Raw genomic sequence first — 57,671 nt, 5'->3', positions numbered from 1 at the left:
TCAATGGAATAGCAAATCAAATGACGGACGATATTGCGCACAAACTTCTCCGGGCAATGGTTGGGAGCGGGGGAGTGGTCCTTACAAAGATGCTCATTGTGAGATTCCTGTGGTCGTCATAAAAAAAGTTTTTATTCCCAAGCCAAATAGTAAGTCACATCTTGCGCAATGACGGTTTGCAACTGTAAAATTTCTTCAGTACAAAATAATTTTTTTTCATAAATTAACGCTACGTCAAGCCTTCTATCATCACCTCCGCGCAAACATTTGTGTGGGGATATACAAGAGCAGATTCGAAATCATTGGCACGTTCACTGAACATTACAACCAAGCTGGAATGCGTCTGCATTTTCATCTTTCGCACTCGGATGGTCTCAAAACACCCGGCAAAATTAAGGGCGCCTCTAAAATTTCAATTTTTTGAGCAGCCGCTTCGCAGCTTGCCAGCTTACCCCGTTGCCAGGCAAGACAAGTTGCGAGCAAAAAATTGAATACAACATATGTTTGATATGCAAGTGATAATTTTTTTCGAGTCACGCGATATTGTGACGAAGATTAAATTTTTAGAGGTGCCCGTAAGAGTATGGTCAAGGTGAACATACTGCGACAACCTCGCTTCATATTGCCTGTAACAAGCCTAGTTGCTTTATGATGCGCGCACAATCGACAATGAACTAAGGGTATGAACATGGAAATTACCACTATGCAAGCTATTGGGGCAGGACTTTTTGCCTTGGCGTTGCTGCATACATTTGCTGCAAAATCATTTGAACGTCTCGCTCACCGTTACCCTAAACATGGAGGCATGTTCCATCTATTGGGTGAAGTTGAGGTGGTTTTCGGATTTTGGGCTTTCGTTCTGATTGTCGTGATGGCGCTGGTGTCAGGTGGGTCGGAAGCAATTGCTTACGCTGAATCACGCCATTATACCGAGCCTTTGTTCGTATTTGTCGTAATGGTGATAGCCGCTTCACGTCCAGTATTGGAGGTCGCCAGATTCTTATTGATGCAAGTGGCACGCCTGACGCCGGTGCGTACCAGCCTTGCGTTAGCTTGGCTAGGTTTGGCTGCTGTGCCGTTGATGGGTTCACTTATTACTGAACCCGCTGCCATGACACTTGCCGCATTGATGCTGGCACCACAGATTTTCCGGCAAGGAATTCCAGAATGGCTTAAATATGGCGCACTGGGCGTACTTTTTGTTAATGTTTCAATTGGAGGCACACTCACGTCTTACGCTGCACCACCGGTGCTCATGGTTGCTTCGGCATGGAATTGGGATACTGCGTTTATGGTATCAACCTTTGGCTGGAAGGCATGCATTTCTGTGTTGATCAATGCGACGGGAATCACATTTTTGTTGCGCTCGCATATTCACGAAAAGCGCCCATCCGTAATTGATACTTCCGAGCCCCAGGTTCCATTGCTGGTCAGCGTAATCCACTTGACGTTTTTGGCCGCTGTAGTCACCTTGGCTCATCATCCTGTGCTTTTTTTGGGGATATTCCTGTTATTTCTTGGTTATACGCAAGCATATAAGGATTTTCAAAGCCCGTTGATTCTCAAGGAGGGGTTGCTGGTCGGTTTTTTTCTGGCTGGATTAGTCGTATTGGGCGGTATGCAGCAATGGTGGCTGCAACCCATCGTTTCTAATCTCGGCCCGACGGCCTTATTCTTTGGCGCCCTCGGACTGACCGCTATTACAGACAATGCAGCACTCACTTATCTGGGTTCGTTGATAGTAGGCATGTCAGATGAGGAAAAATATATGCTGGTTGCAGGTGCTGTGGCTGGGGGTGGCTTGACCGTGATTGCTAATGCGCCGAATCCGGCTGGTGTGGCACTACTCAGGCGTGGTTTTAACGATGAAGCAATAGGTGCTGTCGGTTTGTTGCTGGGCGCGTTGCCGCCGACTGCTGTTGCAGCGTTATTTTTTCTGATATAAAAATTTATTTTGCTTGAAAACGCTGGCGCAAGCTTTGCCAGAATCCAAGCTGACGATATATCTGGAAAAAGGATGTTCCCCTTTATTTGCAAGCGTTGCTGTTATGTGCAGCAACGCTTAGTCAGTAATCATTCTCGAAGGCGTTCCATCCCCCAATTGGAAGCTCGAACCCGATAAATCCAGAACACCTATAAAATCCAAGTTTGCGAGCAGTCGCTTCGCAGCTTGCCTGCTTTCCCCTTTGCGTCACTATACTGCATTGCTCGAAAAATTTTTCGCTTACATATAAACCATATGCCGCGCTTTAGTTTGGTACTTTCGCTTGGAAAGAGTGCAGCTCAAGTTCAATAATTTATCGCAGTATCAATCGTTAATTTCTTTTTTATCCGCTTCACCAGAATACTTGAAAGCCCAAACTACAATCAGTGGACCTATGGTTTCAAGTATGGCAACGGCCCCAAATACTAATGCCGATACTGTAGCTATCTCTTGTGGGAATAGTTGATTTGTAGTTTGAACCAAGCCGATTGCGAGACCAGCCATTGGCATCAACAACAGCCCTGTTGAAACTGCTGATCGAGTCGGCATCTTGTATGATTTAGCGGCAACAAATACGCCTAACCATTTGGATATCCCTCTGGCAAAAATCAATGCGATCGCAATGGGAGCATATTTAACGAGTTCATCGATATGCAAATTTGCGCCAGCAAAAACAAAAAGGACAATGAAAAAAAGCTCGAAAGATTCACCAAACTCAATTTTGGAAATAACATTTTCATGCTCAATGTTGCGAACAATAATACCCAGTGCGAGTGGCGCAAACAAAATGGATAGCACTAGTGCATTTGCCAAACCCAAGGCAAGCATGGTGGCACCTACGACTAATGCAAGACGATATTGCTTTGCTTGTTTTGTGACGAGGATTAAATAGTGCAGCCCATAGGCAATAATGACTGCCAGCAGTAAAGAGCCAAGAAGTCGATATAGAGGCTCGAACACAATCACCAGCCATGAAGCATCTGCTTCCATATGTGCAACAGGTAATAAGGCTGAAAACACTAGAAAAGACATGACATTATTCAAGGCCACCAATGAACTGGCGGAATCTGTCACAGGCCCCTTGGCGCCAAGCTCATGTCCTACGTGAATCAGTACTGCTGGAGATGACGAAGTACAGATGGCAGCAACAATGGCAGCAGTTAAAGCTGAAACATCGAAATATCGTAAAACAAAATAAACAGCCAGTAACGTTGCAATCGTCTCCAAAATCGTGGCCAGGAGTAGATAATGGTTTTTAAAGACTGCTTTGATATCGAGTGACAATCCTAATCTATAGAGAATCAGGCCAAGTGCAATATCAATAATAACGCGAGCCGAAGATAATGCATCTGCATTTAATAAGTCCATCCCACTTGGCCCTGCGATGTAACCTAAAAGCATGAAGCCAGTAATGCTGGGTAGCCAACGTATCGTATGGGCCAGATATCCTCCCATAGCGCCAGCGACCAGCAAAATGCTGAAAGAGGTCATCGAATTAAATTCAATAGGCCATGTTGGTAAGAAATCCATTTAAATCCTATCTGACATTAGGGCGCCTCTACAAATTAAAATATCTAAGCAAGACAAGGCATGAGTAAAAAAACTTGAGCTCGACATATTGTTTATATGTAAGCGACGATTTTTTTGAGTAACGCAGTATCGTGACGAAATGAGGTTAGCAGATAAGCCGCATAGCGGCTGCTCGCAAAATTGAATTATTGGTGGTGTCCTTTATTTAATATTTAGAAGCTTGCAAAGTTTAAGCATTAAGCCACAGTAGCGGATGTCAGGCCTTACATTTAACATCCGTTGAGTAGTGTGTAAGGCCTTATGGCTTCTGTCACAACCAATAGTTATTGATGTACTTCTCGCCCTTGTCGCAGAAAAATGTGACGATATGTTCGATTTTGTGCCGATCGCGTAATTTTCGAGCAGCGATCAGGTGCGCGCCAGATGATGGCCCGACGAATATTCCATGCTCACGCGCCAGTCGGCGCATCTCCTGCACAGCTTCTGCTGATTCGACCGAGACGACTTCGTCGAGCAAGTCACGGTGGCGTTCAATAATACCGGGCACAAACCCGTCGGCAATTCCTTCGATCAGGTGCTTACCGATCTCGCCACAGAGTATCGTGCATGACTCACCAGGTTCTAGCGCGACAACTTTGCATGCCTTATTAACAGCCTTGAATGCCTGGCCTACACCGATAATGGTGCCACCGGTACCAACGCCACCGACAACTGCATCAGGGATTACGCCATCAGGGAGTTGTTCCAGAATTTCTTGCGCTAACCACTCGCGGTTCTCATCTACGTTCCATTCGTTATCGAATTGTTGTGGGGCAAAATAACCGGGTAGATTCCCCATTTTTTTAACTTCGGCCAGCGCATTGGTGACATGAAAATCCCCGATCATGTGAACCTCGGCACCATAAGCACGGGAGATCGCGGTGCGTTCACGACTCAATCCATTGGGCATTAACACCAGCATCTTGTAGCCTTTGACAGCGGCCACCATGCTCATTGCGTTACCGGTATTGCCGCTGCTCGCTTCCACGATAGTGTCGCCTGGTTTCAGCAAACCTTCGCTTTCAGCGCGCTCTATCATGTATTTTGCAATACGTGCCTTGATGGAGCCGGATGGGTTAAGAAATTCCAGCTTGACCCAGATTCCGTCAATCTGAATTAGTGGTGTCGAACCGATAGCATCTAGAATAGTTTGCATGATGGAGTTAGCTCAAAAAAGTTGGGAAAAAAATGAAAGCTCTTCATTCTCGCGCAGGCGGGAATTCAGCTAATAAACAAGTTTTGTTAACGCAGAAATAATGGGACAAGTTACTTACTTAATAATAAATTTACAGGCGTATTCTACTTCATATCGTTAATTCGATATCCTTACTTAATGGCTGATTTATCAAACAGGTGACATGCCAAATTGAGCCTTAAGATTAAAGTCTAAAGTAGTCAGCAATCGCATTTAATTGGTGACCACCCAGATGTTGACATCAAGTGCTTTTTAAACATTCAAGTTTTAAAGCGAAGCCAGGAAAGCGTAAAAAATAGATTGCGGTATATGGTTGATATGCATGATCTAATTGTTTAATGAGACGCCATGAAGTGACGAATATTGAAGTTTTAGAGGCGCCCTAAAGTCACTTGATAGCATCAGAATAACCCCTGCAAATTTGCTAAAACATGTTAGCCCAGACCCGAACGCCTTGCATGATCATATCTACGGCCACCGTTCCCACATATAGTGCCATAATGCGCCCAGCAACCCCTATATACGTTGTGATCAGAGGTTCGTTGCGCGGACGAACGTAATCATGCAATGCCTTGAGCAGAAGCATGATCAATACTGAAGTAAATACTGCGATCAGTATGATGGCGCTGGCATATATTGCCTCATGTCTTTTGCCAATAATTACACTGGCGCCAATGGTTCCAGGCCCGATCAAAACGGGCATTGCAATTGCACCTGCAAGGCCTTTTGAGCCGCCTCTTAATATTTCAATCGCTGTCGGACCCCGAAATACGAACTGCAGTCCTATCAACAGGAAAACCACCCCTCCAAATATTTGAAAGGATGCAAATTCTGCTTGTACAATACCTGAAAAAATGAAGTCACCCACAATAGCAAAGCAGCAAAATACTGCACTCGCTATCATGGCACCTTGAATCAGCGTTTTTGCGAACTGCTTCTTCTCTAATGTTTCGAGCATATCAACTAGATATACAATGACTAAAAATGGGTTGAGTAATACAAACATTAGAACTGCTGATTTGAATAAATCCATTGCATTGATTCCACACTGAAAATTATTTACGCTGCCTTAGAAGGCAGGACTCTTAAAATACTAAAAAGATAATAATGGGTCAAATGACTTTATTAAGTATAAAATTATTGACATATTCTACTTCATTCTTCCATTAGATATCCTGGCTTGATTGCTTTCTTGCTTAACAGGTGCATGGCTAACTGAGCCTGAATGCTCAGGCCTAAAACAGTTAGCAATTGCATTGAATCGAAGATCACCCAGGTGATGACATCAGGGAAATTTTAAAACATCAACGTTTGTAAGTAAGGCAGGCATGAATAAAAAATTTTGGCGCGGCATTTGGTTGAGATGTAAGTGATAATTTTTTAAAGTGATGCAGTATTGTGACGAAGAGGAGTAAGCAGGCAAGCCGCGAAGCGGCTGCTCACAAAATTGAATTTTTAGAGGTGCCCTATAAATAAGATCAGCGCAAGCTGATCAATACGGCCACACCCAGTCACGTTCTTCTGGTTTGTCGATGCCATGTTCATGTGCATAACGGCGACAATCAATCTGCATATCGCGCAGACTTTCTTTGACGTGAGCACCTGCTACTTGTAAGTGCGGCACCCGGTTGATAACATCAATAGCAAGGCTAAACCGATCGATCTCATTTTCGATCGCAAGATCCAGCGGTGTATTGATATTGCCGCGCTCTTTGTAACCACGTACATGCAGGTTGTTATGATTGGTGCGACGATATGTCATGCGATGGATCAACCATGGGTAACCGTGGAAGTTAAAAATGATGGGTTTGTTGATGGTGAACAGGCTGTCAAAATCGCGGTCGGACAGGCCATGCGGATGTTCACTTTCCGAGGTCATGCGAAACAGATCCACTACGTTAATAAAACGAACCTTGAGATCAGGAAAATGCTGTCGCAGCAAAGCCGTGGCAGCTAGCGCTTCTTTTGTCGGGATGTCACCGCAGCCGACCATCACCGCGTCCGGCTCGAAACCCTCATCATTGCTTGCCCACTTCCATATCCCCAGCCCTTTAGTGCAGTGTTTAATAGCTGCATTTTTATCCAGGTACTGGATATGCATCTGTTTGTCGCAGACGATGACGTTAATGTCATTGTGACTGCGCAGGCAATGGTCGGCCGTGGCCAGCAGACAGTTGACATCCGGCGGCAGGTAAATGCGTGTAACCTTCGGGCTCTTGTTAATCACGACATCCAGAAAACCTGGGTCCTGATGGGTAAATCCGTTGTGATCCTGACGCCAGACGGTGGAAGTAATGAGTAGATTAATCGAGGCGATGGGTGCACGCCAAGGCAACTCCTCGCAGATGGCCAGCCATTTGGCATGTTGGTTGTACATCGAATCGATAACATGCACGAAGGCCTCATAAGTGGCGAAGAAACCATGACGACCGGTAAGCACATAACCTTCGTACCAGCCTTCCAAGGTATGTTCTGAGAGCATCTCTAGTACACGACCATTGGGGCTGAGTTCGCCACCATCGTCGTCTTCGGGAAGATAGTCTGCCAACCATAATTTCTTGCTCACTTCGTAAACTGCGTCCAGTTTGTTGGAGGTGTTTTCATCAGGACCGAAAACCCGAAAATTTTCCATGTTCTGGAGCATAACATCTCGCAGCATGGCCCCCAGTGGTTTGGTGTTCATGGCGCTGCTCTTACCAGGTTTGGCGACATCAATTGTATATTCGCGAAAATCCGGCATGCGTAAATCACGCCGCAACAAACCGCCGTTGGCATGCGGGTTGGCGCCCATGCGGCGCACTCCTTTGGGCGCTAGCGCTTTCAATTCGGGTATCAGACGGCCCTGCGCATCAAACAGCTCTTCTGGCCGGTAACTGCGTAACCAGCTTTCAAGTTGCTGCATATGTTCAGGGTTGCCGTGCAGGCCGGACAATGGTACCTGGTGCGCGCGCCAGTAACCTTCGACCTTGTGGCCATCCACTTCCTTCGGCCCGGTCCAGCCTTTGGGCGTGCGTAAAACAATCATCGGCCAATGTGCGCGAGTAACTGCACCGCCATTGCGCGCCTGTGCCTGAATCTCGCGAATCTGTTGTATACAGCGCTCCATTGTGGCGGCCATCTTCTGATGCATGATGTTCGGGTCGTCGCCTTCGACGAAGTAAGGTGTCCAGCCATAACCCCGAAACAGGCTCTCCAACTCGTCATGTGGGACTCGCGCCAGAATACTCGGATTATTAATTTTGTAGCCGTTCAGATGAAGAATCGGCAGCACCGCACCGTCACGCACCGGATGCAAAAACTTGCTGGAATGCCAGGATGTGGCCAACGGACCGGTCTCAGCCTCGCCATCTCCAACAGCCACGGTAACAATAAGATCTGGATTGTCAAATGCTGCTCCGAAGGCGTGCGATACACTGTAACCTAGCTCGCCACCTTCATGGATTGAGCCAGGCATTTCCGGCGTACAATGACTGCCGATGCCACCGGGAAAGGAAAACTGCTTGAAGAACCGTCGCATGCCCTCCTCATCCTCGCTCATGTCCGGATAGACCTCAGAATAAGCGCCTTCCAGATACACCGGCGCCAGCACTCCGGGCGCACCATGACCAGGGCCAGCAAGGAAAATAGCATTCAGATCATATTTGTTGATCAGCCGGTTCATGTGTACATACATAAACGACAGTCCGGGGCTTGCACCCCAGTGGCCGAGCAGGCGATTTTTGATGTGCTCAAATTCTAGCGGCTTGCGCAGTAATGGGTTCGCCTGCAGATAAATCATGCAAGCGGCAAGATAGTTACAGGCGCGCCAGTAGGCATCGGTATTCTGTAACTCATCGGCACTCAGGGGCGCATCATTGACTGTAATTTTGTCTGCTCTCTTTGTCATTTTTTGTTCCTCGCATTTCGAATGCAGTGTTAACGTCATTTGCGCCGGGTTATCGACTGCGCCATAGCATAGGCATGCTTTGCGATAACAAGTTCCTCATCGGCAGGAATGACCCTGACGGATACGAGGCTATCCTGTCGGCTTATCTGTGATTTGCCAGCAGCGTTTGCAGACGAATCAATCTGCACTCCAAGCCAGCTTAGTGGCTGACAGATCTGCTCGCGAATAATGTTCGAATGTTCACCGATGCCACCGGTAAACACAAGCATATCCAGCCCGCCTGCAGCAGCAGCCAGTGAACCAATTTCGCGCACCACACGATAGACAAACAGATCAACAGCTTCCGCTGAATGCGGATCGTTACTGGCTAAAAGTTCACGCATATCGCCACTAACACCTGACATGCCGAGCAATCCAGATTTGTTATGCAATAGATCGGAGACAATGTCTGGCGTCCAACCCTTTTCATTCATGAGATAAAGCAACACGCCTGGATCAATGCTACCGCATCGTGTTGACATGGGTAATCCATCCAGTGGCGTGAATGTCATAGTGGTCGCCACACTCCTGCGACCGATCATGGCACACAGGCTTGCCCCGTGACCAAGATGAGCAACAATCACACGATCTTCGGTACCTGACTTCTGATCGTTCGGCAGAACACTGGCTATATGTTCATACGAAAGTCCATGAAAACCATAAGGGCGCACACCCTCTGCTGTCAGTGTGCGTGGGAGTGCGAAGCTCTGTGCCACGGCTGGCATGCTGCGATGAAAAGCCGTGTCGAAGCAAGCGACCTGCAGCACTTCGGCATCGATTCGACTGAATGCTTTGATGGCGGCTATGTTATGCGGCTGATGCAGCGGCGCCAGCGGCACCAGTGCCTCCAGCATTTCTAATACCTTGGCATCGATGCTGACAGGTGTGGAAAAAATTGTCCCGCCGTGGACCACTCGATGGCCAACCGCAATAAAATTCAGGTGAGTTGCGTGTTCTTGAAACCATGCCAGCAATGCTTGCAATGCAGCTTCGTGATCAGCCACCAAAAGTTCTGTATCCACCAGCTTTTCGTCAGTATCGTGGTGGATACGAGTTACCTCAAAGTGTGCATGGCGTCCGATGTTAGCGATCTGGCCGCGATAGCCAGGCGTCAACGTATCGTCTCCCACACCAGTAGCAAAAATACCAAACTTTATACTGGAGGAGCCGGCGTTAAGTACAAGGATCACGTTATTCATTTGACTCTTTAAGTTTCGCCATACAGCTTGCTGGTGGCATTTTCTGAGGCTTTGGTATAGGACCAGTATCTGGTCATCACTTGCATCTGTTAGTTGTTTAGTGTCGCGTGCATTATGAGTAGTTACAGCCGTCTGGCAGTTATATCTCTGCGCTTGCACCTGCCTGAAGCCAAGAGATTATAGTCCTCTAGTGCTTAAAAAGTGGCCCAATCCAGCACAATTCGACTGCTGGCATAGCAACCCATAATCCTTCTCGAAATTCTAATCCTCAGCAGTTGGTTTACCCACCAGATATAGCCAGATAAAACCGGCAATTCCTGCCAGCAGAGAAGCGGCCAGAATGCCCGTTTTTGCCATCAATAATAAATCTTCATGGTCTTTAAAACCGAGCTGGGCAACAAAAATAGACATGGTGAAACCGATTCCAGCCAGCAGCGAGACACCTGCAATCTGGGTAAACCGTGTGTCTTTCGGCAATGCCGCAATATTTAACTTCAGCATTAACCAGCACACGCCAGTGATACCAATAAATTTGCCCAGTACCAGCCCTAAGGTAACGCCTAACAGAACAGGGTGACTAAATGTTTCACTTAGTGATCCAAACTTCATCGGAATACCTGCATTCACCAGCGCAAAAATCGGGATTACCAGATATGCCACCGGCATGTGCCAGACATGCTCCAGCCGTTGTAGCGGCGCTTCTACGCGACGCAAATCATGTCCCAGGGTTTGTACTACCGATCGCAGCTTGTCATTGTTCATAATGCTTTTACCCGGCTCGTGGTTAGCATCGAAACGTTGCAAAAGATCTCTCGCATGATTGCTAAATAATTCAGGCTTGTACTTGGGTATGGCAGGCACCGATAGTGCTCCCAGAATACCTGCCAACGTAGCATGTACACCAGATTGCATCAGTGCATACCAGAGGAACACTGCAACGATGAGATATGGCAAAGTTTTGCGAATACCCCCCATGTTAAACGCCAGTAATAAAGCAAATAGACCGCCAGCAATCAACAACCATACTATTGAAATAGTCTCGGTGTAGAAAACGGCAATCACCATCACTGCACCCAGGTCATCGACAATTGCCAACGCTACCAGAAAAGTTATCAACGCATTCGGTACTCGACCTGCCAGTAATGCCAACGCACCTATGGCAAATGCAATATCTGTAGCCATTGGTATGCCCCAGCCACGCGCAGCGTCACCGTCGGGATTAATCGCGAAATAGATTAAAGCCGGCACGACCATGCCGCCAATGGCAGCACCGATTGGCAATATTGCATTGCGAATTTTTGCCAGCTCACCGACCAGTATCTCACGCTTTAGCTCCAAACCAACGACGAAGAAAAACAGCGCCATCAGGCCATCATTAATCCAGTGATGCAGACTCATTTCCAGTTTCCAGTCGCCGGCTTTGAAACTGACATAGGTATGAATCAGATGCTCATATGCAACGGCTAGTGGTCCGTTAGCCAGTAACAAAGCGATTACCGCCATCCCCATAAGTAACATGCCGCTGGTGGTCTGACGATGAATGAACTCTTCAAAAGGCGTGAGAATTTTATTGAAGGATTTTTCCCATGGCGCGTTAAAAACTCCTTCTCTATGAATATTTTCTGATGTATTTTCTTGTTTGCTCATAGATGTAACCTTACTATATTTAAGATGATGGTTGCGTTTACGAAACAGCCATTCTCGCCTTGTTTTCGTGATGGTGACCGCAGCCGGATGAGAAATTTTTTGTTTTATGGTAATAGCATAGAATTGTTCGTGCATTTCTTCGGTCTGACCAAAAACAATCACGCCTTATTATTTTTCAATTTCTCTAGCTGTTGACGTTTATGTAATTAAACATCTGTTCCTGTCTGACCAAATGTTTTCATTAGCAGACTGTCATCAAACTCATTAACTATACGCGGGTGCACATGTGATTTGTCAAACATTTATTGAGCTGGCTATGCACCGCTGTGACCTCATCTGGCATTAGCATTAAGGCCGCGTTAAGGAGTTACGGAAAGTTTCCAATTAACTTTTCAGCGCTGTAGACGTAGCCCATAACTCACACCGAATTCACTTGGTTGATGGTTGTCGCCATTGATATTCATATCCGATAGTACAAAGCTATTGGCAATGACTAAATCTATTTGTGCAAGGCTAACTCAGAGGCTAGGAAACAATCAAAATTTCTTAGGCAACATCTTGTTCAGCGTATTTTTAAATAGAACTACTGTCAGCAAAGTTAGCATCAGATTCAGGTTGCAATACTTCGTTAAATAAATGGATTTATAGCGCTAGCTCAAGTTGATTGTCCTCATGTTGATTCCTTGATTCTCACTTTTCAGGCATTGCGGACGCACCTGTGTCTATATTCTATATATTGAGGTAACAGTTTTACCATGCGTAAAAAGCTGTGTGCCAGCGCGAGGCACTTGACCTCTGCTCTGTCCCGCACCAGCAAAAACTCCGAAATGCGATTAAGTGCTTTCGCGGCACGTTTTAGTTTGATGTCACCTACTCATCTATGCAGTCACGTTGTCTGAGAGTAGCACTTCAAGTTCTTCAGTGTGAGAAAAACAGAAGTCAGACAGCGTGAGGTAGTTTATTTGCACTTTGCCCCATATCCTGCAATATTTGGTAGTCCTGTGCTGTAATTGAGTTAACGCGGGTAATCCTGGGAACAGCCTCTGGAAACGCCGGTTTGGTATCGGTAGATATTGGTTGAGTTAATGCCTCACTACAATGCGTGAGAAGGGTGTTGAAATGACAGGGGTGAGATGCTGCTTGATTTTTCACAGGCTATCAGAAGATCCGGGGTGGAGCACTGTTTTTCCAGCATTGTCTCAATCTGATCCGACGATACTGGTGGACTGATTAAATAGCCTTGCACCTGATCGCATTGGAGCGATTTCAGAAATTGCGCCTGCTCTTCTGTTTCAATCCCTTCTGCAACTACCTTCAGATTTAACGAATGAGCTAGCAATATTATGGCTGAGACTATGGCTCTGTTTTCCAAGCTGTTCTCAATGCCGACGATAAAGGCGCGGTCAATTTTCAGTATGTCAACCGGCAGCTTCGCGACGTAGGCGAGTGACGAGTATCCAGTTCCGAAATCGTCAATTGAAATGACTATGTTCATACGCCTCAATGCTGCAAGTTTCATGATATTCCGGTCAATATCCTCCATAATCAGGCTTTCGGTGATTTCCAGGTCGAGTCCATGCGCATTCATGTGATCTGCACCAATGGCCTGCTGTACAACGGTAACAAAGTCTTTGTGCCTGAGCTGAAGGGGAGAAACATTGACGGCAATGTGCGGGGGCTGCAGTCCTGCAGTTTGCCATCGACGGTAGTCCTCCAGACTTTTTCTAATGACCCATTCCCCGACGTCGAGTATTAACCCAGTTTCCTCCAGCAGTGGGATGAATTCTGACGGTGGCACCATGCCTTTTTCAGGATCGTTCCATCGAATCAATCCTTCCAGCCCGCATATACGGCCGGTCATGAGATCAACCTTCGGCTGGTAATAGAGTTCAAACTGCTTTTCTTCCAGAGCCTTGCCAAGTTTGTTTTCAAGGAACAGTTTTCCGGCAACTCGGTCGTTCATCTGGGGCGTATAGAATAAATACCGTTCTCCTGACGCCGTCGCTTTCTTGAGTGCCGCTTCCGCATTGATTAACAGAGTATCTGCATCGCCTCCATCGTTCGGAAAAAGCGCAATGCCTGACCGGATGGATATGCGCAGATCGGTTCCATCCACTGTGAAAGGCTGGTGGAAAAGCGGGATAATTGTTCGTTCAAGAAGATGTAAGGATTCCGACTCATTTTTCGTGTCTACGAGCAAAATAGTAAAGCTGTCAGGACCAGTACGTGCCAGCAGATGGGGCTCCACAACTGCGGATTTCAGACGCTCCGCAGCCAACTTAAGCAGGCAGTCACCAGCCTGGCGCCCTAGCGTATCATTTACATTACGGAAGCGCTCCAACTCAATGTATATGACCACCAGGATTTCGCGATCTTTTTTAGCGCTGCTCACATGCTGATTCGCGCGGTCGAAAAAAAGCGTGCGGTTGGGAAGTTCTGTCAATGCATCGTAATAGGCCAGATAGTCAAGTTTCTCTTCCTTGGCGAAGTAGTTAAGCGCAAAGGAAACATCCCCGGCCAGCTCGTTCAGGAGTCGCATCTCCTCGTCCGTAAAGTAGTCAGGGACTGCCGAGTAAAACGCGATTAATCCCGCCGACTGATTTGCTACCTGCAACGGCAATAACACCATAGAACCGTAACCACGCGACAGGGCTTCCTTCTTGTACTTAACTCTAGGATCCGACTTAATATCGTTGACAATGACTGGCTTTCCGCTGAGCAATGCCAGTTTGCCGACACCATCACCATCAGGCAAGTGGTGTGCGTCACGTTCCACCGCTTCCAGATATCCGTCGTTATGACCCATCCAGTACTCAGCACTGGTGCAGAATGTGTCCGGTTGAACGAGACCAATCCAAACCATCATGAATTGGCCATGGTCCACGGCGATATGGCAGACCTCTTTGAATAATTGCGGACAGTCGTGGATGCGCATAAGCGCGGAATTTATACCACTCAATACTTTCTGAATGCGCGAAAGCCTGGCGAGCTGCTCAAACGAGCGGCTCGCGCGCAGCATGTATCGTACGCGATGGCCCAAGATTGGCCAGTTGATTGGTTTCTGGATGAAATCCGTGGCACCGGATTGATAGGCGTGATCGATGGACTCCACATCGTTGAGTCCTGTCATCATAAGTATCGGGACATGCAATCCCGCCGGCATAGCGCGCAATTCACTGCACACGGCGAATCCGTCCTTGCCCGGCATCTGGACATCGAGCAGAACAATGTCGGGCGTGTCGTCACTGAATGCTGTCAACCCGGACTCCCCGCACGCGGCCTCAATGACCCGCAAACCATTCTGCTCGAGAACCGCACACGCCAACAGACGCATGGACTCGTCGTCGTCAATTACCAGCGCCAGGGGTGCACGCACGGAAAGGCTCTTCTTCTTCATGTCGGGTTGGATTGCATTGGAAGCACAAGTGCCAACTTGGTGTATTCGTCTTGGATTAACACAAATTTCGCCCTCGCCTCTTCGTAATTACCGTCGCGTGAGTATTGTTCTATCTCTTCGCACAAACTGGTCATCCTGAACGCGCCCAGATTGGCACTGTTCGACTTGCAAGTGTGCGCTGCTCGGCGCATCGCGGCACAATCACATCGCGCTACTGCGTCCCGCATGGCATCTAGGAGTTTGGGTGTATTTTCCAGGTACAGCGTGATTACTTTGTTCAAAATATTAGGAGCCCCTGACCGCTGCAGGGCACGTATCCTGTCCAATGCTTTGAAATCAAGCAGCCTACGGTCAGTGCTCGGAGTGTCGGGTAAAGATGACAGAGCTGTCGTCCGAGTGGGTGATGGCTGATCTTTACTCACGATCAGCCAGCGCTGTAATACCGCGTTCAGTTGCTCCTGAGTGAATGGCTTGGCTAGGTAATCATCCATCCCCGCGGCCAGACATCGTTCGCGGTTGCCAATCACGGCATCGGCTGTGAGGGCGATAATAGGAACGCGGCGCGCACTTGAGGTCGCAGCGGTGGAAGACATGGCAGTCAATGCTTCTTGTCGGCGAATCTCTATAGTAGCAGCAAAACCGTCCATTTCTGGCATCTGGCAGTCCATGAAGATCAAGTCGAAGGCATCATTTGAAATATGGCTGGAAAATGCCGCCACAGCTTTCCGCCCATCGTCTGCGACTTCTACCTGACTGCATAAATCATGCAGCATGGCTATCGCGACTTCTTGATTAATCGAACTGTCCTCAACCAGAAGGACTTTCGCATTCAAGCGAGAGTAGCTACGTTTTGCAAGATTGAAAGCGGCGATTTCTTCGGTATTTTTGGGCCTGCTCGTCAATTTGGTGATGTAATCGAAAAGCTGTGTTTGAGACACCGGCTTGTTCAATACGTCAGCGAGGTTTAGCTCGCTCGCGATTGCATCAGAGACTTCGTGTTTCATGGAGATCAATAGCACGAGCTTTAACGAAGCATTTTTTGGTGAATTGCGAATGCGCTTGGCAAGTTCTAGGCCGGACAAGCCTGGCATGTTTGAATCCAGAATCGCGAATTCGTATGGTTCGCTTGCGTCTAGCATTGTCAGTACTTCGATGCCGTTGGCCGCGATATCGATGTTTATTCCTCGTGCGCCGAGCTGCCGACAGAGGGTTTCGCAATTCTTTGCATTGTCGTTTATGATCAAACCACGCGCGCCATCCAGGATAGACGGAACCCTTATTGAATGGGATGTTGCTTCCGATGATGGTGAGCATTTTTCAAGACATGCAGTAAACCAGAAGGTCGAGCCCTTGCCCACTTCACTTTCGAGTCCGATCTCGCCACCTAACATCTCCGTAAGCTGCTTGGAAATGGTGAGCCCCAATCCTGTGCCGCCATACTTACGAGTGGTGCTGATATCCGCTTGGGAAAAAACTTCGAAGATTCGAGCTTGCGCATTCATTGCGATACCAACCCCAGAATCGCTGACCTCAAAACGCAATAAGGCTGAGTCGGCCTGGTTTTCAATGATTTGGACCCGAATCACAATTTCGCCGGTCTCAGTAAACTTGATGGCGTTGCCGATCAGATTGGTGAGTATCTGCCGAAGTCGCAAGGGATCGCCGATGAATGTCTTGGGCACACCGAGTGCAAACTGATAGTGAATCTCAAGTTTCTTGGCTTGGGCTGGTTCGGCAAACAGTCGCATCATTTCGTCGACTAAGTCGCATAGGTTGAACTCGACGTGTTCAAGTTCCAGTTTGCCAGACTCGATCTTGGAAAAATCAAGAATGTCATTGATAAGCTTGAGTAGTGTCTCGCCGGAGCGATGCACAATTTCCGCATAGCGTCGCTGCGGACCGATTAATTTGGTGCTCAACAACATTTCGGCCATCCCCAGCACGCCGTTCATCGGCGTGCGAATCTCATGGCTCATCCTGGCTAAGAACGCGGATTTGGCAACATTTGCCGCTTCGGCGGCTTCTTTGGCGGCAATGAGTTCCTGTTCATTGCGCTTGCGCGCGTCAGACGCAAGCCTTGCTTCATTCTCCCGCTTGGCCGTCTGCGCGAGCTTCCAGCTCACGCGGCCCAAGGCAGCTATAAAAAGTATTAGCAGTACGCTTATGATCGTCGCACGCCAGACGAACGTCCCTGCAACTGCGTTGGATGCCGCCAACTGTTCTTGCTCAGAAACGCCCACGACCAAGGTGAAAGGAAATGCATACATTTGCCTGATGCCGGTAAAACGGACCACACCGTCCCATGTATTTTTGATTGTATGCGAAACCACGGCGTCCTGAGTTGTCCCGGTTGCAAGTATCCCGGCGTTTTTAAACTTGTCGCTGAAAAATAATGTGTCGCCCGTGCGGCGAACTCTAAACACGCCATCCTCCGTTCCTACAAGTCCCAGCAATCCATAATCACCGAGCTTGTTTTTTTCGTAACCGCTGACGAAATAGGCTGCATCCGTTGTCAGCGTTACGATACCTGCGAGGCTTCCATCAGCCGCAATCATGCCGCGACTGAATTCCATTTTCCACTCGCTATTCTTTGAGTATTGCTTGGCATGGCTGATCCACAAATCAGGTGATGTGAGATGATATGAATAGCTTTCAGCTGAGTCAGCTGTCATTACGCCGGCACGGGTGCTCGCGATTGATTTCCCGCTTGAGTCCGTAATGCTGATCGCGAATAGCAGGTCCGGCGGCAGCAAGCCCTTTTGTTTCAATGTTGACAGTACCTTCGGGTCGCCGGTTGACTCGTAAGCGTATTTCACCACTTGCAAAGTTCGATCGATTTCGTGCAAGTTGCGTAGCATCTGCGCTTCATATGTATCTACAAGCTCAATCGTTGAAGCCTTTACGCTGTGCTCGGCGTTCGTCCGCTCGACCTTGATCAGGTTAATTGTGGTCCCCCAAATAACGGCAAGGCAAATAGCTGCAATCACAGGAAACAGGACTTCAGGCTTCGTTAGGTGATCGAGCCAGTGGGGCGTGGCGCCGGATTTAATGCGCGGTAGTTTTGGCGAAACCATTATGTTCTTCCGGCTTCGTCAGTTAGGTTGAGTAATGCCATAAAAATATTTTTTTCTCCTGTCGAAAGGGCAGTAACAGAAGTTGGACTCGGTGCAAGGATAGTGTCGTGGAGCCATGACTAATTTTGGTGACCATTTATATTTTCCAACTAATTTTTGGTTTGAATTATGAGCAGCAGCCCTGTTGTTATAGGGGGAACAATACAGTGACACTCTTGTCGATCTGACTTCTGTCAATGTAGCAGATGACGTTTGGATTTTCTGCAACCAGTTGCTTCGCTTTCTCAGCCGTAGCCACCTCTCGCGGCGGTTGGCCTCTGCCGGTAAAAATGAGCTTTGACCAATGGCTTTTTATTTGCGCCTGGGATTTGCCGATTAGATTGGTGTAGAACTCGTTGCGCAACGGAGAATCCTCGGCGAGATCGCACGGTATTGCCTTTGTGCCGTCGGGGAAGCGGGCAGACCGTCCCAGAAAAATGTCTGTCAATTGGTATGCTGTCAGGGAAGTAACCGAGCTTTTGGCTGAAACCACGGCCACCACATCCGCGGATGCTGCGTTGGTAATGGCGCTGGTAATTAGGTAGAGTGCCAATGCGGTCGCGCACATTTTCAGTTTGATTGGCATGCGTCTTACATTGTTCAAAATATGAAATCCAAAGCGATGCTGATTGCGTTGACTTTGCCGCCAGGTTGGAAGTTCGGCTGGATGTTACTTAACCTTCCGCTCGACATCGAATCTAGAATCATATAGTCATACTGCACCTTGAGCGCGGTGTTTTTAATAAAGTCCCAGCGCACACCAGCAACTAAGCTTTTTTGCCCGAATGCCCCGGCGGTCAGAGTTCTATTAATCCCGCTATTGAATGCCGCCGCGGTTGCGGCGAGGGATGGAATCGCCGCCAATGCGGCAGTCGATATTCCTGTTTCTGATTGTTTATCGGGGCGCAACTGAGCCACTGTCATGTAGGGAGTGAATTTACCAATTCGGTAACCCGCTGTGGCATGCCATGCTGTAGAGCTTGCCAGGAAAGAAGCCCCATTTAGAACAGCCCACTCTGCCATGAGCAGCCACTCATCACGGTCATAGCTTGCGCCGAATGAAATAAATGAAAGCGGCTCATTGTGGAAGCGGTATTTGTTCGCTAGATTGAGCGCCTGCTTACCTTCTGTTGCGAAACCCGGAATCGCCGAGACTGTATTGCCGAATTGCGTTAAGCCGTCAAGAAGCGCATCAGTCTCCGGCGTATGCAGATCGATGCGCCCCCATGAATAGGACGCGCGTAGAGCTATTGGCCCGTAATTTAACGTATTCGCCAGAGTGACATAGTTTTTAGCCTTGACGGTTCCGGAATCCGGCAACTTCGGGTTAGCCGCCCCGTAGGAGAAATGCACCGAATTGGTCGCTTCACCAACGCCGAATCGGTAATTTACGTCGATACCGTCTTTGTTGGTAATCGGCACGAGCCCGTATACCTCACGTGGTGGGCGAATCCACAGATTGGCATAGCCCACCAAACGTGTGTCTGACACCATAAACGGCGTCGCTACGGTGCGGCCGAGGCGGATGTCGAAATCAGGCGTGAACTGATACTTCAGATTGGCCCATTCGACGCGAGGTTTGTAGGTATTGTTATACTGATGCTGGGAAACAAGTTGAAAGACGGCGGAAAATTTGTCGCTGAACTGCGCGTCGGCTTGCACGCCTAATTTTGTGTCCACGCCTGGTGCCCAATTACGTGTATAACCGGCTCCATTTGGTTCGAAGAATCCGCTCGTAAAATCGGCATTTTTTTCACTTGAGTGAACGAGGCCGAGCGTCCCGAATCCGCGCAGTGCAAAAGTAGGTTTCGTCACATCATCGGCAGCACTCGCGAAGGGAGCAGCGGCGCCGGAGACGATGATCGCAGCGATGGCGGCATTCCATACCGCACTTAATATGTTGCTATGTTTCAAAATTTGTCCAATACATCATCAAGCACCTCCATGTGTTTGGACTTATAACGGAGGCATGACAGGATACTTGAGGGACAGTTGAATTAGAAAGAACCCCATGTGCTTTGGATTTCGGTTGCAATGCCCACAGAAAATTTTCACCAGCGTCTCCGGGCAATCTGTCAAGTTATCATTGCAAGTCTTTTTCAGGCTTGGTGCATCTATCAAGCAAACAGAAATAAAGGAGCGCCAACCTTCAGTCCGCAGGCGAAGGGGCGCGTAGAACGTGCCAACCAGACATTGCAAGACAGGTTTGAGTTAGTAAGACTACGAAGCTCACAACGTACCAGCCATACAAATACGACCTCACCCTTCTGTCGAGTGAAATTCACTGGAGAGGCGTTCTGGGTAAGAAGCTATTTCGTATCGGCAGTAGGATTAGATGAAGAAATGGTTAGAGCGTAAATTCGCAATCAAGAGGCAGACGATGAACGATATGACCAGAAGTAACTGAAAGTTATAGCCGCCTTACGTGGCTCACGGTTTTACCGGCCCTTTTGAAGGGTTTACTTAAAATGCCCTCCGGCAAAACCGGAGGGCATTTTAATTGGTTCAGGTGACCATAAATTATTCAGTGCTCAATTTTATGAACGCAATTTGTCCACACTCCAGATACCTGGGCCACGAGTCGCGATAAACAAAAAGATAAAGCAATACAAGGTCACTAGCTCACCACCATTCGCAATCGGGAAAAAGTTCTGGTTAGCATGTGCAATGAAGTAAGCGGCAGCCGCCATTCCACTGCAAATAAATGCGGCGGGTCGAGTGAGTAGACCAATTATGATCAGTGTTCCACCCACCAGTTCAATAACACCAGCCGCGGTAGTCATTGGATTCAGTGGGCCGTAGGGAAAAGGTATAGGGAAACTGAATAGCTTCTGCGTGCCGTGGCACAAAAATAAAAAACCGCTCACGATTCTTAATAAAGCGTAGGCTGGTTCCTGGAATTTATCTAAAAATTTCATCTTTAACTCCCTTTTAAGGTTTAGATACGAGTTGGGCTTCAAAGTCAAAAACAAGCCACTGGGTACAAATTACACTACAAACTATTTAAACGCTAGCAATGCCTTATGCTCAAGCTACCGTTGATGTCAATCGTTTATTTAAATGATTTGTTAACTTTCGATTTGCCAAAGGTACATGCTAGATTTTTTATTCAAAATCTGAAGCTCAAACGATTTCGTGCATGCCGCTTCTATATATCCGTAACACACGTGAAGCGGTAAAAGATGCTCCTCTCTGGGGTGGCAATAGCGCGCAAACGGTGCCGCCTCCCAATTGATAAGTCTGTTCATGCGCTCCCGCTCACCAAGCTCCAAACTACCACACGTTTCCAACAACCAAGCCTCAAATGATTCATTTTGTACTTTAGTATCAGCAGTGTTCGGTGCAAAGAACGCTTGCAAATTGTGAAATGAGAATCCTGACCCTATTACAAGTAAAGAGGAATCGTTCAGCTTCTGCAGCACCTGTCCAACTTTGACGTGTTCCTCAGGTTGAAGATTTTTTAACAAGGATATTTGGACGCAGGGAATGTCCGCTTCCGGATACATCAATTTCAACGGAACAAACAGGCCATGGTCGAATCCCCGCGTTTCATCAAGGCTGGATTGAATACCTGCCTCCGAAAAGAGCTTGGCAATTTTGCGCGCTAACAATGGTTGGCCCGGGCATGGATAAGTGATTTGGTAGGATTCGTCCGGAAAACCATAATAGTCGTATATCAGCGGCGGATTACTGCCCGATGTTATTGTGGAGCAACTTTCTTCCCAATGAGCACTCACGACAATTATTGCTGACGGTTTTTCTATTGTCGCCGAAATGTTTTTCAGGCACTGAACCATTTCGTCGTGGGTAGCGTCTTGCAGTAGCGGCAGTGGTCCTCCTCCATGTGATAAAAAGAGTGCTTGGCGATAATTTTTCATAAACTTGATCTCCTTCGAAAGTTAACATTCGAGTTAATAAAATAATGAGTCAAATTACTTGATTATTAATAATTTCAAAGACATCTGCTGTTTCATGACTGCCCTTGGTTAAATTAAAATTTATGTTTGGTGCCTTCTACGCAATTACGCATTAGTTTTACCGGTTATCTTCGATGTGTGTCTTGGAGTGAGTACTATACGAGTTTGTTTGATAATGCACTAGATGGTAAAGTTTGGAATCACTGTGCATAATTTTGGACAATAATATGGATCTCGATGCAATTACTGTATTCGTGAAAATTGTGGAAGCTGGTAGTCTTTCCAAAGCAGCAAGACTGCTGGGCATGCCCAAGACGACTGTCAGCGCCAAGCTCGCAGCTCTGGAAAAGCGACTGGGCGTGAACCTGATTCACCGCACCACCCGTAAATTGCATGTGACAGAAGTTGGCGAGAAATACTTTCATCATTGCGCAAATGCCGTTCGGGAGGTGGAGCTCGGGAAGGCGGCCCTTGAATTGTCGCAAAGCAAGCCGACTGGCGTACTCAAGGTCACCGCGCCTGTAGATATAGGGCGTACGGTGCTTCCTCGAGTTATCTGCGCCTATTTAGCGAAATATCCCGATGTTACCGTTGAGCTGGTGATTTCAAATCAGATAGTCGATCTAGTCGAGGAAGGCGTCGACCTGGCTATCCGCGCCGGCACGCTGCAAGATTCGTCATTGATAGCGAAACGTTTTTTTGATTTGCGCGCTAGTCTTTGGGCTTCTCCGGCTTATGCCCAAGAATTCGGCAAGTTCACTCATCCCAAGGATTTGGTCAAGGCGTCGTTCGTCGGACGTAAGGGGATCGACGAACTGCGGCTTACGAATGGCAAGTCAGAAGTAGATGTTCCAGTCGTCAGCCGCGTCCTTGCTGATGATCTTGAAACCATCAAAGCATTGACCATCCTTGGCGAAGGAATCTGTTGGCTGCCTGACTTCCTGTCCGCAGATGCGGTAGAAGCCGGCACGCTTGTGCCGATTCTTTCGCAATGGAAATCGAAGGGAGTAGGCGCGGTCTACTTTGTCTACGCGAGCCAAAAATATGCATCGCCCAAGGTGCGTGCATTTATCCAAACTGCGCTGGATGTCGTTTCATCGGGCATCTCCAAAGCACATTGACAGGCAACGCATCTATTCATCTACCCTGGTGATATTAGGCTTCATTATTATCCAACCCAACCTGCCAAGTTACTCTTAATCCCTTGCCGGTTTTGTCGGAACCTTGCTGGTTGCAGCAGTGACCTCCAGCCTCAAAGTGGCGGTCACCCTCTCAGAGCTGCGCATTCGGGCGCTGGATATAGCCAGAGCCAACTTGTTGGGCAGCAATTTATTCAATATTATCATTCTGGTTGCGGGCTTGATCTTCCGCCCACAAAGGCATAGTGTGATAAGACTGGTTTGAGTGATCTTGGGGCTGTTTCTTATGTACATCCTCAATAACTTGGATTACTTTCAGCATGGAAATTAACAACCGCCTCTGGCACTCTTCGGTGGAACCGTCATGACCGACCATTTTCAGGAAATCGCTCTGCTGCTCGCCGCTGCCGCCTGTATTGGTGCCTTGGCGATCCGACTACACCAGCCTTTGATCCTGGCCTATATTATGGTGGGTATCCTGGCTGGGCCGGTAGCTTTGGGCTGGATAACGGCGCACGATCCGCTTGATCTGCTGGCTCAGGTGGGGGTGGCGGTATTACTCTTTACAGTTGGTCTCAAGCTTGATTTGAATTTGGTGCGCCGTTTGGGCGCTGTGGCACTGGCCACGGGGCTGGGGCAGCTATTTTTTACCATCCTGTTTGGTTACCTGCTGGGGCTTGCTTTGGGCATGGATCACCTCAAGGCCATTTACATAGCGGTAGCGCTGACCTTCTCCAGCACCATCATCATTGTCAAGCTGCTGTCGGACAAAAAGGAACTGGACTCTCTTCACGGCCGCATCGCTGTGGGCTTCCTCATCGTGCAGGATATCGCCGTGCTCATTGCCATGATGACCATGAGCACCCTTAACATGGCGGGAGCAGACGGTATAGCCGCAACTCTGGGCATGATCACGCTGAAACTCGCTGTTGCTGGTTTGCTGCTGACCATAGTCATGCGTTATGTGCTGCCGCGCCTGCTCGATCTGGTGGCGCGATCGCAAGAACTGATGCTGCTGTTTGCCATCGCTTGGGGCGTTGCACTTGCGAGCATGGGAGAAATGTTTGGATTCAGCAAAGAGGTGGGTGCGTTTCTTGCCGGCTTCTCGCTAGCGACTTCACCTTACCGCGAGGCAATGAGTGGCCGGCTCAACCCGGTGCGTGATTTTCTGCTGTTATTTTTCTTCCTCGACCTGGGAGCAAGGCTGGAATTCGAGGCCTTCGAGGGGCAGATTGTGGCGGCGCTGGTACTGTCAGCGTTCGTGCTGATTGGCAATCCCCTTATTGTGATGGCTATTATGGGTTATATGGGCTACCGCAAGCGCACCGGTTTCATGGCGGGTCTCACGGTGGCGCAGATATCCGAGTTTTCCATCGTCTTCGTTGCCATGGGTATGAGCTTGGGTCACGTTGGTGGCGATACTCTGGGACTGGTTACCCTGATCGGTCTGGTGACTATCAGCGTCTGCACTTATCTGGTGCTTAACAGTCAGACCTTGTACGAAAAACTCAAGTTTTCATTGAGTGTGTTTGAGCGTCGGTTACCATTCCGCGAACGCATGACAATACCAAAATCGGAGCCAACGCCTGCGGTAGTTGTGTTCGGTCTTGGGCGCTATGGCGGTAGGCTGATGCAGCGCCTATGCGATCAGGATATTAATACGCTGGGTGTGGATTTCGATCCCGAAGCCGTGCGGCACGCTCGCCATCGTGGGCTTAATGCCCGCTTCGGCGATGCCGAGGATGCCGAACTTCCCGCCAGCTTGCCCCTCGCCGAGGTGCGCTGGGCGGTCAGCACCTTGCACGACAGCAGCGTCAACCGCGTTCTGATTACTGCCCTACGCGAGCACGGTTACACCGGTCCGGTCGCGGTCACTGCGTACAGTGAAGCAGACATTGATATGCTGAAAAAAGTCGGAGCGGAACTTATATTTTACCCCTACTTTGACGCAGCTGAATATGCTGCAGATAAACTCCAACACATCCTGCGAGAAAATGAGGTTCCTGCGTGAAACCGATCACCACTTTTTTGGCCGCCACTGACTTCTCCACCACTGCCGGGCATGCTGAAGAACGCGCCGCACTGCTGGCGGCAGAGCACGGTGCCTGCCTCACCCTGATGCATAGTCTGAGCGGCCTTGCGCTGGAACGTCTGCGTGACCGTCTGCTGCACGGTTACGCCAGTACCGAAGCACAGTTGATCAGGCATTACGAGGACGCCTTGCGCCTGCTGGCGGAAAATCTAGCCGGGCGCTGGCAGATAGAGGTGACGCCACTGCTCGTGGTTGGCCAGACACACTGCGAGATCAGCCGTGCCGCGCAGGAAATTTGCGCGGACATGGTGATATTAGGTGCGATGGGCGAACATCCAGCGCGCGAACTCTTCCTTGGTTCTACCGCTGAACGGGTGATACGAGAAACCGCCATGCCAGTACTAGTGGTGCGTAATGAGCCTGACGGACCCTACCGGCGCGTGTTGATACCGCTCGATCTTTCAGTCCACAGTCTTGCGGTAGCCGAGATTGCCCGCCGCGTTGCGCCCGAGGCCCATCTCACCCTGGCGCATGCTTTCGATTTGCCTTTCGAGGGCAAGCTGAACTTTGCCGGAGTCTCCGAAGAAGATGTTAATCGCTTACGCCAAGAGGAGCGTCAATACGCCCAAGATGCGCTATACACTCTTGCAGACGGCCTGAAGGGAGGAGGGCATGTCGATATCCGCGTAAAGCACGGTACGCCGGAAGCTGTCATCCCAGAACTGCTGCGTGAAACGGCGGCGGACATGGTGGTGGTGGGTAAACATGGCAAATCGGAAATTATCGATTTCTTTCTGGGCGGCATGACCAAGCATCTTTTGCTGGATGCGGCCTGCGATGTATTAGTGATGCCGCCGGGGCAGGAGACGCAACCATGATCCTCTGGTGTAGCACCCTGCCTTAATGCTTGGCTGCAGTTTCAGCACAGGCACGGAGAATAAGCACTGCAAAACTATAATTAGTTAACCAGCCAATTGCGCAGCAATAACATCCCAAGCAGTATGAATAACGTGTCAGGTCTTGAATATTGAATCCTTTATGATTCGCCTGACCATCGAATAAGATAAACCAAAATATTCACCGACCTCTTTCATAGAGTAACCACCGCTTTTATAAGCGCATGTAATTGCTGCGTTACGATTTTTAATCTTATCACCATAATATTTCAAGGGCTTCGAGATACTCCGTCGCTGAGAAGCGGGAATATCTCGCAGGTCTTTGCTGCCATCAATTTGTTGACTTATACGCGCCACAAATACATCGCTGCCTAAGAAAACCTGATTTTTTAAATTTAACCAAGGCGAAGTCTGAGCGGCACCTTCCAAGGCAAATCGCTTATAAGCTTTAATAACCACTCCTTTTGTTTGCCCAAAACCAGCGAGTATCCAGTCAGTACTAAGCCAGAGAGAATGGGGCGCTTGGTTAATGGTCACTCGATAACTACTCCATTTCCATTCCTCAGCGAATTGCACCATTCCAGCCCTAACTGGATTTAGTACGATATAACGTGCGAGCTCTAGTAAAGAACTGTCTTTTTCAACAAGTATTGCTTTATAGCGCTTTTGAAATATGTGACCAATACACTTGTGGTTACGATTGAACGTTTGACTATAAACACCATTTAGCTGACGCATTCCTTATGATAAATTCGCATCGGGCGTTTCTATTAATAGATGGTAATGATTGCTCATCAAGCAATAACTATGACACACCCAATTGTAAAACAGACATACTTCACCTAAAATCTTTAAAAAAATATTCCGGTCATCGTCTGATTCATAAGTATCCTCTCGTCGATCTCCCCATGAAGTCAGGTGATACAAACCACCTAAAAATCCAAATCGTAACGTTTTTTGCGGGCAGGGCCACGACCAGGCGGTAACCGGCCTCGGTCATCCGTGCGATCGGCACATCGAGGTTGAATCCGGTGCTGCCCATGTCTGTCCTTGCCTTCCCTTCCATGTGTTGCGTTATGTCGTGTGGCGGTGAGGTGCGCGGTATCCGTCTGTCAGGCCCGCTGTGGAGCCGGGTTGTTCTTGCGCAGCCCGGCCTCCATCACCACATAAGCCGCCAGCGCGAGTAACAACGGCGCCAGGTAGACCAGGGCCCGGTACGTGAGCAAGGCCGCCAGTATGCTCGATTGCGACATCGCGTCCCCGAGCAAGGCGACAAACACCGCCTCGAGCACGCCCAAGCCGGCCGGCACATGCGTGACGGCCCCGGCAACGGCGGCCATCAGCATCACACCCAGCACCACCGGGTAGTCGATTTTCTGACCCAGCAAGATGTAGAGGATGGTCGTAATCACCGCCCAGTTCGTCAGCGACATTGCCAGTTGCACCATGGCAACTCGCCCAGTCGGCAATGTGAAGCAGTGTCCGTGCCATTGCCAGCTGCGGCCCGGCGCGAAGCCGCAGGCGAGCAGATAGGCCAGCGCAAGCAACAGCAGAACGACCCCCGCCATGGTCTGCCCATGGCTCCCGAACTCCCAGCCGGGCGGCAACGCAATGGGTGCCAGCAGGAAAGTGGCGCCGATCAGCACGAGGTAACCGAGCCAGTTGGTCAACACGCTCAGGCCGTAAACATGGGCGATCACGCCGTTGTCCAGGCCCAGTCGCGAATACAGCCGGAAACGGAAACCCGCGCCTCCCACCAGCGCTCCGAGGTTCAGGTTGAACACATACGACACCCAGGCGACCGACAACACCCGCGGCGCCGACAGGCTGTGTCCGGTCACGCTGCGCCCTAGCAGGTCGAAACTGGCAACCAGGGCGTGACTGACCGCTGCCAATGCCGCCGCCAGCAGCAACGTGGCGGGCGGATTGGCGCGCACGGTCTTCCAGACTGCGTCCCATTCGACTTCACGGCCAAAACGCACCAGCAACACCGCCACTGCGACAAAGAAGATCAGTATCAGGCCACGGCGCACCCAGGGCCACCACGGGTGTTGTGCCAGGGCGGGATCAGTGGTGCCTGCGGAGCGCGGCACTGTCGCAGGTTCAGCTCGCGCCATCGGGCGCTCCTTCGTCGGAGGCCACATTCGGGCCGGCTTGCGGGCCTAGGCGGTGGACCTTCGGCACACGCCGGGGTAACCAGCCGAACCACCGCGAATAGCCGCTCAGCAGATGAAACAGCAAAAAGCCGCGCAACGGCCGCCAGAATGCCCAGAACGGCGAGGGGGCCTCGGGCGCAATCACCTTGCAGTGGTTGTCGATCAGGTATTGCAGGCGCGCGTCCAGTTGGCGGGTGAAGCTGGCGTCGCGGATCACCAGGTTGGCCTCCAGGTTCAGGGTCAGGCTGAGCGGGTCCAGATTACTGGAGCCGACAGTGGACCAAGCATCGTCCACCACCGCGACCTTGCCGTGTAGCGGCCGCTCACAGTATTCAAAAATGTGCACTCCGGCACCCTGCAGGTAGCCGTACAACAGGCTGGCTGCGCTCTTGGCAATCGGCATGTCGGGTTCGCCCTGCAGGATCAGCGCCACGTAGACACCACGCCGAGCGGCACGCCGCAACTGGCGCAGCAGCAGGTAGCCCGGGAAAAAATACGCATTCGCCAGCACGACCCGTTGACGCGCCGTGCGAATCGCGGCGCGGTAATGGCGCTCGATGTCATTGCGGTGCCGATGGTTATCGCGCGTCACGAAGATCATCTCGGCGTCACCCGCCGCTTCGTTCGTGGGCGCCGGCTGGACGGCGGCGACCGACGGGGCCGGCTCGCGCGCAGCGGACTGGTCGGCAATCGCGCGCACAAAACCATGGATATGCGGCACGATCGGTCCGTGTATTTCGACTGCGTAGTCCTGCTTGCCCTCGGGGCCGAAGGCGCGCAAATGGTCGAACGAGAAATTGATGCCGCCCACGAAGGCCCGCTCGGCGTCGACGACCACGATCTTGCGGTGCATCCGGCGCAATACATTGAAGCGCACGCCCAGCACCGGCTTGGCCGGGTCGAACACACTCAGCCGGACCCCGGCCTGCGTCAGTGCTTCGATGAACGGTGGCGTGAGCTCCGATGAACCGAATCCGTCCACCAGCACGTCGATGCGCACGCCGCGCCGTGCGGCGTCGAGCAAAACGGCATGCAGTTCGTTGCCGACCTTGTCTTCGAACAGGATGAAGGTCTCGACAATGACCTCATGAAGGGCCGCCCGGATCGCATCGAAGACGGCCGGAAAATACGCCTCCCCGTTTTCGAGCAGGCGCACGCTGTTGCCACCGATCCAGCGCGATATGGGCTTCACAGGTCGATGTCCGCAGCCAGCGGCGCATGGTCGGACAGGTGCGACCACGGCCTGCGCGGCAGCACCATGGGCGCATGCGCGCCCGCGCCCCGCACATAGATCCGATCGAGCCTGAACACCGGGAAACGAGCCGGGAACGTGCGCGCCGAGCGTCCGTACACCATCTCGAAGACCTCCTGCAACCCGGCATCATGTGTCAGATGGTCGTTGGCGCGGGAACGCCAGTCGTTGAAGTCACCGGCCACGACCAGCGGCGCCTGTGGCGGAATTTCATCGTTCACCATGGCGCACAATATATCCAATTGCTGGCGCCGATGGTCCTCCAGCAGCCCGAGGTGCACACACACGGCATGCACATCGCCGAAACCTGGCACGGCCAGCGTGCAGTGCAGCAGTCCACGCCTTTCAGTGCCTTCGATCGACATATCCCAGTTCTGGTTTTGCACGATCGGGTACTTGGACAGCAGCGCGTTGCCATGGTGGCCCTGCGGATAGACCGCGTTGCGCCCGTATGCAAACTCAGGCCACATCTCGTCGGCCAGGAATTCATACTGCGGCACTGGCGGCCAGTCGGCCTGCCGCATCGCGTGTTCGGTGTGGTCGCCCTGCACTTCCTGCAGGAAAACGACATCGGCCTGTACCGCCCGCACGGCGCTGCGCAACTCGGGCAGGATGAACCTGCGGTTGAGGAAACCGAAACCTTTGTGCATGTTCACGGTTAATACGCGGAAGGATGGTCGGGGCATCGGCATCAATGAGTTTCTGTCGGCAATGGTATGGTCAATCGTCGGAATCATTCTGGCATTCAACCCTGAATACGACTGTAGGAGAATGACGGCAATCACTGTGGCTCGCACCAATGCAACTTGGCAGCGACACAACCACCCCTGTTCCATGTCGAATGCACGGCAACGGGTCCGCCGGGCCCGGGAAGAAATGGTCGCTCTGAGCGACTAAGATCCGCAATGGCCAGCGCCGGTTCGAGCAGGAGGCCCTGCGTCTGCGTGCCATCGTGCCGGCGGCCATGCTGGGCCGCATTGCGCACTTCGGCAGCACTGCGTCCGGGCATGGTGGCCAAGCGATCATCGACATGCTGGTCGAGGTGCCGTCCCTGCAGCGCGTGCACGACACCATCGATCCGATCCTTGAGCGCCATGGTTACGAATATTTCTGGCGTCCGTCGTGGCGCGATAACATGACACCCGAATACACCTGATTCATCAAGCGCGATACGCAGGGCCGGCGCACCCACCTCCTGCACATGTTGCCGCCGGACGCCCCCGAATGGGACTGCCTGCTGTTTCGCGACTACCTGATCGCGCATCCAAGCGTGGGGGTACAGGAAAAATAGACCCCCTTTTTCACGAGATTCAAATGTACTGATAGCTGGCTCAATTGTCAAACACGGTGATAATCGATCGAAATATGACTATATTCCGGTTCAGTTAGCACGAAAAGTCAAAGGTTTTGCCGCTTCAGGAGAAAGACGCCCAGGGGTAAAGGCCAGCCCCGTGATGAAGGGGATTGAAAGGAGTGAGCACGGGATCAGGTTGGCTCGAAAAGATTGTGGATTTGTGCAGGTGCTCTAGGCGGTGCCCGGGCAGGTAGACCGAGATGATCAAGAATTTTAGTGATTGCGGCTTTTTCCAAGATGGCGGCGATGATTTTCATATTTCCACCACAGTGCGGACAGTGTTTGATGTCGATATCAAACACCCGCTATAACAGGCGTGCCCAACTGATACGCAAGGAAACCTGGGAATATTGTACATCGTCATTCGCATCGGATGGGCTATTTTGCTTTTCTTCTCGCCTGGAATAATCTTTGGGCTCAGTTTGGCATCAGGTGCAAGCACGCCATGAAAAGGGGTTAGCAGGTATTTTGCGAAGCAAAAACTCGCAAAACGAATCAGGTTGAGTCTTGGCAGAGGAGCCAATGCGGCCAGGCGTTGCATGAATTCTAACGGCGACATGACAATATGCGTCGTGCCATCCCGACAAGGCGTCTTTAGCGTCAACACCACCTGACCAGCATTGTTGAGTGTCAGACATTCATTGGCAATTGCGGGGCGGGTGATAAAAATATCAAGGGGTCAGTCAGCTTGATTTGTCATTATTTTTGTGGCTATATGGTATTCCAAGTTAAAATAATACACAATAAAAACAATTAGATAAATAATTTTATTGGAAAAATAATTACTTGAATATATGTGCTATCACTGGATTGTTAGTTAAACTCTGAACGTCATTTCAGCATTACACCGTAAAATCAATTAGTTCAAACCTTTACTTTGTTCTGATTTAAACCTAAATAAGTGAGCCAGGAGTCAGCCAGCTTGAAATCAAAAAATAATGATAAATTAAGCTGGCTGACTCCTTGATTTCGTCGGCCTTATCATCGCACACAAAAGCCTTATTATCGTTTTTTGAGTCGCATTTGGCGCGCCCATTGCAAATTCTTTACGATTGGTGGCCGCTCCAGTGACAGGTTCGTCATTACGAACAACTGGCAGTACTCATATCCAGGTAATTCAAGGCAAATAATGGCCAGCATCTATAATTTATGTACCAGTTTTAAGTTGGTAATTACCGATAGTGGTATTCTTATTAACCTATTCTGAATTTTAGGCATAGCGCGATTTGTATGGCAAAAATACTGTGCCTAATTTAGCGGACAACTGTCAAATTTAGCGCCTTTTCGATGTAAATGAACTGCGGAATTCAGGTTGAAAAGCCAATGCTTGGCGAGTCTCTGGCAAAGCTGGGGCTTATATTTATGAATGTAATGGACTTATCATGAAGCCAATACCCCCTTTAATACCCGATCACACACCCGCTTGGCACGCTCAAACTCTAAATGATGTGTTGGACACACTGTCTGTTTCCACCAACGCTGGGCTGAGTCATCAGGAGGCCGCTCGGCGTCTTGAGCAATATGGTCGCAACTGCCTGCCGGCGTCAGAACGACGCGGCCCTTGGTTGCGCTTTGCGTTGCAGTTCCACAACCCATTGATCTATGTGCTGATGGTGGCTGGTGCTATCACATTTGTGCTCGAAGACTATGTGGATGCGGGGGTAATAGTTGGTGTAGTGCTCATCAATGCTGTGATCGGTTTCATTCAGGAAGGCAAGGCGGAGAAAGCGCTGGAAGCGGTGAGTGCCATGCTTGCCAGCCACGCTACGGTGCTGCGCGAGGGCGAGCGACACGAGATCGACGCCGCTCTCTTGGTGCCGGGCGATATCGTGCTGTTAGAGTCGGGCGCCCGGGTACCTGCCGATCTGCGTCTTTTCCGCGTGAAGAATCTGCGCGTTAACGAGGCAGCCCTCACCGGCGAGTCTGTGCCCGTGGAGAAGGGCGCAGAACCAGTGGCCAACGGTGAGTCTATCGGCGATCGGTCTTGCATGGCCTATGCTGGTACGGTGGTAAGCTTTGGTCAGGCGCAAGGTTTGGTGGTCGGCACTGGTCAGACGACTGAGATTGGTTGTATTGGCAAGCTGGTCGGCGAGGTGCAGACGCTGGTTACGCCGCTTACCAGACGGCTTGATCAGTTCGCCCGCCAAATCACGCTTTTCATCCTGGCGATGGGACTGATCACTTTTCTCTACGGGCATTTTGTGCGCGAGATGCCGCTGCTGGAAATCTTTCTGGCGGTGGTGGGGCTGTCGGTGGCAGCTATCCCTGAGGGCTTGCCGGCTATCGTGACTATCGTACTGGCCATTGGTACCCGCGCCATGGCCCGTAATCACGCCATCGTGCGGCGGCTACCGGCGGTAGAAACGCTGGGTTCGGTCACCGTGATCTGTTCCGACAAGACCGGCACGCTCACCAAGAACGAGATGACCGCCGTGCGGCTCATGCTGCCCGCCCATACATTGGACGTGAGCGGAGCTGGCTATGCCCCTGAGGGTGGCTTCCATCTTGACGGCGTGGCTGTGGACTTTGTTAAGGATGTGGCGCTGCAAGGGTTGCTTCGCTGCGCTCTGTTGTGCAACGACGCACAACTCAAACACGATGACGCGACAGGCTGGCATCTCGTGGGTGACCCTACCGAAGGGGCTTTGTTAACCCTTGCCCACAAGGCCCGGCTGGATCCTCTCGAAGTTGTTACGGGAATGCCCCGGATTGATGAAATTCCTTTCGAATCAGAACACCGATTCATGGCCACGCTGCATCACGATCACCAAGGAAATGCCTTCGTGCTGCTCAAAGGCGCGCCGGAGCGCATACTTGATTTGTGCGTATGTGATGCTGGAGGTCAAGCGTTCAATCGCGCCACCTGGGAGGTACGCATGGATGAAGCCGCCAGCGCTGGACAGCGCGTACTGGCGTTGGCGCGCTGCGATATGCCTGCTAATACCACTGCGCTCTCCATGGACGACATCATGCGACGCTTCACTTTGCTGGGGTTGGTCGGTCTAATCGATCCTCCGCGCGAAGAGGCGGTCGTAGCAGTGGCAGAATGCCAGCGTGCAGGAGTGCGTATCAAAATGATCACAGGTGACCATGCAGCCACTGCAGCGGCCATCGGGCGCCAATTGGGGCTGAAAGCTGACAGTGTGCTCACCGGTGCAACCGTGGAGACGATGGACGACGAGGCGCTACGACCCCGCGCTCTCGAATCTGACATAATCGCCCGCGCCAGCCCCGAGCACAAGCTGCGTCTTGTGGCCGCTTTGCAGGCCCAGGGCGAGTTGGTAGCCATGACCGGAGATGGCGTCAACGATGCCCCTGCGCTCAAGGCTGCCGACATCGGCGTAGCCATGGGACAAAAGGGAACGGACGCCGCCCGCGAAGCCGCCGATTTGGTGCTCACTGATGACAATTTCGCCACTATCGCCCATGCAGTGCGCGAGGGTCGCGTGGTATTCGACAACATTAAAAAGTCGCTGCTCTTTATTCTGCCCACCAATGGCGGCGAGGCGGGCGTAATCCTGATCGCGGTGTTCGCTGGTCGGGAGCTGCCGATTACAGCCGCCCAGATTTTGTGGGTCAACATGATCACAGCTGTGACGTTGGCACTGTCGCTGGCTTTCGAACCGGCCGAGTCAGGTGTTATGCTGCGCCCGCCACGCCGCCCCTTTGAACCCTTGATTACACGGGTGCTGGCTGCGCGTATCGCCTACGTCAGCCTGCTGATGATCATGGCGATCTTCATCGTGTTCGAATGGGAGCAAGCGCGCGACAATAGCGTTGAGGTGGCGCGCACAGCAGTGGTGAATATGTTGGTTGTCGGTGAACTGGCATATCTGTTCAATGCGCGTTACTTCACCGCTAAAGCCTTCACCCGGGATATTCTTACCGGCAACCCTGTGGCTTTCTGGATGTGTGTGGTGTTGATTGGTTTTCAGCTTCTGTTCACCTACGCGCCCCCGATGCAGCAGATATTCCACACTTCTGCACTAGACGCTGCGTCTTGGTTGGTCATCGTCGCTTTGGGTTTCTTTATTTTTCTTGCAGTTGAGGCGGAAAAGACCCTCTTGCGGCGCCTGCATGTCCAGAGTATGTGAATGAGCTTACGAAGACGTTTACAACGCTATATACCGAGTCGGGAACAGATTTTCGGCAACCGCTGGCTCGCCTGGCTCGGTCCTTGGCTACACGATCCTAAGTTGTGGCATTGGTCGCGGCGCGGAGTCGCATTGGGCGTGGCGCTAGGTGTGTTCTTCGGTCTGCTTGTTCCGATCGCGCAGATTCCACTCTCAGCGACTGCTGCCATTTTGATGCGAGCCAATGTCCCGGCTGCTGTAGCGAGTACCCTGATTACCAATCCGATTACCTTCGGTCCCATTTATTACGGTGCCTATCGGCTGGGAGCTTGGGTGACTGGTGAAGAGGTGTCAGTGCATTCCGCAAACAAACTAAGCACTCACGATGGTGAAAATCTTTGGCAACGCTTGGTCGCTCTAGGCAAGCCGCTGCTGGTGGGTCTGTCCATCACGGCCACGCTGATTGGGTTTTGTACTTACGGGTTGATCACTCTGATCTGGCGATGGCGAACCTTGTCCAAACGGCGCGCCAGAATGCGATTATGAATCAATAATTTGTTAAGCGGAGCCTGTTTGTGAACGCGTTTAATAAATAAATCTAGTTTTTACTGTGCTTTTTTAATGGCTGGGCGGTCATCTGGAGATTCAAAGCACGCTGCGAAATTTGATCACACGGGACGAGACAGAGACGCTCATAATTAAAGATCGTACGTCAAGCCCAGGCAATCTTCAGTGTCGTAGATTTGAGACTGTATGAGTTGGGTTTGGCTGCGTTGACCGCTTCCAGCGTGCTGGTGCTGGGAGAGGTGTAAGCTCATCCAAAACCCAAAACGCACGCAAACAAGATTCAATTCATGAGCGATTTACTTTCGAGATCGCTGATTGGATGATGTCTATCGCGCAAGTCTTTCGTGCGCGGTCTGTTAGACTAACCATGTCACTGCGGGTAGTTGGCCGTGATTGCCTTGGACGCTTTTCGAGCGATCATCTGGACATTGAGCATTGCCTATCGTTGTCTTGATTTTATTAGTGTCGAGTTTCAGTCATTCCTGTGAGAGGGTACATTAGCCCCAATGGCCTGAGATGATACGTCGGGGCTGAAGTACCTACCACAGGGAAAATCTGCACATCTTGTTTTTGTCAGGCCGGTCAGATGAAAAACGACACTAATCAGGATCGTTGTTGTTCACCTTTGTTTTGCTTGGAGCATAAGGAATTCATGGATCCCATCGTGCTTAGTCTATTTGTTCTCGGGTTCGTGCTGCCGCTCACGGCGGTAACACTGGTTATGCTGCTGGTGCGATATCTGGCCTGTGCGTGGGATGTAAAGCCATGAAAGCCCCTTCGCATCTTGCATGCTGGTTGGGCAAGGCGCGCTGAGCTATGCAAAATACTCTGAGTACTACCCGGAAATATCCAATTAAGGTATTGGTTTGGCGTGCTACCTTGTTCACTGCGCTGTGGTGGATTCTGACGGAAGGCAGTTTCCTTGCTTGGGGCGTGGGGCTGGTGAGCGTGATTTTGGCCTCGGTGGCCAGCCTCACTCTGTTCCCGCCTGGCACATCTCGGCTGTCTCTGTCTGGACTGGTGGGCTTTCTCGGCTTTTTTCTGGTGCAATCGGTGATGGGCGGCGCTCAAGTGGCCTTCATGGCCCTGCGTCCCCGCCTCGATTTGCGCCCCGCCGTGCTTGATATTCCGATGCGCCTGCCAGAGGGACGCTCGCGCGTCTTACTGGCCAACACTCTGAGTCTGTTGCCCGGTACTCTGATCACCGACTTGGAGGGTAAATATTTGCGGATACACTTGCTGGACAAGCGCATCCCGGTGGAAAGCGGAGTACGCGAGGCCGAGGCATGCATTGCACGCATGTTGTGCTTGACTTTGGAGGAACTGTGACGGACCTTTATTTGATTCTTGCCGCGTTCCTGCTCTTAAACCTGCTGATGGCGCTGTGGCGAATCGCACGCGGGCCGACGCCTGCCGACCGCTTGCTGGCCTCGCTGCTGTTTGGCACTGGCGGCGTGGCGGTGTTGTTGCTACTGGCTTATGCGGAGGGAGGGCAGACACTGGTAGATGCGGCTCTAGTATTCACTTTGCTGGCTGTTATCACTGGAGCCGCCTTCGTTCGGAGGGTCTGGGGGAAGGAGGGCAATGGACATTCTTGACTTGTTGAGCGCGGTGCTATTGATTATTGGCGCCGCTTTCTTCTTGGCCGGCACGGTGGGTTTGCTGCGCTTTCCGGATGTGTACACCAGGCTGCATGCTCTGACCAAGGCGGACAACCTGGGTTTGGGTTTCACTGTGCTTGGACTGGTGCTCCAGGCTCCCGGCGTGGCGGCGGGATTTAAGTTGATACTGGTCTGGCTGCTTGCCTTGGCCGCCAGCGCCACGCTGAGTTTCCTGATCGCCCGGCGCGCTTTTGCCAAGGGCATTACACCTTGGGATCCCGAGGAGCACGAGCCGTGATCTTTGACCTGTTGCTAGTCGCCGCCTTACTGTGGAGTGCAGTGCAGGCCCTTACCACGCCAGACCTGTTTCGAGCAGTGGTACTGTTTATTATCTTCGGCTTGCTCATGGCGCTGGCATGGGCGCGCCTGGACGCCCCCGATATCGCCCTGGCAGAAGCAGCCATCGGTGCAGGCCTCACTGGGGCGCTACTGCTTGATGCAGTGGCGCATCTGCACAAAAAACGGCGGGAGCAATCTCCATGAGAACCTTGCTGAATGTCACGGTACTGTTCTTGGCCAGTGCATTCGGCTTGGCACTTGGCTGGTTAATATTGGACCTGCCGGTTGCTGCCGTGCGCCTGCCGGAACAGGTAACGGCGCAGCTCGAGATGAGCGGCGTGGTGCACCCGGTGACGGCGGTATTGCTCAATTTCCGCGGCTACGATACGTTACTGGAGATAGCCGTATTGCTGCTGGCCCTGTTAGGCATTCTGGCCCTGCCGCGCCACGTGTCCGACCACCAACATCGCCCCTCCTCCGCCAACCCGGTGCTGCAAACCCTGACCCGGGTGCTGGCTCCACTGATGCTACTGGTAGCAGGTTATGTGTTGTGGGCTGGGGCACACCGGCCAGGCGGCGCATTCCAAGCTGGGGCGGTGCTGGCAGGGGCAGGGGTGCTGTTGCATCTGGCCGGCCTGCTGCCAGCTTGGGCCACGCCGGGTCGGACATTACGCGCCGGTCTCGCGGTCGGCTTGTTGGTTTTTATCGCGGTAGCGGTAGCGCTCATGGCGCAAGGCACCCTACTGCAATATCCACTCAGCTGGGCTGGTGCGCTGATCTTAATGATAGAGGCCAGCTTGACGTTATCGCTTGGCCTCATACTGGCCGGGCTTTATCTCGTTCTGACCGATTCGGGGGTTCAGAAATGAGCTCTGCCTTAGTCTATGCTCTTACCGGCGCGGCACTGTTTGTCCTCGGCATGGCTGGCTTGATACTGCAACCGCATTTGTTGCGCAAGATCCTTGCCTTCAACATCATGGGCAGCGGTATTTTCCTGATGCTGGTTGGTGTGGCTCAGCGCGCCGGCACCCCCGACCCGGTACCTCAGGCCATGGTGCTGACCGGCATCGTCGTCGCCATCGCCGCTACCGCCTTGGCCTTGGCCCTGGCGCGGCAGCTGCTGGATATGAACGGCGAAATGCGACTACCGGAAGAAAAGACGGGAAAGGACAGGCTGGATGTTTGATCCCATGCCTTGGCTGATCCTGTCGCCCCTGATCTGGGCGACATTGGCCTTTGTGCATGGACCGGGCCGAGGTGGTCGACTGGCTGTGGCATGTCTGATATTACAACTCTCCCTGGCGGCAATACTGGCCCAGCAGGTCATAGCCGGCGGCGTGCGCATGTACGCCGTGGGCGGCTGGGGTGCGCCGCTGGGAATCGACCTTATGGCCGACGGGCTCAGCACGGTGATGTTGCTTCTGACCCAAACAATAGTTTTGCCGCTCGCTTTTTACGCGCGTGCCTATTTTGTCGGTCATGCCAATTCCCTGCGTTATTTCTGGCCGCTGACCGGCTATCTACTGGCGGCCATGAATGCGCTGTTCCTGTCCTCCGATGTATTCAATATTTACGTTACTCTGGAGTTGCTTGGCCTGGCAGCGGTGGGGCTGGTGGCGTTGGTGGGCGGCGCGGGGCCGATCACTGCGGCCATGCGTTACCTCCTGGCCACCCTGCTTGGCTCCAGCGCCTACCTTCTGGGTGTGGCGCTACTCTATGGTGTTTACGGCAGCGTATCACTCGTGGCGCTGAAACCTTTGATTGCGGCGGACGCGCCCGCCACGGTGTCGCTGGCAGCGGCGTTGATGCTACTTGGATTGATGCTCAAAACTGCACTGTTTCCCTTCCACTTCTGGTTGCCACCCGCCCATGGCGGTGCGCCGGCGCCGGTGTCGGCGCTGCTCTCAGCCTTGGTGATCAAGGCCTCGTTCTATCTCATTCTGCGACTTTGGTTCGATCTATTTGCGCCCATTGTTAGCATTACGGCGGCGCAGTTGTTAGGTGCGCTGGGTGCTGGCGCGATACTCTGGGGTTCATTTTTGGCGCTGCGGCAGACTCATCTAAAAATGTTGGTGGCCTATTCAACAGTGGCACAGGTAGGTTATTTATTCCTGCTTTTCCCGCTTGCTACAGGGATGTCGGCGGAGGTGGCGGAGAGCGCCTGGCAGGGCGGCGTGCTGCAGGTAGTTGCGCACGGGCTGGCGAAAGCTGCCATGTTCGCGGCAGCGGGGGCGATGATCACTGCCACCGGGCGCGACGAGATATCAGGCATCGCCGGCGTGGCTACGCGCATACCGCTGACTCTGTTTGCTTTTGCGCTAGCCGGTGTGACTATCATGGGTCTGCCGCCGTCGGGCGGTTTTGCTGCGAAATGGCTGTTGCTGGGTGCGGCGCTAGCCAGTGAGCAATGGTGGTGGATCGTGGTGATGGTGGTGGGCGGCTTGCTCTCCGCGGCATACGTGTTCAAGGTGCTGCGTCAGGCCTTTCTGCCAGTCGAGGAGACGGCGAGCTTCCAACTTTTGCCGCGCATGCTGGAATGGCCCATTTTATTGCTCGCCTTGGCCAGTCTCGTATTGGGACTGGTTGGAATCGAGGTCTTAAGCTTGCTGGGGGCAGCATGAACTTCAACGAAACCTTGCCCCTGCTGGTGTTGCTCAGTTCTCTGCTGCCGGGACTGATTATTTTTGCTTTGCCTGATGAGCGGCACGGCCTGCGTAGCCTGATCAATATGGTCGGCTCGACCCTGCAGCTGCTGCTCATTGTTTACATGCTGAGAGGTGTAATGCACGGCGAGGAATATATCTACCACTTCACTATCCTGCCCGGACTGGACTTGGTATTCAAGGCTGATGCGCTGGCCATGCTGTTCGTCCCCCTTTCGGCGGCACTATGGTTCCTGACCACGCTGTATGCCATCGGCTACCTGGAAGGCTCGCCGCATCGCAACCGTTTTTTTGGTTTTTTCAGCCTGTGCGTCACCGCCACCATCGGAGTGGCAATGGCGGGTAACTTGTTCACTTTTTTTGTTTTCTACGAACTTCTGACATTGTCAACCTATCCGTTGGTGGTTCATCGCGGCACCGAACAGGCCATGCGCGCGGGACAAGTCTACCTAACATACACCCTTGGTGGTGGCGCACTGCTCCTGGTTGGTATCGTCTGGCTGTACGGCCTGGCCGGACAGGTGGAGTTCACTCATGGCGGCGTGTTAGCGGTGCTGTGGCCGGAATACACCAGCCAGTTACGAGTCATCTTCTTTCTGCTCATCGCTGGATTGGGGGTGAAGGCCGCTCTGGTTCCCCTGCATGGCTGGTTGCCGCTGGCGATGGTGGCGCCGGCACCGGTATCAGCGTTGCTGCATGCGGTGGCCGTGGTAAAGGCTGGCGTTTTCGGTATCGTGCGCGTGGTGTATGACGTTTACGGCGTGGAATTCTCCCAGTCTCTGCATTTGCTGATGCCGCTGGCCGTAATGGCCTCGGTTACTATCATTTGGGGGTCGTTGCGTGCGCTATTTCAGGACGATTTAAAACGGCGCTTAGCTTACTCCACCATCAGCCAAGTATCCTACATCGCTTTAGGAGTAGCCATCTTTGGCCCGATGGCCACCGTTGGCGGTGTGGTGCATCTGGTGCATCAGGGCATCATGAAAATCACGTTATTTTTTTGTGCTGGCAATTATGCTGAGACCTTGGGTGTCCACAAGATCAGCGAGATGGATGGTGTCGGTCGGCGCATGCCGTGGACTACTGCTGCCTTCACAGTCGGTGCTTTCGGCATGATCGGTTTACCGCCGCTCGCCGGATTTATCAGTAAATGGTATCTGGGTCTGGGTGCTTTGGAGGCACAGATGCCCTGGGTAATTGCAATATTGCTGGCATCGAGCCTGCTCAATGCAGCCTACTTCCTGCCCGTCCTGTACCGGGCCTGGTTTCAGCCGCGAACGGAAGCGTGGCCAGAGGAGCAAATACCGATGCAGAACGGACGTGAGACCGCCTGGCTGCTGCTTGTCCCGCCACTCGCCACCGCTGTTGCCACGATGCTTGTGGGTTTGTTCGCCTCCAGCACGCTTTCTCCTCTGACCTGGGCCAAGATGATCGCCGCCCGTGAATACCTGTATTGGATGCCATGAGCTTGTCAGTCTTCCTCTTTCTCCCTCTGTTGCTAGCCAGTTTTGTGCTACTCCCGGCTACTCGGCACATAAGTATGCTGCTGGCACCTTGGGCGGCGTTACCGGGCCTGGTATTTGCACTGGTGGCACCGGACGCTTACATGCTTGATCTGCCATGGCTACTGCTGGGCAGCCGTTTTGGCCTGGATGAATCCGGGCGCTTGTTTCTGGTGTTCACCACCTTGCTGTGGTTGACGGCAGGGTTGTATGCTCGCAGCTATCTGGCCAAAGATCCGCGACAGCACATTTTCATCGCATTTTTTCTGGCCACCCTGAGCGGCAACCTGGGGGTTTGCCTGGCTATGGATGCGGCCAGTTTCTATCTCACCTTCGCGGTAATGACCTTCGCTGCTTATGGATTGGTGGTGCATGAGGGCGGTGCCGAAGCGAGACGAGCCGGGAAGGTCTATCTCATCATGGCGGTGCTGGGAGAAGCACTGCTCATCGCTGGTTTGCTTCTGTTGGCAGGCTCGGCGCAAACCCACTTTCTGCCGGAAATGGCACGGGCGACGGCAATTGCGATGCCCAGCCTTACCTATGGTTTATTGTTTTTTGGCTTTGGAATTAAGGCCGGGGTGCCATTGCTGCACATGTGGTTACCGCTCGCGCATCCAGTAGCGCCGACGCCGGCTTCCGCAGTGCTCTCCGGGGCCATGATCAAGGTAGGTTTGTTGGGCTGGTTGCGTTTTTTGCCTCTAGGCGAGGCGACCGTACTGACACTGGGCACTGTGATGCTGGGCCTGGGCCTGTTCGCGGCATTTTTCGGGATCGTGGTGGGGATGGTACAACGACAGCCGAAAACACTGCTAGCTTATTCCAGCATCAGTCAGATGGGACTCATGACTCTGGCTGTGGGTGCTGGCCTGCTGCTGCCGAAGGCATGGCCCTTGCTGCTGCCGGCAATCGGACTATATGCCCTGCATCATGGTTTAGCCAAGGGTGCCCTGTTCCTGGGCGTAGGGGTGACGCAGCGATTCGGCTGCAACGGCTGGGTGATGGCAGGTCTGCTGCTGCCCGCCTTGGCCTTGGCAGGCGCGCCATTTACCAGCGGAGCGCTCGCCAAGACGCAATTGAAGGTTGCCCTGACGGGACTGCCCACACCTTGGTTGGAGCTACTGGCTTGGACTCTGCCTCTAGCCTCCGTGGGTACAGGTCTGCTCATGGCCCGCTTTCTGCTGCTGACATCTCGTGAAAGCAAGCAGAATGATGGTATCGGTCTGTTGCCGCCTTGGTTTGGGTTGCTGGCGGCGGTAGCGGCACTGGCCTGGGTGCAAGCTGATGCTGACACCGTGGCAGCAGTGCTGTCTGGCTCGGGTTTGGCGTCTGCGGCCTGGCCGATTTTCGTAATCGCACTCATCTCCTTCACCGCATGGCGACGCGAATGGCGCGGCCCAGCCATCCCGCCAGGGGATGTGCTGGTATGGTTGGAACGGGCAGCGGCGACCTTGCGCTGTGTTTCCGTACCATATCCATTCCGATCAAAAAGAATCTTTACCGCCGCGCCAGTGTCAATTTCCAAAGTCTGTTCCATGGAGAAAATTCTGTGCGCTTGGCCCTTGGTTGGGTGCTTGTGGTTGTTTGTGCTTGTCGCCTTGGCATGTGTGCTGCTAGAGTACTAACCTAAGACATTGAGTACCATTACGACTTTGACGTTGTAGTGGCGCGCGTTCCATTACATCAAGAAACAGCTGCACACAGTGGGTATTGAAGTGCAGCAAGACTAAAGAGTCGATCTCCCCATTTTTGGCTTTTTTGATCTGAGTCAAATAAACACACTAGAGCACTGATACCTTTTGCAAATATCATGTGACACAACATTTTGCGTCAACCGTTACATTAAGTACCGCCGATCAACACTTTTGGAAGGAAGCCAGCATGCGAAAAATATTGATCCCCTGTGACAGTTCTGACAATGCATTACGGGCGGTGCGGTATGCAGCATCTGTGACGAAATATTTTTCCGATGTTCAACTAGAGTTGCTGTATGTGCATGACCCCATGCAGCTGAGGGAGTACGCCGACTTGCTCAAGCAGAATGCCGAGCATAATAGGCAAGTCATCGAAACCAACCGCATTCTACAACCTGCCAAGCAGATTCTCGACACGGCGGGAGTACCATATCAGATACGTTGGCGAGTCGGCTCACCCGCCAACGAAATTGCGCAGCATGTGTATGAAACGCATTGCGATGCAATAATCATGGGAACCCGTGGCTTGAGTGCTGTAGCTACTGTGATGATCGGTTCGGTCGCGACCAAGGTCATACACCTGGTCGAAGTTCCAGTTACTTTAATCAAGTAACCGATTATCACTGCGAACATCGCCGTATTTGAGGTGCCGCCTGTCCGTTTGGCAACATTTCGCGCTTGCATATATGAACCACGATCGTCGGTATTTGGTCGCGCCTTACCTAGCCTAGCGATGGTGTAAGCAGGCAAACTGCGAAACGGTTGCTCGCAAAATTGAATTTTTAGGAACACTTTTACGATTCAATTTGACTGTCAGTTCTGAGTCAACATGGGGTGACGTAATTTTTCATCACGACAGCAGGGTAGAATGGCTGTTTCGGACGGTGAATATGAGGGGTAATGTAATTAGGCGGCGCACAGCAGGAACACTCAATGTCACCAAGTTTGACTCGCGTATTATTACAACGAGCTTAATGCTTACGGTGAACACCACAACAGCTAATGGGAAGCATTGACCAGATTTCCTGTTATTAACACTACCAAATATTTTCCGTCGAATGTAATCCATGCCAAATAGGTTGGGCTTGAGCCAATCAAAAACATAACCAAAGACTTTATGGCAAGCTGAGTTATGAATCGGATTTGATTAGAGTTAGGCGCAGTTTTAACTATGTCGTTTGCAAGCGTGATTTAAGCGTGACGACATAATATAAGTGGAACATCTCACAACCTGAGCATCTGAGTGCGACTTCTTACTTAAAGCAGCAAATGAAACGAGGATATATTGCAATTAAGTGTTGGAATGCAAGTTCTTAATTCGTTTTTGGCGGAGAGGGTGGGATTCGAACCCACGGTACGGAAAACCGTACAACAGATTTCGAGTCTGTCGCATTCGACCACTCTGCCACCTCTCCGCAGAATGGCCGATTTTACCATCAAAGTATAAAATCAGGCAGAATGTTCATATGACCAAGTCTATATATCTATTTTTTTCAAGAGCAAGGTTCTTCACGCTCATATTGTTAAGTGTCACTTTACTCGCTGCCTGCGCGCCTGAAAAGCCATCCAAAAAACCATGGCGAGAAGAGTTGACGGTCATCGTAGTGCCAGATGAGAACAGTGTAGACGCTGAATTCGAGCTCCAACTCGTCAATTTGTTTGCCGAGCAAATAAAAGTAGAAATAAAATTTATGCCAATGCCGCAGCATCGAGTGATGGAGTCCATTATTGCGAATAAGGCACATTTGGCTGCCTCTGGATTACGTAGCAACGTGAGTGAGAGTGCGGGCGTGAGGTTTGGCCCTTCCTATCAAACTTTAAGCGAACAGGCAGTATGTTACAACGTCTCTCTACGGCAAATGGAGGGACTTTTTGAAAAAAATATTGCTGTCGTGGCTGGTTCCGCTCAGGAAGTTGCTTTGCAAGAAGCACGTAAGGAATTTCCAGCGCTGCGTTGGCATAGACGCCTTAAACGATCTGCTGCCCAGCTACTGGAAGAAGTTGCGGAGGGCAAGCTGGAATGTACTGTCGCCAACAAGGAACAACTTGCATTGGCACGTAATTTTCATCCTGATCTGAATTCCGCACTTGATGTTGCTACACCTTCCAAACTGGCTTGGGCGTTTGCGCCGGACGCCGATGCTGATTTATTGGTGGAGGTACAAAAGTTTTTTACTCGAATTAAGAAAGATGGCACATTGCACCGATTGCTGGATCGTTATTACGGACATAATGAACGGCTGAAATCAGGAGACGCGATTGCGTTTCTCACCAAGACGCGCACTGTATTGCCACATTATCGAAGCCTGTTTGAAGAGGCAGCTACTTTAACCGGGATGGAGTGGCAACTATTCGCTGCTCTCGCCTATCAGGAATCGCATTGGAATCCGCTTGCCACTTCACCTACAAAAGTACGCGGCATGATGATGCTGACTGAAAACACAGCTGACCGTATGGGCGTAACCAACCGGCTAGATGCACGTCAGAGCATTATTGGCGGGGCAAAATACTTGCAGCTGTTGAAAGAGCAGTTGCCGCTACGCATCAATGAACCCGATCGCACCTGGCTAGCGCTGGCAGCTTATAACCAAGGATATGGACATCTGGAGGATGCGCGAGTGCTGGCTCAGAAACAAGGTCACAATCCAGATAAATGGACAGATGTGAAGAGGGTGATGCCGCTACTGTCGCAACCATCGTATTATAAAAAAACAAAATACGGGTATGCACGCGGTGGCGAAGCAGTCATCCTGGTTGAAAGGGTGCGTATGCACCATGATATGTTGAATAGCTTGGCTGTGGGCAACGTACCGCGTCTGTTCCCACCAGCGAAAGATTATAAGAAGCTGGGAAAGCGTGATGAATGAAGTGCGGCGCTACTGATTTTTAAGTATCTACCATTCTGCAAGAGACGGGATACAATATGCACGTTAATTCAACACGCTTACTCCAAGTGCTCATTACATTTTACGATTTACCAAGAGTACTGAAGAGCCATGACTTTCATGTAATCTTGATTGACTGTGGTCAGCATTTTGTCAAGTTTACTTTGCCAAGCGCTTGTCATCGTAAATAATCCGTCCTCTGTACTCAGAGCTTCGAGAGCATTCGAATCCGGCACGTTCTCATTGAGAAGTGTTTTCAGGTCAAGGACCAATTTGTAAAAGTCAGCGCTGCTTTGTGCTATATCCTTGAATCGCATGTCGATTGACAAATACTGCAGAATTGGACTCGTGTCTTCATGAAATGTGCTATCCACATGCTGAAAGTCATTCATCAGATTCATGATCTTCTTTTCTGAAGCTCCTGAATCTACTTGGTTTGCATTTTTGCGAAATGCACCTTTCAAAAATATCGTTAGTTTTTGGCAATTTTCTTGTAACTCAGCTGCCAGTTCTCTGCGCTGGTTAAGAGCATCACTTCTGGGCTCAATGGGGCGCTTCAAAATATTGCTCAATGTTGAAATTACTGATACTTCCATTTCTATCTCCTTGTACTCATACAACAACGCCTACCACAGATAGACACATTTTTGAATTATATTGCTGCTGCTGGGAATGGTGCATGTCGCGACATTTTAAATTTCTAAATCCCTTCAGTATAGCTCGGCAAGCCGAGAAAGCGTAGTACCATCTACCGAATAAGTGGCACATCTGCGGGTAGCACTTTTTGCATATCCTCTGATATGTAGGTTAAATTATTCTTCATTGCGACAGCATTAACCATTACGATGCCTTGAGATATTCCAAATTTCCCATATAAGGCAGTAGTACCTCAGGCACAACAACACTTCCATTGGCTTGCTGGTAATTCTCCAGAATAGCAACCAATGTTCGCCCTACCGCAAGGCCAGAACCGTTTACGGTATGCAGCAATTCCGGCTTTCCCTTTTCATTTCGGAAGCGCGCCTGCATACGTCGTGTTTGAAAGGCTTCAAAATTGGAGCAGGAAGAAATTTCGCGGTAGGAATTTTGGGCGGGCAACCAAACTTCTATGTCGTAAGTCATCGCGGCAGAAAAACCCATATCACCAGTACACAGTTTCATTACGCGATATGGTAAAGCTAGTTTCTGCAAAATTGTTTCGGCATGAGCTAGCAATTGTTCCAGTGCGTCATAGGATTGCTCAGGATGCACCATCTGCACCAACTCCACCTTGTCGAATTGATGTTGACGGATCATGCCACGTGTGTCACGCCCATAGGAGCCGGCCTCGCTGCGAAAGCAGGGGGTATGCGCCACAAATTTCAGCGGCAGATTCTCTAGCGGAGTGATGCTGTTACGCACCATGTTGGTCACAGGAACTTCAGCTGTGGGAATGAGGTAGAAATTCTGTTCACCTTCTTCTCCCAGCTGACGCGGCACACGGAATAAATCTTCTTCGAATTTTGGTAATTGTCCTGTGCCACGCATGGAGTCTGCATTTACAAGATACGGCACATACACTTCGGTATAGCCGTGCTGATCGGTATGGATGTCGAGCATGAATTGCGCCAGTGCACGATGCAAGCGAGCCAGTGGACCCTTTAACAGCGAGAAGCGTGCGCCGCTGATCTTGGTGGCAGTTTCGAAATCCAGCCCACCCACGTCCTCGCCTACACTGACGTGATCCTTAGCTTCAAAATCAAATTCAGGCGGTAATCCTATGCGGCGTATTTCAACATTGTCGGCCTCTGATTTACCCACAGGCACACTACTGTGCGGTGTGTTAGGAATAACTGAGAGAAATTCCTGCAAATCATTCTGTATCTGCTCAAGTTGCGCTTCAAGTTCCTTAAGCTCATCGCCCAAGCCGGTTACTTCCGCCATGATTGTTGACACATCCTCACCTTTAGCTTTGCTAATGCCAATCTGTTTGCAGGTGGTGTTGCGCTTGGATTGTAGTTCTTGCGTGCGTGTTTGAATAATTTTACGCGTGCTTTCCAAGTGTTCGAAACGAGTAGTGTCCAGTAGGTAACCCCTTGTTGCCAGACGTGTCGCGACACCGGCCAAGTCATTGCGTAGTGCTTGTAGGTCTAACATGTTCTCCTCCAACTTAATGCAACCCTGACTTGGTTACATGCTGTAATCATTTTTCATTTTTCTTGGCTGCAGCATCCAGCGTACGAAGGTGGGCTAATTTCTCTGCGATTTTCGCTTCCAGACCACGCTCGGCAGGTTGGTAAAAGCTTACTTCTGGAATATCATCTGGGAAATAATTTTCGCCTGCTGCATAGCCTTCAGTTTCATTGTGTGCATAACGATAATCTTTACCGTAATCAAGTTGTTGCATTAGTTTGGTGGGTGCATTGCGTAAATGCAGCGGCACCGGATGCGAACTGTCTTGGGCGACCAAAGCGCGGGCCGCATTATACGCGACATAACCTGCATTTGACTTGGCTGCAGCTGCCATATATAGCACCGCTTGCGCCAAGGCCAGCTCGCCTTCCGGTGAGCCCAGTTGTTCGTATGTCTGGGCAGCATTCAGTGTTAATTGAATCGCTCGCGGATCGGCCAAACCAATATCTTCCCATGCCATACGAACAATGCGTCGCGCCAGATAACGCGGATCGGCACCACCATCCAGCATACGTACCAACCAATATAGAGCCGCATCTGGATTGGATCCACGCACCGACTTATGCAAGGCGGAGATCTGATCATAGAATGCTTCGCCGCCTTTGTCGAAACGACGCAGGTTTTGCGCCAAAGCGTTGTCCAGGAAGTCGGTATCAATACGCGTAATATGTGCGGTCTGAGCGGCGGTTTGCAGCTGTTCAAGTGCGTTGAGTAAGCGGCGCGCATCACCATCTGCATGGCCAACGATACGTTCACGTACGGCATTGTCAAACTCCAAGTCCGGTAAGGCAAGCTGTTGCGTACGTTTGAACAGTTGACTCAGTTCTGCTTTAGACAAAGCTTGCAACACATAAACCTGGGCGCGAGACAACAATGCACTAATGACTTCAAATGAAGGATTTTCGGTGGTCGCGCCAATGAAGGTGACCAAACCTTGTTCGACGTAAGGCAGAAACGCATCCTGCTGTGATTTATTGAAACGATGCACCTCGTCCACGAACAATATAGTGTGCCGTCCGCTCTGCTGCAAGGTGTGCTGCGCTTGTGAAATAGCATCGCGGATATCCTTCACCCCAGACAGTACCGCCGATAGCGGCACGAACTCGGCATCAAATGCCGAGGTCATAAGTCTGGCTAAGGTGGTTTTGCCCACTCCGGGTGGCCCCCACAGAATCATGGAATGCAGCTTGCCAGATTCAAACGCCAAGCGCAGCGGTCTGCCCGGCCCCAGCAGATGTGTTTGGCCAATAATCTCGTCGAGGTGCTTGGGGCGCAGACGCTCGGCTAGGGGCGCGGCGGGTGAAGGAGAATCAAACAGGTCATCGCGGGTGGGAAACATAATCAGGCTAAGTTACGGAGAAGTTGCTTTGTTAATGCAGTAAAACAATATAGGCTTGAAGTTGCCTTCATGAATAATCACTTTGGGATTATTCAAATTGCGCCAATTAAAATTGTTACTAAAGTGTAATTGAATTAATACATAATTTCAGAAATTAAAGTTAAAATGCGGGATCCCGCCTGATTAAACTAACGAACGTTTACATATAACTATTCTAGCAACACTCTAAAACAATGAAAACTTTAACTAAAGCCATGCAATCAGCTATCACACCTGCAATGGCGCTAGAGTTGTTAAAAGAAGGAAATAAAAGGTTTGAAAGAAACCTTATAGCAAATCGTAATCTGTTGCAACAAGCCATTGAAACTTCTGACGGCGAACATCCATTTGCTGTTATTTTAAGTTGTATAGATTCTCGTACCTCAGCGGAATTGATTTTTGATCAGGGTTTAGGAGATGTGTTGAGTGTACGGATTGCTGGCAATATCATCAATGATGATATTCTTGGCAGCATGGAATTTGGCTGCAAAATCGCTGGCGTTAAAATAATAATGGTTTTAGGCCATACTAAATGCGGCGCTATAGAAGGTGCTTGCGATCATATAGAAATGGGTAACTTGACCGCTCTGTTATGCAAAATACAGCCAGCGATTTATAACGAAAAAAGCGTAATTGAGAACCGTAGTTCAAGCAATCCTGAGTTTGTGGAAAAAGTATCTACTATCAACATAAAAAGTACAATGCATTCCATCTTGGAACGTAGCTCAATATTAAAAGAGATGGCTGACGCTGGTGCGGTTGGTTTTGTTGGCGGTAAATATGACATTACAACGGGTAAAGTAGAGTTTTATGACGACACATTGATTATCAATAAACCTGAATAAAATACTTTCAGGTATGCTTTTATTCCTCACATCAATTAAATCGGGAAAAGTATTATTCACCCAAGACATCTGCACTTTTGGGCGGCACAAACTTGAACAGTTGTGGCGATAATTGCGGGTTGCGTTTCATATTTGAAAAATGAAGCACGGTGGTATGGCCAAAGGCATCATGTAATTCCATGATTATCAGCTCGGATTGCGCACTAAACGCCATAAGAATTTTCTCGAAGCTGGTGTCTTGCGTTCGGGGCGTAGCTTGCAGCCATTCCAAATTATCCTTGGTTCCATTGTCTTTCAACTCAAAGTCATTCTCTATTTCATTACTGCCAGACAGAAGTGCGGCTGGGCTGCTGCCCAGTGCGGCATCTATTTTTCTCACTGTAACTTGATTAAGTTCCACGTCGTGAAGCCAGAATTTCTCACCATCGCCAACGATTAATTGTTCAAAAGGCTTCTGATAGACCCAGCGAAATTTCCCAGGCCGTACAAATTGCATGGTGCCGGAAGCCGATTGAATGCGCTTGCCACGTGAATCCCGGACCTCTTGAGTGAAATTGGCTTGTGCTGAATGTGTAGACTCGATGAAATTTTTTAATTTGTCGGAAGCTCCAGCATATGCGGAGAGAGGTAAAACAAAAACTAAAAAACTTAAATATTTGAACATGTGGAACTCCTCTCTGCCTGGACCTCTTCTTGTCAAGAGAGGTCTAGTGGGTTAGGGCTTAACGTCTACTCCTGTCTGGCAGGTGCAATAACTTCTCGGTTACCATTGCTCTGCATCGGTGTCACCACTCCAGCGCGTTCCATCTGCTCTACTAAGCGCGCGGCACGATTGTAGCCAATACGCAAATGGCGTTGTACTAGTGAGATAGAAGCGCGGCGCGATTTAACCACGATATCCACTGCCTGATCATATAGTGCATCGGCTTCTGCACTTTCTCCACCTTCGACTTCGCCAGCCGCTTCAAGTTCATCCGATGAAGTTAACACGCCTTCTATATATTGGGGTACACCCTGCGCCTTGAGATATTCAGCTGCGCGATGGACCTCTTGGTCTGAAACGAATGCGCCATGTACTCGCTGCGGGTAGCCGGTGCCAGGTGGTAAGTAAAGCATGTCGCCTTGCCCGAGCAACGTTTCCGCGCCCATCTGATCAAGTATGGTGCGTGAGTCGATCTTGCTGGACACCTGGAACGCAACGCGTGTTGGCACGTTAGCCTTGATCAGGCCTGTAATAACGTCTACCGAGGGACGTTGTGTCGCCAATACCAGGTGAATACCGGAAGCGCGCGCCTTTTGTGCCAGACGCGCAATCAACACCTCGACTTTTTTGCCCACTACCATCATCAAGTCGGCCAACTCATCGATAAACACCACGATAAATGGTAATTCTTCTGCTGCTTCAGGGTTGTCTGGAGTTAGCGTGAATGGATTGGTCAGTGGTTGGTCTGCTTTAATGGCTTCGCGCACTTTCTGGTTATAGCCGGCAATGTTGCGCACACCGAGTAAAGACATCAGGCGATAACGCTTGTCCATTTCCTGTACGCACCAGTTGAGTGCAGACGCTGCTTGGCGCATGTCAGTCACCACAGGTGCTAACAAGTGCGGAATGCCTTCATACACTGACAGTTCGAGCATTTTTGGGTCAACCAGTAGCAATCGTACTTGCTGTGGTGTGGCCTTGTAGAGCAGGCTCAGAATCATGGCATTGATCGCCACTGACTTACCAGAACCAGTGGTCCCTGCCACCAAGACATGCGGCATTTTGCCCAGATCGGCAACCACGGGTTTGCCCGAAATGTCCTTGCCCATAGCCATCGTAAGCGGCGAATTCATGCTTGCGTAATCCTGCGAACTGAGAATTTCGGACAGCCGTACCATCTGCCGCTTGGGATTGGGTAATTCCAGCGCCATGTAGGATTTGCCCGGAATGGTTTCCACCACGCGAATGCTGACCACAGAGAGTGCGCGTGCCAAATCTCTCACCAAATTGGTGATCTGGCTGCCTTTAACTCCGACTGCAGGCTCGATCTCGTAACGCGTAATGACTGGCCCTGGATAGGCCGCCACCACTTTAACTTCTACGTTGAAATCTTTGAGTTTGCGTTCAATCAAACGTGAGGTAAATTCCAATGTGTCGGCAGACAGCATTTCAACTTCATGAGTCGGCTGATCCAGAAGATTTAGTGGCGGTAGTGGCGAATCAGGCATGTTTGGGAACAGGGGGACCTGTTTCTCTTCCGACACGCGGGCAGACTTTCGGATTTCGGTCAGTGGCTGTTCGATATGTATCGGGAGATGGTTCTCTACACGTTTTTTTTCTGCTTCCACCACGACCTGACGTTTGCTCAATGCTTGAGCACCAAGACGCTTGTCTTGCCAGGTCAACCAAGCATTTTTCGTCCAGAAATAGAAGGTTTCAAGTGCCGTCCCTAACCGATCAGTAAATCGCAGCCACGACAGACCACTGAACAAACTAAACCCGATGGCTATCAACACTAGCAAAAACAAGGTGGCCCCGGTAAATCCCAGCAAGTGCGCCAATCCGTCTCCCAGTAACATACCTAACATGCCGCCTGGTGCGAGTGGCAGCGCGGCCGTTAGGGTATGCAGTCGTAGCGCTTCCAATGCGCTGCTGGACAGTAATAACACGGCAAAGCCGATCAGTGCTACCCATAAGGCGCGTCGATCGAACAGGCTGCTTTGAGATATACCGTGGTAGCCCACCCATATCTGCTGCACCAATAATGCAATCCACCACCAGGCTGAGAAGCCGAAGACATATAGTAGTACATCCGCCAGCCAAGCACCAAACACGCCGCCCGAATTGTTTGGAATAACATCGCTGGCACTGTTCGACCAAGCAGGGTCACTTCGATCATAGCCATACAGTATGAGTATTAAATATATTGCCACTGCAACCAGCAGCAACAAGCGCGACTCGCGCAGCAATGCTGCCAACCGACCTGATAGCGGAGAGGTTTTTTGAAACCTGTTACTTAATAACGCCATAGTGCGTTTATATCCATTTTTTTGACTGTCATATCATATAGTAGAGATGCAACCTTCCCGGCTCAAGACGTCATGGCGTGTCCTTGTAGTGACCATTTTATAGCTTACACACGCAATCTAGCACACAAGCCATTCTGCTTCTGTAAAAAACAGTTTCATGGAGCAATTTTTAGCTCTGAATTGAAACATGGGCACCTCTAAAAATACAAGTTTTTAGGCAAAGCAATAAATGAAAAAAAATTTTAGCGCGGCATATTTAAAGTGGATACGTTAGTGATGATTTTTTAGTGATATCGTGTTTTGAGGAAACGGGATTAAGGAGACAAGCCGTAGAGGTGGCTGCTCGCAAAGTTAGATTTGTAGGGTGCCACATTATATTTCTTCGAGTAATTCGAGTTTGATTTGCAAGGCCATCAACCTCGCATCTGGTTGCGACTGCGAAGGTATGACGCCAATCAGCGGTGCGGTTAATCGTTGCTGCAGCGCCACAATATTGTCTTGCACCGCGAGCATGTCTGTACTCAGCACATTAGCTACCCAGCCGGCACATTTTAATCCACATGTCTCAATCGCGCTTGCTGTCAGCAGTGCATGGTTGAGGCAGCCCAAACGCATGCCCACCACCAAAATGACAGGTAAATTCAATTGCAATGCCAAATCGGCGATATCTTGATTGTTATTTAGTGGCACTCTAAATCCGCCCGTACCTTCTATTATCACTATATCCGCCTGTGACGCCAATTCGTGATATGACGTCAGGATGCGTGCGAAATCGATGTTCACACCTGAGTTCCGTGCAGCAATGTGTGGCGCGATAGGATCTAGAAAGCTATAGGGGTTGATCTGGCCATAGCATACTAGTACATTGCTGGCTGCCTGCAATTGCCTCGCATCCTGATTGTGCCCGTCATCATCGCAACCCACCGCCACCGGCTTCATGCCGACTACGCGCTGTCCCTGCGCAGCAAAGGCATGAAGCAGTGCGCAACTAATCAGCGTCTTGCCGACGCCGGTATCGGTGCCTGTTATGAAGTAACTCATTTTATCCTCAAATGCAAGGGGTTTCTGCGCTTAGGTTGGAGCGGTTCGACGTATAACAGGCTGGTGCTGCCTAGTGCGTGCAATTGCCAGCGTACTGTTAAGTAAAGATAGACGCATCCTGATATGCAAATATTTCTGTATTATGAACCGTTAGGAAGTTCATTTTAACTCAAGAAGGGCCCTGTAAGTTTTGGTTGATTTGGCATTCAATCTCAATGTTTTTAGGTCAAGTTGCAGGGCTCGCACTTTGAAAGTAACTTTGTACGAGATATTCAATCTCGCTGCGCTATCCCGTCGCGCCTTTATTAGGGTTATGCAAACCTGAGGAGTGCTACTGTTTTACGATGTTTTAAACCAGACGCAGATCAGCCCGGGGGCATCATGTACCGGCTTGTCTGAGTGCTTGTGTAAGTAGATTCGGTTCAGCCTTGCTTGCATGCTCATATGTCCTCACCGCTCGGCAAGCAGATTGATTATTCAGGGATTATCCATCCAGTAAAAAAATTATCGACAATTCTGGAAGTTCAATTGTTTTTGTGCCATGATTAACGGAGATGTTCTGCGATGATTTTTGTGTGTTAAGGATCTGTTTCTATTCACATAAATATACACAAATTAAATTGGTTTATTTTTTATGAGTTTTTAACTCATAAAAAATATTAGATGCGAATATACGAATAATGATTATGAACGGCTTGGTTCAATAATAGTGTGCTAGATTCTTGGTGACAAAAAGATTTAAGATTAAATAGCATGTTCCACTCAACACTTAAATCAAAATTTTCACTGCCAGTGCGGGTGTATTTTCAGGACACCGATGCGGGAGGGGTGGTATATCATGCGAATTATGTGAACTTTTTAGAGCGCGCGCGGACTGAGTGGTTGCGGGAATGCTATGGTTACAGTGATACGAGGTTGATGCGCGAGTTCGGAATCGTATTTGTAGTGCGTTCACTGAAGCTGGATTATCTTAAGCCTGCTTTACTGGACGATTTACTTGTAGTCAGCGTGCAATTGATAGATATCGGACGTAGTCGAGTGATCTTGTGTCAGAACGTGCAACGAGACAAAGATGTCCTGGTTGAGTCGGAAATACATTTAGTATGTGTTACAACGGATAATTTCAAGCCGGTGAGTGTACCGGAAGTATTGCGAGAGCAATGGAAAAATGAAAGGGTATTGTAAATTATGGATGTAACACAGGATTTATCGTTTATCCATTTGATTCAGAACGCCAGCGTGCTTGTTCAATTGGTAATGGGTTTATTGTTACTTGTTTCATTGATGTCATGGTGGTTCATATTTCTGAAGATGTTTGCTATCAGGCAGGCGGTGATGCAAAGTGAGGAATTTGAAGATTCATTTTGGAATAATGATGACCTTAATAGGTTATATCAAAATACGTCTGTAATGCGCGGTGATTCGGGCAGTATGGGACGAATCTTTGCCGCTGGCTTCACTGAGTACCTTAAGCTCAAAAAGAAACATGATAGAGACAATAATGCGGTGATGGACGGCACGCGTCGCGCTATGCGTGCCACTTATCAGCGTGAGATGGATATTCTGGAATCGAATTTGGCTTTTCTGGCCACGGTTGGTTCGGTAAGTCCTTATGTAGGGTTATTCGGCACGGTTTGGGGAATTATGAATGCATTTCGTGGGCTGGCTAATGTCGGCCAGGCCACGTTGGCGCATGTTGCGCCCGGTATAGCCGAGGCATTGATAGCGACTGCGATGGGTTTGTTTGCTGCTATACCTGCCGTGGTTGCTTATAATCGTTACTCGCATGACATTACGCGTCTAGCCTCTCGTTTTGAGATTTTTATGGAAGAATTCTCTAACGTACTGCAACGTCAGCCATGATCTCTCGCCGTTCTACCATGCGCCCCATGAGCGATATTAACGTCGTGCCGTACATAGACGTAATGTTGGTTTTGCTGGTGATATTTATGATCACAGCGCCATTAATGAACTCTGGGCAAATTGATCTGCCAAGCGTAGGTAAATCACTTGCGCCGCCTGTTGCGCCATTAGAGGTGATTATCAATAAAGATTCTACGCTGGCACTGAATGATCGAAGTGAAGAGGGGCCGGAGCGGAACGTTACACGAGAGGAATTGATAGAGCTACTTAAACAGAAACAGGCGCAGAATGCAGATCAGCCTGTTGTGATTTCAGCCGACAAGAATGTGCGTTACGAAGAAGTAATCAGCATTATGGACGTGTTGCAGCAACAAAAGATTAAGAAAGTTGGTCTGTTGGCGCAAACTAAGGGGCGATGAGCACGATCGTGTATGCCAAAACCTATAAGCTACGCGCCGGGGTATTGGCGCTTGCGATTCACTGTGCTTTCTTTGCACTGTTATATTTTGGTGCTAGTTGGAAGGCGCAGCCCCCACAGGCCATGGTGGTGGAAATTTGGAATAGTTTGCCTGGAATGGAGGCGGCTCCAGTTAAACCTGAGCCTCCTAAATCTATTGAACAACCCGAGCTGAGTAAGCCTGTGTTAACACCTACGGCCGATATAGTGTTATCTGAAAACGAAAAGCCTCAGGAAAAATCCAGGCCGATGAAGGCAGAGCCTAAACTGCAAGTTAAAAAAGTGGATGTTCAGGCTGAGCAAAAGAAACAGGAGAGGATAAAGGCACTAGCAGAGCAGAAAGCACTAGCAGAGCAGAAAGCACTAGCAGAGCAGAAAGTACTAGCAGAGCAGAAAGCGTTAGCAGAGCAAAAAGCGTTAGCAGAGCAAAAAGCGTTAGCAGAGCAAAAAGCGTTAGCAGAGCAAAAAGCGTTAGCAGAGCAGAAGGCACGGGCTGAGCATGAGCGAGCTCGTACCGAACAGGCTGATATTGTTGCCAAGATACGCCGCAACCTAAAGGCTCAACTGGAGAAGGCTGAGTTAACCAAAGTGACTGAGCCGGTAAAACCTTCAGCGTCACTCAAAGCCGATTTAGAGTTGGCTGAAATGAAAAGATTGCAGGAAAAGCTTGAAGAAGATGCGAAGTCTGAGCTTAAGCTGCAAAAAGAAAAAGTTGATGCACAGTTAAAACTTAAGGCGGAAGCCGAGAAAAGAGCGGAAGCTGAGAAGAAAGCGGAAGCTGAGAAGAAAGCGGAAGCTGAGAAGAAA

At 50.4% G+C, this 57,671-nt stretch carries 49 protein-coding genes, 1 tRNA gene and 1 pseudogene; 25 read left to right on the top strand and 26 right to left on the bottom strand.

The genetic code is table 11. From position 1 onward, the window contains the following. Nucleotides 1–688: 688 nt before the first annotated feature. Nucleotides 689–1,945 carry a putative Na+/H+ antiporter gene (locus tag MJ770_RS08050; RefSeq protein WP_239251095.1) on the top strand — a complete coding sequence of 419 codons (1,257 nt, stop codon included), beginning with the start codon at nt 689–691 and terminating at the stop codon, nt 1,943–1,945. A gap of 363 nt (nt 1,946–2,308) precedes the next feature. Here the strand turns inward: MJ770_RS08050 and MJ770_RS08045 are convergent, their stop codons facing one another. From MJ770_RS08045 to MJ770_RS07985, 12 genes are all read right to left on the bottom strand, one after another. After that, nucleotides 2,309–3,514 (bottom strand): cation:proton antiporter, encoded by a 1,206-nt coding sequence (locus MJ770_RS08045; protein WP_239251094.1) that lies wholly within the window; start codon nt 3,512–3,514, stop codon nt 2,309–2,311. A gap of 310 nt (nt 3,515–3,824) precedes the next feature. Then, on the bottom strand, nt 3,825–4,709 hold the full coding sequence (locus tag MJ770_RS08040; protein WP_239251093.1) for a PLP-dependent cysteine synthase family protein: 885 nt from the start codon (nt 4,707–4,709) through the stop codon (nt 3,825–3,827). Between the two features lie 463 nt (nt 4,710–5,172). Beyond that, nucleotides 5,173–5,781: a MarC family protein gene (locus MJ770_RS08035; RefSeq protein WP_239251092.1), complete on the bottom strand. Its 609-nt coding sequence runs from the start codon at nt 5,779–5,781 to the stop codon at nt 5,173–5,175. A 459-nt stretch (nt 5,782–6,240) separates the two neighbouring features. Continuing rightward, nucleotides 6,241–8,634, bottom strand: a complete 2,394-nt coding sequence (locus MJ770_RS08030) for a phosphoketolase family protein (RefSeq protein WP_239251091.1) — start codon at nt 8,632–8,634, stop codon at nt 6,241–6,243. Between the two features lie 35 nt (nt 8,635–8,669). Continuing rightward, entirely contained in the window at nt 8,670–9,872 is a 1,203-nt protein-coding gene (locus tag MJ770_RS08025) for an acetate/propionate family kinase (protein WP_239251090.1), read from the bottom strand. A gap of 261 nt (nt 9,873–10,133) precedes the next feature. Then, nucleotides 10,134–11,519, bottom strand: a complete 1,386-nt coding sequence (nhaA, locus tag MJ770_RS08020; RefSeq protein ID WP_239251089.1) for a Na+/H+ antiporter NhaA — start codon at nt 11,517–11,519, stop codon at nt 10,134–10,136. Between the two features lie 1,093 nt (nt 11,520–12,612). Continuing rightward, on the bottom strand, nt 12,613–14,895 hold the full coding sequence (locus MJ770_RS08015; protein ID WP_239251088.1) for an EAL domain-containing protein: 2,283 nt from the start codon (nt 14,893–14,895) through the stop codon (nt 12,613–12,615). 17 nt (nt 14,896–14,912) lie between these two features. Next, on the bottom strand, nt 14,913–17,990 hold the full coding sequence (locus MJ770_RS08010) for a response regulator (RefSeq protein WP_239251087.1): 3,078 nt from the start codon (nt 17,988–17,990) through the stop codon (nt 14,913–14,915). A 187-nt stretch (nt 17,991–18,177) separates the two neighbouring features. Next, nucleotides 18,178–18,615: a phosphate ABC transporter substrate-binding protein gene (locus MJ770_RS08005; RefSeq protein WP_239251086.1), complete on the bottom strand. Its 438-nt coding sequence runs from the start codon at nt 18,613–18,615 to the stop codon at nt 18,178–18,180. Nucleotides 18,616–18,629: 14 nt separating this feature from the next. Further along, nucleotides 18,630–19,943, bottom strand: a complete 1,314-nt coding sequence (locus MJ770_RS08000; protein WP_239251085.1) for a hypothetical protein — start codon at nt 19,941–19,943, stop codon at nt 18,630–18,632. A gap of 623 nt (nt 19,944–20,566) precedes the next feature. Continuing rightward, on the bottom strand, nt 20,567–20,947 hold the full coding sequence (locus tag MJ770_RS07990; protein WP_239251084.1) for a DoxX family protein: 381 nt from the start codon (nt 20,945–20,947) through the stop codon (nt 20,567–20,569). Between the two features lie 150 nt (nt 20,948–21,097). Further along, on the bottom strand, nt 21,098–21,907 hold the full coding sequence (locus MJ770_RS07985; RefSeq protein ID WP_239251083.1) for a DODA-type extradiol aromatic ring-opening family dioxygenase: 810 nt from the start codon (nt 21,905–21,907) through the stop codon (nt 21,098–21,100). A 266-nt stretch (nt 21,908–22,173) separates the two neighbouring features. Between MJ770_RS07985 and MJ770_RS07980 the strand changes: the two genes are divergently transcribed. The 4 genes from MJ770_RS07980 (at nt 22,174) to MJ770_RS07965 (ending at nt 25,995) form a co-directional block, all read left to right on the top strand. Continuing rightward, nucleotides 22,174–23,067 carry a LysR family transcriptional regulator gene (locus MJ770_RS07980; protein WP_239251082.1) on the top strand — a complete coding sequence of 298 codons (894 nt, stop codon included), beginning with the start codon at nt 22,174–22,176 and terminating at the stop codon, nt 23,065–23,067. A gap of 103 nt (nt 23,068–23,170) precedes the next feature. Beyond that, nucleotides 23,171–23,350 (top strand): hypothetical protein, encoded by a 180-nt coding sequence (locus tag MJ770_RS07975; RefSeq protein ID WP_256448809.1) that lies wholly within the window; start codon nt 23,171–23,173, stop codon nt 23,348–23,350. A 99-nt stretch (nt 23,351–23,449) separates the two neighbouring features. Continuing rightward, the gene (locus MJ770_RS07970; RefSeq protein ID WP_239251081.1) at nt 23,450–25,096 is read left to right on the top strand and encodes a cation:proton antiporter; all 1,647 of its coding nucleotides are present in this window, start codon (nt 23,450–23,452) and stop codon (nt 25,094–25,096) included. Further along, complete coding sequence (locus MJ770_RS07965) at nt 25,093–25,995, top strand: universal stress protein (protein WP_239251080.1); 903 nt, start codon at nt 25,093–25,095, stop codon at nt 25,993–25,995. The genes MJ770_RS07970 and MJ770_RS07965 overlap by 4 nt, the downstream gene beginning before the upstream one ends. A 135-nt stretch (nt 25,996–26,130) precedes the next feature. Here MJ770_RS07965 and MJ770_RS07960 read toward each other — a convergent pair whose 3' ends face one another. From MJ770_RS07960 to MJ770_RS07940, 5 genes are all read right to left on the bottom strand, one after another. Beyond that, complete coding sequence (locus tag MJ770_RS07960) at nt 26,131–26,751, bottom strand: addiction module toxin RelE (RefSeq protein WP_239251079.1); 621 nt, start codon at nt 26,749–26,751, stop codon at nt 26,131–26,133. Nucleotides 26,752–26,754: 3 nt separating this feature from the next. Then, nucleotides 26,755–26,940: a transposase gene (locus MJ770_RS07955; protein ID WP_239251078.1), complete on the bottom strand. Its 186-nt coding sequence runs from the start codon at nt 26,938–26,940 to the stop codon at nt 26,755–26,757. 185 nt (nt 26,941–27,125) lie between these two features. Next, entirely contained in the window at nt 27,126–28,130 is a 1,005-nt protein-coding gene (locus MJ770_RS07950) for a lysylphosphatidylglycerol synthase domain-containing protein (RefSeq protein WP_239251077.1), read from the bottom strand. After that, nucleotides 28,117–29,361, bottom strand: coding sequence for a cardiolipin synthase ClsB (gene clsB / locus MJ770_RS07945; RefSeq protein ID WP_256448808.1), 1,245 nt, complete (start codon nt 29,359–29,361; stop codon nt 28,117–28,119). The genes MJ770_RS07950 and clsB overlap by 14 nt, the downstream gene beginning before the upstream one ends. Next, nucleotides 29,358–30,158 carry an endonuclease/exonuclease/phosphatase family protein gene (locus MJ770_RS07940; RefSeq protein WP_445083135.1) on the bottom strand — a complete coding sequence of 267 codons (801 nt, stop codon included), beginning with the start codon at nt 30,156–30,158 and terminating at the stop codon, nt 29,358–29,360. The genes clsB and MJ770_RS07940 overlap by 4 nt, the downstream gene beginning before the upstream one ends. A gap of 161 nt (nt 30,159–30,319) precedes the next feature. Between MJ770_RS07940 and MJ770_RS07935 the strand changes: the two genes are divergently transcribed. After that, complete coding sequence (locus MJ770_RS07935) at nt 30,320–30,577, top strand: GrpB family protein (RefSeq protein WP_256448810.1); 258 nt, start codon at nt 30,320–30,322, stop codon at nt 30,575–30,577. Between the two features lie 329 nt (nt 30,578–30,906). On the opposite strand, the gene MJ770_RS15405 is transcribed toward MJ770_RS07935, so the two are convergent. Then, the gene (locus MJ770_RS15405) at nt 30,907–31,032 is read right to left on the bottom strand and encodes a hypothetical protein (protein ID WP_256448807.1); all 126 of its coding nucleotides are present in this window, start codon (nt 31,030–31,032) and stop codon (nt 30,907–30,909) included. Continuing rightward, nucleotides 31,029–31,439 (bottom strand): transposase, encoded by a 411-nt coding sequence (locus MJ770_RS15630; protein ID WP_445083137.1) that lies wholly within the window; start codon nt 31,437–31,439, stop codon nt 31,029–31,031. Before MJ770_RS15630 ends, MJ770_RS15405 begins: the two co-directional genes overlap by 4 nt. Before the next feature lie 718 nt (nt 31,440–32,157). On the opposite strand from MJ770_RS15630, the gene MJ770_RS07930 reads away from it, so the two are divergent. The 13 genes from MJ770_RS07930 (at nt 32,158) to MJ770_RS07870 (ending at nt 43,824) form a co-directional block, all read left to right on the top strand. Further along, on the top strand, nt 32,158–34,869 hold the full coding sequence (locus MJ770_RS07930) for a cation-translocating P-type ATPase (protein ID WP_239251074.1): 2,712 nt from the start codon (nt 32,158–32,160) through the stop codon (nt 34,867–34,869). Then, nucleotides 34,870–35,394, top strand: a complete 525-nt coding sequence (locus MJ770_RS07925) for a DUF2062 domain-containing protein (RefSeq protein ID WP_239251073.1) — start codon at nt 34,870–34,872, stop codon at nt 35,392–35,394. 607 nt (nt 35,395–36,001) lie between these two features. Further along, entirely contained in the window at nt 36,002–36,184 is a 183-nt protein-coding gene (locus tag MJ770_RS07920; protein WP_239251072.1) for a hypothetical protein, read from the top strand. Between the two features lie 47 nt (nt 36,185–36,231). Continuing rightward, complete coding sequence (locus tag MJ770_RS07915) at nt 36,232–36,744, top strand: Na+/H+ antiporter subunit E (RefSeq protein WP_239251071.1); 513 nt, start codon at nt 36,232–36,234, stop codon at nt 36,742–36,744. Beyond that, the gene (locus MJ770_RS07910; protein ID WP_239251070.1) at nt 36,741–37,013 is read left to right on the top strand and encodes a monovalent cation/H+ antiporter complex subunit F; all 273 of its coding nucleotides are present in this window, start codon (nt 36,741–36,743) and stop codon (nt 37,011–37,013) included. Before MJ770_RS07915 ends, MJ770_RS07910 begins: the two co-directional genes overlap by 4 nt. Beyond that, nucleotides 37,000–37,314 (top strand): monovalent cation/H(+) antiporter subunit G, encoded by a 315-nt coding sequence (mnhG, locus tag MJ770_RS07905; protein WP_239251069.1) that lies wholly within the window; start codon nt 37,000–37,002, stop codon nt 37,312–37,314. Before MJ770_RS07910 ends, mnhG begins: the two co-directional genes overlap by 14 nt. Continuing rightward, the gene (locus tag MJ770_RS07900; RefSeq protein ID WP_239251068.1) at nt 37,311–37,559 is read left to right on the top strand and encodes a Na(+)/H(+) antiporter subunit B; all 249 of its coding nucleotides are present in this window, start codon (nt 37,311–37,313) and stop codon (nt 37,557–37,559) included. The genes mnhG and MJ770_RS07900 overlap by 4 nt, the downstream gene beginning before the upstream one ends. Before the next feature lie 137 nt (nt 37,560–37,696). Beyond that, the gene (locus MJ770_RS07895) at nt 37,697–38,224 is read left to right on the top strand and encodes an MnhB domain-containing protein (protein ID WP_239251067.1); all 528 of its coding nucleotides are present in this window, start codon (nt 37,697–37,699) and stop codon (nt 38,222–38,224) included. Continuing rightward, nucleotides 38,221–38,541, top strand: a complete 321-nt coding sequence (locus tag MJ770_RS07890) for an NADH-quinone oxidoreductase subunit K (RefSeq protein WP_239251066.1) — start codon at nt 38,221–38,223, stop codon at nt 38,539–38,541. Before MJ770_RS07895 ends, MJ770_RS07890 begins: the two co-directional genes overlap by 4 nt. Further along, complete coding sequence (locus MJ770_RS07885) at nt 38,534–39,976, top strand: complex I subunit 5 family protein (RefSeq protein ID WP_239251065.1); 1,443 nt, start codon at nt 38,534–38,536, stop codon at nt 39,974–39,976. The genes MJ770_RS07890 and MJ770_RS07885 overlap by 8 nt, the downstream gene beginning before the upstream one ends. Beyond that, nucleotides 39,973–41,484: a monovalent cation/H+ antiporter subunit D family protein gene (locus MJ770_RS07880; protein ID WP_239251064.1), complete on the top strand. Its 1,512-nt coding sequence runs from the start codon at nt 39,973–39,975 to the stop codon at nt 41,482–41,484. Before MJ770_RS07885 ends, MJ770_RS07880 begins: the two co-directional genes overlap by 4 nt. After that, nucleotides 41,481–43,142, top strand: coding sequence for a complex I subunit 5 family protein (locus MJ770_RS07875; RefSeq protein ID WP_239251063.1), 1,662 nt, complete (start codon nt 41,481–41,483; stop codon nt 43,140–43,142). The genes MJ770_RS07880 and MJ770_RS07875 overlap by 4 nt, the downstream gene beginning before the upstream one ends. A 256-nt stretch (nt 43,143–43,398) precedes the next feature. Further along, nucleotides 43,399–43,824, top strand: coding sequence for a universal stress protein (locus tag MJ770_RS07870; RefSeq protein WP_239251062.1), 426 nt, complete (start codon nt 43,399–43,401; stop codon nt 43,822–43,824). 712 nt (nt 43,825–44,536) lie between these two features. On the opposite strand, the gene MJ770_RS07865 is transcribed toward MJ770_RS07870, so the two are convergent. Further along, nucleotides 44,537–44,626 (bottom strand) — tRNA-Ser (locus MJ770_RS07865). Nucleotides 44,627–44,677: 51 nt separating this feature from the next. Between MJ770_RS07865 and mltF the strand changes: the two genes are divergently transcribed. After that, nucleotides 44,678–46,078 carry a membrane-bound lytic murein transglycosylase MltF gene (mltF, locus tag MJ770_RS07860; protein ID WP_239251061.1) on the top strand — a complete coding sequence of 467 codons (1,401 nt, stop codon included), beginning with the start codon at nt 44,678–44,680 and terminating at the stop codon, nt 46,076–46,078. A 107-nt stretch (nt 46,079–46,185) separates the two neighbouring features. Here the strand turns inward: mltF and MJ770_RS07855 are convergent, their stop codons facing one another. The 3 genes from MJ770_RS07855 to MJ770_RS07845 form a co-directional block, all read right to left on the bottom strand. Continuing rightward, nucleotides 46,186–46,692, bottom strand: coding sequence for a hypothetical protein (locus MJ770_RS07855; protein ID WP_239251060.1), 507 nt, complete (start codon nt 46,690–46,692; stop codon nt 46,186–46,188). Between the two features lie 244 nt (nt 46,693–46,936). Next, entirely contained in the window at nt 46,937–48,232 is a 1,296-nt protein-coding gene (serS, locus tag MJ770_RS07850; protein ID WP_239251059.1) for a serine--tRNA ligase, read from the bottom strand. A gap of 46 nt (nt 48,233–48,278) precedes the next feature. Beyond that, the gene (locus MJ770_RS07845; protein ID WP_239251058.1) at nt 48,279–49,607 is read right to left on the bottom strand and encodes a replication-associated recombination protein A; all 1,329 of its coding nucleotides are present in this window, start codon (nt 49,605–49,607) and stop codon (nt 48,279–48,281) included. A gap of 233 nt (nt 49,608–49,840) precedes the next feature. Between MJ770_RS07845 and MJ770_RS07840 the strand changes: the two genes are divergently transcribed. Then, nucleotides 49,841–50,491 (top strand): carbonic anhydrase family protein, encoded by a 651-nt coding sequence (locus tag MJ770_RS07840; protein WP_239251057.1) that lies wholly within the window; start codon nt 49,841–49,843, stop codon nt 50,489–50,491. A gap of 52 nt (nt 50,492–50,543) precedes the next feature. Here the strand turns inward: MJ770_RS07840 and lolA are convergent, their stop codons facing one another. The 3 genes from lolA to bioD all read right to left on the bottom strand — a co-directional run bounded on the left by lolA (nt 50,544) and on the right by bioD (nt 54,544). Continuing rightward, nucleotides 50,544–51,155, bottom strand: coding sequence for an outer membrane lipoprotein chaperone LolA (gene lolA, locus MJ770_RS07835; RefSeq protein WP_239251056.1), 612 nt, complete (start codon nt 51,153–51,155; stop codon nt 50,544–50,546). 65 nt (nt 51,156–51,220) lie between these two features. Continuing rightward, nucleotides 51,221–53,503: a DNA translocase FtsK gene (locus tag MJ770_RS07830; RefSeq protein WP_239251055.1), complete on the bottom strand. Its 2,283-nt coding sequence runs from the start codon at nt 53,501–53,503 to the stop codon at nt 51,221–51,223. Between the two features lie 372 nt (nt 53,504–53,875). Beyond that, nucleotides 53,876–54,544 carry a dethiobiotin synthase gene (gene bioD, locus MJ770_RS07825; protein WP_239251054.1) on the bottom strand — a complete coding sequence of 223 codons (669 nt, stop codon included), beginning with the start codon at nt 54,542–54,544 and terminating at the stop codon, nt 53,876–53,878. A gap of 753 nt (nt 54,545–55,297) precedes the next feature. On the opposite strand from bioD, the gene ybgC reads away from it, so the two are divergent. The 4 genes and pseudogenes from ybgC to MJ770_RS07805 form a co-directional block, all read left to right on the top strand. Next, complete coding sequence (gene ybgC, locus MJ770_RS07820; RefSeq protein WP_239251053.1) at nt 55,298–55,729, top strand: tol-pal system-associated acyl-CoA thioesterase; 432 nt, start codon at nt 55,298–55,300, stop codon at nt 55,727–55,729. Between the two features lie 3 nt (nt 55,730–55,732). Next, complete coding sequence (gene tolQ / locus MJ770_RS07815; protein ID WP_239251052.1) at nt 55,733–56,407, top strand: protein TolQ; 675 nt, start codon at nt 55,733–55,735, stop codon at nt 56,405–56,407. After that, on the top strand, nt 56,404–56,826 hold the full coding sequence (gene tolR / locus MJ770_RS07810; RefSeq protein ID WP_239251051.1) for a protein TolR: 423 nt from the start codon (nt 56,404–56,406) through the stop codon (nt 56,824–56,826). The genes tolQ and tolR overlap by 4 nt, the downstream gene beginning before the upstream one ends. Continuing rightward, nucleotides 56,823–57,671 (top strand): annotated as a pseudogene (locus MJ770_RS07805) (hypothetical protein); the annotation flags it as partial. The gene tolR and the pseudogene MJ770_RS07805, both read left to right, overlap by 4 nt.

It is taken from the genome of Candidatus Nitrotoga sp. M5, from assembly GCF_927904885.1.
Lineage (GTDB): Bacteria > Pseudomonadota > Gammaproteobacteria > Burkholderiales > Gallionellaceae > Nitrotoga.
This window is presented reverse-complemented; position numbering and strand designations above follow the sequence as displayed.

What these genes read in the sequence shown, in the direction of transcription:
- MJ770_RS08050 (WP_239251095.1), top strand. Translation starts at nt 689, where the DNA reads ATGGAAATTACCACTATGCAAGCTATTGGGGCAGGACTTTTTGCCTTG.
- MJ770_RS08045 (WP_239251094.1), bottom strand. Translation starts at nt 3,514, where the DNA reads ATGGATTTCTTACCAACATGGCCTATTGAATTTAATTCGATGACCTCT.
- MJ770_RS08040 (WP_239251093.1), bottom strand. Translation starts at nt 4,709, where the DNA reads ATGCAAACTATTCTAGATGCTATCGGTTCGACACCACTAATTCAGATT.
- MJ770_RS08035 (WP_239251092.1), bottom strand. Translation starts at nt 5,781, where the DNA reads ATGGATTTATTCAAATCAGCAGTTCTAATGTTTGTATTACTCAACCCA.
- MJ770_RS08030 (WP_239251091.1), bottom strand. Translation starts at nt 8,634, where the DNA reads ATGACAAAGAGAGCAGACAAAATTACAGTCAATGATGCGCCCCTGAGT.
- MJ770_RS08025 (WP_239251090.1), bottom strand. Translation starts at nt 9,872, where the DNA reads ATGAATAACGTGATCCTTGTACTTAACGCCGGCTCCTCCAGTATAAAG.
- nhaA (WP_239251089.1), bottom strand. Translation starts at nt 11,519, where the DNA reads ATGAGCAAACAAGAAAATACATCAGAAAATATTCATAGAGAAGGAGTT.
- MJ770_RS08010 (WP_239251087.1), bottom strand. Translation starts at nt 17,990, where the DNA reads ATGGTTTCGCCAAAACTACCGCGCATTAAATCCGGCGCCACGCCCCAC.
- MJ770_RS08005 (WP_239251086.1), bottom strand. Translation starts at nt 18,615, where the DNA reads ATGCCAATCAAACTGAAAATGTGCGCGACCGCATTGGCACTCTACCTA.
- MJ770_RS07990 (WP_239251084.1), bottom strand. Translation starts at nt 20,947, where the DNA reads ATGAAATTTTTAGATAAATTCCAGGAACCAGCCTACGCTTTATTAAGA.
- MJ770_RS07985 (WP_239251083.1), bottom strand. Translation starts at nt 21,907, where the DNA reads ATGAAAAATTATCGCCAAGCACTCTTTTTATCACATGGAGGAGGACCA.
- MJ770_RS07980 (WP_239251082.1), top strand. Translation starts at nt 22,174, where the DNA reads ATGGATCTCGATGCAATTACTGTATTCGTGAAAATTGTGGAAGCTGGT.
- MJ770_RS07970 (WP_239251081.1), top strand. Translation starts at nt 23,450, where the DNA reads ATGACCGACCATTTTCAGGAAATCGCTCTGCTGCTCGCCGCTGCCGCC.
- MJ770_RS07960 (WP_239251079.1), bottom strand. Translation starts at nt 26,751, where the DNA reads ATGCGTCAGCTAAATGGTGTTTATAGTCAAACGTTCAATCGTAACCAC.
- MJ770_RS07950 (WP_239251077.1), bottom strand. Translation starts at nt 28,130, where the DNA reads ATGGCGCGAGCTGAACCTGCGACAGTGCCGCGCTCCGCAGGCACCACT.
- MJ770_RS07940 (WP_445083135.1), bottom strand. Translation starts at nt 30,158, where the DNA reads ATGATTCCGACGATTGACCATACCATTGCCGACAGAAACTCATTGATG.
- MJ770_RS15405 (WP_256448807.1), bottom strand. Translation starts at nt 31,032, where the DNA reads ATGAAAATCATCGCCGCCATCTTGGAAAAAGCCGCAATCACTAAAATT.
- MJ770_RS07930 (WP_239251074.1), top strand. Translation starts at nt 32,158, where the DNA reads ATGAAGCCAATACCCCCTTTAATACCCGATCACACACCCGCTTGGCAC.
- MJ770_RS07925 (WP_239251073.1), top strand. Translation starts at nt 34,870, where the DNA reads ATGAGCTTACGAAGACGTTTACAACGCTATATACCGAGTCGGGAACAG.
- MJ770_RS07920 (WP_239251072.1), top strand. Translation starts at nt 36,002, where the DNA reads ATGAAAAACGACACTAATCAGGATCGTTGTTGTTCACCTTTGTTTTGC.
- MJ770_RS07915 (WP_239251071.1), top strand. Translation starts at nt 36,232, where the DNA reads ATGCAAAATACTCTGAGTACTACCCGGAAATATCCAATTAAGGTATTG.
- mnhG (WP_239251069.1), top strand. Translation starts at nt 37,000, where the DNA reads ATGGACATTCTTGACTTGTTGAGCGCGGTGCTATTGATTATTGGCGCC.
- MJ770_RS07890 (WP_239251066.1), top strand. Translation starts at nt 38,221, where the DNA reads ATGAGCTCTGCCTTAGTCTATGCTCTTACCGGCGCGGCACTGTTTGTC.
- MJ770_RS07885 (WP_239251065.1), top strand. Translation starts at nt 38,534, where the DNA reads ATGTTTGATCCCATGCCTTGGCTGATCCTGTCGCCCCTGATCTGGGCG.
- MJ770_RS07880 (WP_239251064.1), top strand. Translation starts at nt 39,973, where the DNA reads ATGAACTTCAACGAAACCTTGCCCCTGCTGGTGTTGCTCAGTTCTCTG.
- MJ770_RS07875 (WP_239251063.1), top strand. Translation starts at nt 41,481, where the DNA reads ATGAGCTTGTCAGTCTTCCTCTTTCTCCCTCTGTTGCTAGCCAGTTTT.
- MJ770_RS07870 (WP_239251062.1), top strand. Translation starts at nt 43,399, where the DNA reads ATGCGAAAAATATTGATCCCCTGTGACAGTTCTGACAATGCATTACGG.
- mltF (WP_239251061.1), top strand. Translation starts at nt 44,678, where the DNA reads ATGACCAAGTCTATATATCTATTTTTTTCAAGAGCAAGGTTCTTCACG.
- MJ770_RS07855 (WP_239251060.1), bottom strand. Translation starts at nt 46,692, where the DNA reads ATGGAAGTATCAGTAATTTCAACATTGAGCAATATTTTGAAGCGCCCC.
- serS (WP_239251059.1), bottom strand. Translation starts at nt 48,232, where the DNA reads ATGTTAGACCTACAAGCACTACGCAATGACTTGGCCGGTGTCGCGACA.
- MJ770_RS07845 (WP_239251058.1), bottom strand. Translation starts at nt 49,607, where the DNA reads ATGTTTCCCACCCGCGATGACCTGTTTGATTCTCCTTCACCCGCCGCG.
- MJ770_RS07840 (WP_239251057.1), top strand. Translation starts at nt 49,841, where the DNA reads ATGAAAACTTTAACTAAAGCCATGCAATCAGCTATCACACCTGCAATG.
- lolA (WP_239251056.1), bottom strand. Translation starts at nt 51,155, where the DNA reads ATGTTCAAATATTTAAGTTTTTTAGTTTTTGTTTTACCTCTCTCCGCA.
- MJ770_RS07830 (WP_239251055.1), bottom strand. Translation starts at nt 53,503, where the DNA reads ATGGCGTTATTAAGTAACAGGTTTCAAAAAACCTCTCCGCTATCAGGT.
- bioD (WP_239251054.1), bottom strand. Translation starts at nt 54,544, where the DNA reads ATGAGTTACTTCATAACAGGCACCGATACCGGCGTCGGCAAGACGCTG.
- ybgC (WP_239251053.1), top strand. Translation starts at nt 55,298, where the DNA reads ATGTTCCACTCAACACTTAAATCAAAATTTTCACTGCCAGTGCGGGTG.
- tolQ (WP_239251052.1), top strand. Translation starts at nt 55,733, where the DNA reads ATGGATGTAACACAGGATTTATCGTTTATCCATTTGATTCAGAACGCC.
- tolR (WP_239251051.1), top strand. Translation starts at nt 56,404, where the DNA reads ATGATCTCTCGCCGTTCTACCATGCGCCCCATGAGCGATATTAACGTC.